Here is a 49,311-nt window from a genome sequence, read left to right as displayed (position 1 = left end):
CCCTGGTCACCTGGTGGACCGACCACCCCACCCCAACCCCCCCCCCCCCCCCCCTTCTCTTCTGTCAGCGGTTCAGCAGTGCGCTGGCTTCTTGGGCTGCTGTGCCTGCTTCTGCGAGGTGGGCCATGTTGTCCGGGAGGGGCATGCCCCGGTGGACCGTGGCCTTGGCGAACAGGCGGCCCGCCCGGTAGCTGGAGCGGACCAGGGGACCGGCCATGACGCCCGGGAAGCCGATCTCCTCGGCCGCCTTCGTGTGCTCCACGAACTCCTCGGGCTTGACCCAGCGGTCCACGGGGTGGTGCCTCGGGCTGGGGCGCAGGTACTGGGTGATCGTGATGATGTCGCAGCCCGCGTCGCGCAGGTCCTGCAGCGCGGGCCGGACCTCGTCGGCGGTCTCGCCCATGCCCAGGATCAGGTTCGACTTGGTGACCAGGCCGGCGTCGCGGGCCTGCGTGATCACGTCGAGCGACCGCTCGTAGCGGAAGCCCGGGCGGATCCGGCGGAACACGCTGGGCACGGTCTCCAGGTTGTGCGCCAGCACCTCCGGCCGGGAGCCGAAGACCTCGGCGAGCTGGTCGGGCTCGGCGTTGAAGTCCGGGATCAGCAGCTCCACGCCGGTGCCCGGGTTGAGCTCGTGGATCTGGCGGACCGTCTCGGCGTACAGCCAGGCGCCGCCGTCCTCCAGGTCATCGCGGGCGACGCCGGTGACCGTGGAGTAGCGGAGGCCCATGGCCTGCACGGACTCGGCGACCTTGCGCGGTTCGGAGGTGTCCAGCGCGGCAGGCTTGCCGGTGTCGATCTGGCAGAAGTCGCAGCGCCGGGTGCACTGGTCACCACCGATGAGGAAGGTGGCTTCGCGGTCTTCCCAGCACTCGAAGATGTTCGGGCAGCCCGCCTCCTCGCAGACGGTGTGCAGCCCCTCGCGCTTGACGAGGCCCTTGAGCTCCTTGTACTCGGGACCCATCCGCGCGCGGGTCTTGATCCACGACGGCTTCTTCTCGATCGGAGTCTGGCTGTTGCGGGCCTCCAACCGCAGCAGCTTGCGACCCTCAGGCGCCACAGTCACGCGCCCAGGCTACGCCCTCCACCCCCGGTGTTGGTCAAGGGTGCGCGGCTGAGCAGCGGATATCGTCGCAGGTCGTGACGGCTGTCACCCCGCGCTCGGAAGCTGTGCGGAATGCTGCTCGCGGCGCTCCGGGAGCGGGCAGAGTGCACAGTCGCGCCGAGATGCGGACCCGAGCAGGTCCCCGGCGGTGGCCGCGGTTGAGCGGAGGCCTGCTCTCGACCGGGCTGTGGCCGACGGTGATCGCGAGGTGCTCGGAAGCGCCCCGCGATCAGGTCAGAAGCTCGGGATGAGCCTGCGGAGCCGGCCCGGCCGGGCGTGTCGGTCCGAGTCCGGAGCGGCGCGGAGCAGCTGGACGAAGGCGCGGCCGACGCGTGCCGCGTCCTGCGGCGGCTCGTGCTCCTCGGCCAGTCCGGCGGCGATCGCGAGCATCCGGTGCTCGCGGGCCGTGACGTCCTGCAGCGCCGGGCTGCCCGCGTGGACGTCGAGCGCGGCGCGCAGGCCCGGGTTGTCCTGAGCGGTCCGGCGCCACGCCGCGGTGACGGCCTCGACGCGGTCGCCGTGCGGGGCGGCGTCGGTGTCGGTCAGCGCGACCTCGACGCGGCCGGTCAGCTGCAGCATCCACTTGCGGTGCAGCGCGGCGAGCAGCTCGTCGATGTCGCGGAAGGGGCCTGGAACGGTTTCGAAGGCTGCCGAGAGGTCCCGACGAGCGCTGTCGAGGACCTCGGCCAACGCCTGTTGCCGCTGGTAGAAGTCATTCCAACTCATGGCGTTCTCCAGGGATCGGGGATACCCGAGGTTCAGCGACATACTGTCGGTATGTCACTGAACCCACGGTAGCACGGCGTCGTACCGTCGGTATGTCATAGGGTTGTGAGCATGGCTACAGCTCGTCCCCGGCGCATCGAGTACTCCGAATCGACCAGGCAGGCACTGGTGGATTCGGCGGTGGAGCTGTTCACCGAGCACGGGTACTCGCAGACCTCGCTGGACGAGATCGCCAAGCGCGCCCGCGTCACCAAAGGCGCCCTGTACCACCACTTCGGCGGCAAGCAGGCGCTGTTCGAGGCGGCCTTCAGCGCCGTGGAGACCGGGGTCGTGGCCAGGCTGTCGGAGGTCGTCTCGGACTCCGGTGACCCGTGGGAGGCCACCCGCTCCGGCCTGCGGGCGTTCCTGGAGGTCTGCCTGGAGCCCTCCTACCAGCGCATCGTCGTGCAGGACGGTCCCGCGGTGATGGGGTGGGACCGCTGGCGCGAAGCCGAGGAGGCCTACACCTTCGGCGTGCTGCGGGCCGTCGTGGCCAACCTCCTCGCCTCCGGTGAGATCGGCGACGACCTGCCGATCGACGCCCTGGCCCGGATCATGTTCGGCGCCCTGTCAGCGGGCGCGACCGCCATCGCCGGGTCGGCCTCGCCGATCCAGGAGCGCGCCGACATCGCGGTGTGCGTGGAACGCGTCCTCAACGGACTCCGCGTGGGCTGACCGCTACGGCGGGTCCAGGTCCGGACCACTAGCCTCGGTGGCCGTGACACAGAACTTCACCTTGCGGATCTTCACCGAGCCCCAGCAGGGCGCGAGCTACGACGACCTGCTGCGCGTCGCCAAGCACGCCGAGGACACCGGCTACGACGCGTTCTTCCGCTCCGACCACTACCTGAAGATGGGGTCGGTCGCCGGTGACCCGGGCCCGACCGACGCCTGGGTGACCCTCGGTGGCCTCGCCCGCGAGACCAGCCGCCTGCGGCTGGGCACCTTGATGACCGCCGGGACGTTCCGGCTTCCCGGACCGTTGGCGATCTCCGTCGCGCAGGTCGACCAGATGTCCGGCGGGCGCGTCGAGTTCGGCCTCGGCAGCGGGTGGTACGAGGAGGAGCACACCGCCTACGGCATCCCGTTCCCGTCGCTGAAGGAGCGGTTCGACCGCTACGCCGAGCAGCTGGAGATCATCACCGGCCTGTGGGAGACGCCCGAGGGCGAGACGTTCTCCTTCGACGGGCAGCACTACCAGCTCACCGACTCGCCCGCGCTGCCCAAGCCCGCCCAGCGGCCGCGCCCGCCGGTGCTCATCGGCGGTGCGGGCAAGAAGCGCACCCCGGCGCTGGCCGCCCGCTTCGCCGACGAGTTCAACCTGCCCTTCGTCGACGTGGACACCGCAGCAGCGCAGTTCGAGCGCGTCGACGCCGCCTGCCAGGCGATCGGCCGGGACAGCGGGGAGATCGTCCGGTCCGCGGCGATGGTGCTGTGCGTCGGCAAGGACGAGGCCGAGCTCGCCCGCCGCGCCCAGGCCATCGGCCGCGAGGTCGACGAGCTGCGCGCCAACGGCCTGGCGGGAACCCCGGCGGAGGTCGTCGACAAGATCGGTTCCTGGCGGGAGCGCACCGGCATCAGCCGCCTGTACCTGCAGGTCCTCGACCTGACCGACCTCGGCCACCTGGACGTCGTCGCCTCCGAGGTCGCCCCGCAGCTCTGACCGCCTGTGTCAGGGGTGGGGAAGTTTTCATGAAAACTTCCCCACCCCACGAACACCGACCCCCGCACTCCGGCCGCCACGAACCCGGGTGGACGTCGGTGGCCGTAGCGTCGAAACCCCGGTTCTCATCGCGACGAGAACCGGGGTTTTCGACGGGACGAATGCAGGGGTTTTCGACGGCCGGGATGGGTGCGTTCGGTGGGAGGTTGTGCTGGTGCAGGTGGAGACGGGTGCGGTGCTGGGGGAGCTCGAACGTGCGGTGCCCGGGAAGGTTCGGACGGACCTGACCTCGTTGGCGGCGTACGGGTCTGATGCGTCGATCTACCGGCGGATTCCGGTGGCGGTGGTGGAACCGGAGTCCGAAGAGGACGTCGCGCGAGTGGTGCGGGTCGCGGCCGCGCGCGGAGCGGCCGTGACCGCTCGGGGTGGTGGGACGTCGGTGGCGGGCAACGCGATCGGGTCCGGTGTGGTGCTGGACTTCTCGCGGCGGATGGACCGGATCCTGGAGATCGACCCCGACGCGCGGACGGCGCGGGTGCAGCCGGGCGTCGTGCTCGACGACCTGCGGGCCGCAGCTGCCGAGCACGGGCTGACCTTCGCGCCCGATCCCTCGACCCACTCGCGCTGCACGATCGGCGGGATGATCGGCAACAACGCCTGCGGTGCGCACTCGGTCGTGTGGGGCACGACCGCCGAGAACGTGGTGTCGCTGCGGATGATCCGGGCCGACGGCTCGCCGCTCACCGCCACCGCGAGCGGCAGCGACGACCCCGAGCTGGACGATCGGCTGCGCGAGCTGGTGGCCGGCAACCTCGCGGTGCTGCGCACCGAGCTCGGCCGGTTCCGCCGCCAGGTCTCCGGGTACGGGCTCCAGCACGTGCTGCCCGAGCGGGGGTTCGACCTGGCCAAGGCCCTGGTCGGCAGCGAGAGCACCTGCGGGATCGTCACCGAGGCCACGGTCCGGCTCGTCCCGGTACCCGCCGCCCGCGCGCTCGCGGTGATCGGCTTCCCGGACGTCTACCGCGCCGCCGAGGTCGCGCCCGAGCTGGCCGCGGCCGGGGCTATGACCGTCGAGGGCATGGGCGCCGACCTGCTCGCCGCGCTGCGGTCCCGGCCCGGCAAGCAGGACGCCGGGCAGGAGCTCCCGGGCGGGCGGGCCTGGTTGTACTGCGAAGCCGGGGGAGAGGTGCAGGCCGAGGCCGAGCAGCGGGCCGCCGAGCTCGCGCGACTGGCCACCGAGCGGATCGACGGGGCGGAATCGCTGGTGGTCACCGACCCGGTGCGCACCCGGGAGCTGTGGCGGATCCGGGAAGGCGGCGCGGGCATCGTCACGCGTCTCGCCGACGGCGGCGAGGCGTGGCCCGGCTGGGAGGACTCCGCCGTCCCGCCCGAGAACCTGGCCGCCTACCTGCGCGATCTCTACGCGCTGCTGGACTCCCACGGGCTGCGCGGGGTGCCGTTCGGGCACTTCGGCGAGGGCTGCCTGCACCTGCGCGTCGACTTCCGGCTGGGCACCGAGGAGGGGGTGGCCGCTTACCGGTCGTTCATCACCGAGGCCGCGCGGCTGGTCGCCGCCCACGGCGGCTCGGTCTCCGGCGAGCACGGAGACGGCCGGGCGCGCTCGGAACTGCTGCGGCACATGTACTCCCGGCAGGCGCGGGACTGCTTCGCGGAGTTCAAGCGGATCTTCGACCCGCACGGCCTGCTCAACCCCGAAGTGCTGGTCGACCCGGCGCCGATCGACGCCGGCGTGCGGCCCGGGCCGGGTCACCGCGCGCTGGAGGTCACCCCGGTGCACGCGCTGAGCCGCGACGGGGGATCGTTCGCCGCCGCGGTCAACCGCTGCGTCGGTGTCGGGTCCTGCCGCAACCTCGACACCGGCAGCATGTGCCCCTCGTTCAAGGTGACCCGCGACGAGGTGCACTCCACCCGAGGCCGGGCGCGGGTGCTGGCCGAGATGTTGCGCGGCGAGTCCGTCGTCGACGGATGGAGTTCGGGTGAGGCGCTGGAGGCGCTCGACCTGTGCCTGTCCTGCAAGGCCTGCGCGAGCGACTGCCCGGTCAACGTCGACATGGCCACCTACAAGGCCGAGTTCCTGCACCACCACTACCGAGGCCGGGGCCGGCCTCGGGCGCACTACTCGATGGGTCGGCTGCCGGTGTGGCTCAGGCTGATCTCGGCGGTGCCGGGCCTGGCGGCGGTGAGCAACGCGCTGCTCGCGCTCCCTCCGGTGTCCGCGCTGGTCAAGCGGGCGGGCGGGATCGAGCCGCGTCGGGAGATGATCCGCTTCGCGCCCCGGTCGCTGACCCGGCGGCTGCGGCGACGGGCGGAGTGCGGGGGTGCGACGGTCGTGCTGTGGCCGGACACCTTCACCAACCACCTCAGCCCCGAGGTCGGTGAAGCCGCGGTGGAGGTCATGGAGGCGCTGGGCTATCGGGTGGTGCTGCCGGAGGGCTTCGTGTGCTGCGGCCTGACCTGGCACTCCACCGGTCAGCTCGACGGCGCGCGGAAGGTGTTGGAGCGCTCGCTGGCCGCTCTCGCGCCGCACCTGGCCGCCGGGCGCGCGGTGATCGGGCTGGAGCCGTCCTGCACGGTGATGCTGCGCGACGAGGCGACCGAGCTGCTGCCCGGTGACGGGCGGGCCCGGCGGCTCGCGGCGCAGACGAGGACGTTCGCGGAGTTCGTCGCCGAGCACGACGGTCCGCTGCCGTTCGGGCGACTCGACGTCGAGGCGATCGCGCAGGTCCACTGCCACCAGGAGGCCAAGGGGAGCTGGGGTCCCGACCGGCGGCTGCTGGAACGTCTCGGCGTCGACCTCGACGTCATCTCCGCGGGGTGCTGCGGGTTGGCGGGCAACTTCGGCTTCGAACCGGGCCACTGGGACGTCTCGCAGGCCTGCGCCGAGCGCGAGCTCTACCCGAAGGTCCGCGAAGCGGCGGAGGACACCCTCGTCCTCGCCGACGGCTTCTCCTGCCGCACCCAGATCGCCCAGGGCACCGAGCGCCGCGCCACCCACCTCGCCGAGCTCCTCCGCGATGCCCTACCTCGGGAGTCCGGTTCCCCCCAGTCCGGTTCGCTGCGGTCGCGATAACTCGGCAGGGGGCAGTTTTTCCTCGAATCACCCATGATCAATGTCCGTTTTGCCCGGACAGTTCTCACTAGAACTGTCACCTGGTGAGGAGCGGTGCGGACGGGACGTCGGGCTCAGCGGAGTTGGTCGGCGATGTCGGAGGCGGCGGTGAGGAGGACGAGGGCGGGGATGGTGGCCTTCGGGCGGAGGCGGTAGGTGCCGCGCTTGTCCTGCTCGACGAGGTTCGCCGCGGTCAGGGACTTGAGGTGGTGGTAGAGGCGGCCGGGGGAGCCGAGGTCGGCCGCCTCCTGGAGGGTCGCGGCGGGTTGGGGCCCCTGGGCGGCGAGGAGCCGGACGATGGCGGCGCGCGCCGGGTGGCCGAGGGCGGCCAGGACGTCCGTGCGCGGGCCGTCGGGCAGTTCGAGCACGCGGGCCGGGTCGACGGTGATCACCCAGTCCAGCTCGGCGGGCTCGGCCAGGTGCCCTTCGTAGCGCACGTGGCCGCCGCTGGGTTCCGGGGCCGGTTCCGCCGCGGCGGAGCGGCCGGACTCCAGGGCGGCCACGCGGGCTTCGAGTGCTTCGACGCGCTGTTGCAGGTCCACGCGACGAGCTTGCCTCAGCCGCCCAGCGCCGTCGCCAGCCGGTCCCGCCAACCCGGGTCCTCGATGGCCAGCAGCAGCGGCAGTCCCGGATCGCCGGTGCTCAGCTGCTCGGCGCTGATGTCGCCGTGCGCCAGCAGCGCGCCCCAGCCGAGCGTGCCGTCCGCCCGGCGCACCGAGATCCCGCTGGTCAGCACGCCGGGAAGGCTGCCTCCCTTGATCCCGATGCCGCTCACGCCCGGTGGCAGCGATCCCGCGAGCGGCCGTTCCAGGTGGGTGCGCGCGATCCCGCCTTCGGCGCTGAGCGCGCGGTGCGCGGCCGCCAGCCGGTCCGCCGATCCAGCGGCGGTCGTCGACGCCCACGCGAGCTGCGCCGGGTAGCCGGGGACACCGGCCTGCAGCCGTCGCAGGACCTCCTGGCGCAGCGCGGGCTCGTCGCGGTGCCTGCGTTCGAGGGCGAACCCCCACTCGCGCCGCGCCGGCACCGGGAGTCCTGCGGGCGGCGCGGTCTCGGGCAGCACGACGAACAGGTACTCCGCGCACAGCGACCGCACGTCGGCCTCCGGCCAGCCGCGGGCGGCCCCGGCCGCGATCACCGCCTCGGCGCCCAGCCGGTCGCGCAGCAGGTCGGGCGCGGCGCTGTCGCTGAACAGGATCATCACCGCGACCACGTCGTCCAGCGCCACCCGCTGCTCGGGATCGGCCGCGTGGAGCCCGGCTTCGGCGAGCGGAACGCCGAGGTGGCGCAGCGCGGCCGGGTGCGCGCCGCCGTCGGTGGGCACGTAGTAGCGCTCCCAGTCACCGACCCTGACCTGCTCGCGCGGATCGAGCCGGCCGGCCGCGACGGCGTCCGCGTAGGCCGCCAGGTGCAGCACCTTGACCGCCGAGGCCAGCGGCCGGGCGATGTCGGCGCGGTGGCTCAACCGTCCGCCGCGCCCGTCGTCGAGCCGCAGGCTCAGCCCGGCGCGGTGAGCGGAGATCCAGCTCAGCCAGCCCTCGGGCGTGCTCAGGTCCGGTGGTGCGGCCAGGGCGGGGCGGGCGAGCAGCAGGGGAGCCGCGGCTCCGGCCGCGACGAGAAGGCTTCGACGGGACAGCGACATGGCCACTCCTCCAGTAGTCCGTATTTCCGGAATACTAGAGGAGTGGAGTCGTGTCTGTCAGCGCAAGCTCGGATCCAGCGCCAGCGTGACGCCCGCCGCCGCGGGCTGGTGACGCGGGATGTTGCGCTCGGTGATCTCCAGGCGACCGTCCAGCGCGTCCTGCACGGCCTGCTCCACCAGCGGATACGCCTCGTCGACCGGGACGTCGCGGCCCAGCTCCGCCGACAGCGACGTGGTCCCGGCATCGGCGATGCCGCACGGGATGATCCGGTCGAACTCGCTCAGGTCGGCGTTGCAGTTGAGCTCCAGGCCGTGCATCGTCACGCCGCGCTGCACGCGGATGCCGATCGCGGCGATCTTGCGCTCCGGGCGGCCGTCGACGGCGGGCAGCCACACGCCGCTGCGGCCCTCGACCCGGCCCGCCTCCAGGCCGAACCGGTCGCACACGTGGATCAGCGCCTGCTCCAGGCGGCGCACGTAGTCCACGACGTCGATCGGGTCCGTCAGCTGCACGAGCGGGTAGCCGACGATCTGCCCCGGGCCGTGCCAGGTGATCTTGCCGCCGCGGTCGACGTCGATGACCGGCGTGCCGTCGGTCGGGCGGTCCTCCGGCTGGGTCCGCTTGCCCGCGGTGTAGACCGACGGGTGCTCCAGCAGCAGGAGGGTGTCCGGGTTGAGGCCCTCCGCGCGGCCGGTGGCCAGCTCGCGCTGCAAGTCCCACGCGTCCAGGTAATCGATGGTTCCCAGGTGCCGCACGGCCATCGGTTCGGACGATGCGCGGCACGAAGAATTGGCACGACTCACGGCGCCAGGCTACGCCTCGGACACCTCCCGGCGGCCGAAGGTCGGCTACTTCCCGGTAGCCGCGGCCAGCGCCGCACCCAGCGTCGGGTGCTGGAACCCGAAGCCGTTGGCCTCCAGCACCGTCGGCATCGCCCGCTGGCCGGTCAGGGCGGTGTTGGCGAACTCGCCGAGAACGATCCGCAGCGCGAAACCCGGCACGATCCACGGCGCCGGGCGGCCCAAGGCCTCGCCCAGCGCACGGGTGAACTCGGTGTTGGTCACCGGCGCCGGGCCGGTCAGGTTCACCGGCCCCGACACCTCCGGGTTCTCCAGCGCGAAGCGGATCGCGGCGACCTCGTCGTCCAGCGAGATCCACGGCATGTACTGGCTCCCCGAGCCGAGCCGGCCGCCGAGCATCAGCGAGAACAGCGGCCTGAGCTGGCCGAGCAGCCCGCCGGACGGCGAGATCACCAGGCCGGTGCGCAGCAGCACCACCCGGGCCCCGGCGTCGGCGGCCGGGGCTGTCGCGGCCTCCCAGCGGCGGCACAGCATCGCCAGGAAGTCCGTGCCCGGCGGGGACGCCTCGGTGACCGGGTGCGATCCGGTGTCGCCGTAGAACCCGACCGCCGAGGCGTTGGCCAGCACCGGGACACCGGCCTCGGCGACGGCGTTCGCGAGGACCTCGGTGGCCCGCACCCGGGCGCGCAGCAGGTGGCGCTTGCGCTCCGGGCTCCAGCGCTTGTCGCCGATGCCCGGGCCGCTGAGGTTGACCACCGCGTCGGCGCCCTCCAGGGCATCGGCGTCGAGCCTGCCGGTGCCGGGGTCCCAGCCGCGCTCGTCCGGGGCGGCGGGCAGGCGGCGGACCAGGCGCACCACCTCGTGCTCGGCCTGGCGGAGCCCGGCCACCAGCGACGTACCGATCAATCCCGACGAACCGGCGACAACGACGCGCATGCCCGGCATCGTGCCGCACCGGGCGCGCGCGTGCGAACCGTTCGGACGCGAAAAGAGCGACCGCCCACCGGAACCGGTGAGCGGCCGCTTCAACTCGTTTCAGGTGCGGGACTCAGCCCGCACCGCCGCGGGTTCTCAGCGGTTCGCTGGTGAGGACGCCGCGACGCCGTGTATTGGCATACATCAGGAGTGGCGCCCGGAGCCGGCGAGCCGCTGAGGTTCCGCTACCCGCACCGCCAAGCAAGGCGAGTGCGAACCCTCCTTCAGAGGCCCAGGTCGGCCTCGAAGGCTCCCTCTTCCAGGCGCTGCTTGAGCGTGGTCAGGAAGCGGGCGGCGTCGGCGCCGTCGACCAGGCGGTGGTCGTAGGACAGCGCCAGGTACACCATCGAGCGGATCGCGATCGTGTCGCCGCCGTTCTCGTCGGCGACGACGACCGGGCGCTTCACGACGGTGCCGGTGCCCAGCATGCCCACCTGCGGCGGGTTCAGGATCGGCGTGTCGAACAGCGCCCCGCGGCTACCGGTGTTGGTGATGGTGAAGGTGCCACCGGAGAGCTCGTCGGGCTTGATCTTGTTGTTGCGGGTCCGCGCCGCCAGGTCCGCGATCTTGCGGGCCAGGCCACCGAGGTTGAGGTCGCCCGCGTCGTGGATCACCGGCGAGACCAGACCGCGCTCGGTGTCCACCGCGACCGAGAGGTGCTCGGCGCCGTGGTAGGTGACCGAGCTGCTCTCCTCGTCGATCGAGGCGTTCAGCTTCGGGTGCAGCTTCAGCGCCTCGGCCGCGGCCTTGGCGAAGAACGGCAGGAACGAGAGCTTGACGCCCTCGGCCGCTTCGAAGCTGCCCTTCGCGCGCTCGCGCAGCCGCGCGATGCGGGTGACGTCGACCTCGATCACCGTGGTCAGCTGCGCCGCGGTCTGCAGCGACTCGACCATGCGGCGGGCCAGCAGCTGCCGCAGGCGCGACATCTTCTGCGTGGTGCCGCGCAGCGCCTTGGCCTCCTCCGACGGCTCGACCGCGGTGGCCGGGGCGGCGGTGGTCGTGGCAGCGGCCGGGGCGGCCGGAGCCGTCGGGGCCGGGGCCTGGTTGGCGTCGATCGCGGCCTGGACGTCCTGCTTGCGGATCCGGCCGCCGACACCGCTGCCCTTGATCGAGGTCAGGTCGATGCCGTGCTCGTTGGCCAGCTTGCGCACCAGCGGCGTCACGTACGGGGCGCCACCGTTGTTCGCCGGAGCCTCCTCCTCGGCCGGAGCAGCCGGAGCAGCCGGAGCGGCGGGGGCAGCGGGAGCAGCGGGAGCAGCCGGGGCGGCCGGAGCCGGAGCGGCGGCGGCCGGAGCCGGGGTGGGCTCCGGGGCCGGGGTCGGCTCGGGAGCCGGGGCGGCCGGAGCGGCGGCGGCACCGGCGGCGCCGATCACCGCGAGCTTCGCGCCGACCTCGACGGTGTCGTCCTCACCGGCGGTGATCTCCAGCAGCGTGCCGGCCACCGGGGACGGGATCTCGGTGTCGACCTTGTCGGTGGAGACCTCCAGCAGCGGCTCGTCGACCTCGACCGAGTCGCCGATCTGCTTGAGCCACCGGGTGATCGTGCCCTCGGCGACGCTCTCGCCCAGCGCGGGCATGGCGACGTCGGTGCCCTGCGCGCCACCGGCCGGGGCGGCGGGGGCCGCCGGAGCGGCGGGCGCCTCGGCAGCGGGAGCGGGCTCGGGCTCGGCGGCCGGGGCCGGGGCGGCGGCCGGAGTCTCAGAGGCGGCGGGAGCGGCGGGCGCCTCACCGGCGTCGCCGATGACCGCGAGCTCACCACCGATCTCGACGGTGTCGTCCTCCTGGGCGACGATGCGCTGCAGCACACCGGCGGCCGGGGACGGGATCTCGGTGTCGACCTTGTCGGTGGAGACCTCCAGCAGGGGTTCGTCGACCTCGACGGTCTCGCCCTCCTGCTTGAGCCACCGGGTGATCGTGCCTTCGGCGACGCTCTCGCCGAGCGCCGGCATCTGAACGGAGAAGGCCATCTGTTGCTGACTCCTCGTGGGTGTGGCGGGGTGCGGCTGTCCTGTAGCTGCTGACGGTGCGGCTGCGCTCAGCCGTGGACGTGCAGCGGCTTGCCGGCCAGGGCGAGGTGGGCCTCGCCCAGGGCTTCGGTCTGGGTCGGGTGGGCGTGGACCAGGGGAGCGACGTCCTCCGGCAGCGCCTCCCAGTTGTAGATCAGCTGCGCCTCGCCGATGAGCTCACCGACGCGGTCGCCGACCATGTGCAGGCCGACGACGGGACCGTCGGTCGCGCGGACCAGCTTGACCGCGCCCTGCGTCTTGAGGATCTGGCTCTTGCCGTTGCCGGCCAGGTCGTAGGTGAAGGTCTCCACCGAGCCGTACTGCTCCTTGGCGGCGGCCTCGGTCAGGCCCACCGAGGCGACCTCCGGGTGGCAGTAGGTCACGCGCGGGATGCCGGCCTCGTCGATCGGCTGCGGGTTCAGGCCCGCGATCTCCTCGGCGATGAAGATGCCCTGCTGGAAGCCGCGGTGCGCCAGCTGCAGGCCCGGCACGATGTCGCCGACGGCGAACACGCCCGGGACGTTGGTGCGCAGGCGCTCGTCGGTGCGGACGAAACCGCGCTCCATGTTCACGCCGACCTGCTCGAAGCCGTGACCGGCGGTGTTCGGGCCGCGGCCGACGGCGACCAGCAGCAGGTCCGCGTCGTAGGTCTCGCCGTTCTCCAGGCTGACCGACACGCCGTCGTCGTTCTGGGTGGCGCCGGTGAACTTCACGCCGGTCTTGAACTTGATGCCGCGCTTGCGGAAGGCGCGCTCCAGGCGCTTCGAGGCGAACTCGTCCTCGTTGGGCACCAGGTGCGGCAGCGCTTCCACGACGGTGACCTCGGCGCCGAAGGAGGCCCAGACGCTCGCGAACTCGACACCGATCACACCGCCGCCGAGCACGACGACCTTGTTCGGGATGAAGTCCAGGTTCAGCGCCTGCTCGCTGGCGATGATCCGCCCGCCGAGCTCCAGGCCCGGCAGCGACTTGGAGTAGGAGCCGGTGGCCAGCACCACGTTCTTGCCGGTGTAGCGGGTGCCGTTGACCTCGACGGTGTTGGCGTCGACGAGCGTGCCCGCGCCTTCGACCATCGTCACCTTGTGGGCCTTGGCCAGGCCCTGCAGGCCCTTGTACAGGCCCGAGATGATGTTGTCCTTGTACTTGTTGACACCGTCGATGTCGATGCCTTCGAGGGCTGCGCGCACCCCGAACTGGTCGGCGTCTCGGGTGGAATCGGCGACCTCGGCCGCGTGCAGCAGGGCCTTGGTCGGGATGCAACCTCGGTGCAGGCAGGTCCCACCGAGCTTGTCCTTTTCAATGAGGACGACGGACAGGCCGAGCTCGGCCGCGCGGAAAGCGCAGGCGTAGCCGCCCGAACCGCCGCCGAGAATGACCAGATCGGCGGACGTGTCGGTCACTTCGCACTCCTCGACAGGGCGTCATTGACTTGCAGTCGGCTGCGTGACCTGGTGGTCATGCACACCACCGGCCATCTTGTCACCACCCGACCGGCCGATGCGCGGTGGGCCGGGTGATCTGTGCTGCATTCGGCGCTCGCGGTCGCGCATTCTCAGCTCGTTTTCACACTCCGCACATGTTCGCGGTGGCAAAATCGAACGAGACCGGCCTGAATTGGCTCGGGGAGGGGAGTGCCGTGGGATTTTTCGACCGGTTCCGCAGCCGCCGTCCCGGCACCGGGCGACGCGCCACTTCCGCGGACACCGATCACCTCCGGGGCTGGGCGGCGCGGCGCCGTGGTGTCGAGGGCTTCCTGGAACCCCGCACGTTCGTGACCGAGACGACGTTGCTGCTCATCGCGCACGACGGGGAATGGACCCGGCGCCGGGTCGCATCGCCGTCGGCGGCGGGGCGATTCACCAAGCAGCTCGGAATTCCGCTCTACGAGGTCGCGAAAGTCGGATATCCGCAGCGGATGCGCGATTACCAGGCCCGGCAGCGCATTCTTCGCCGCCGCGCGCAGCGCGCCGCCGACGAACGGCCGTGAACGCGCGATCGCGCTTTTACCGGATTCGCTGCGTCACGGCCGTCCCGAAGGCTGAATCGATTCTCCCGTGATCGATTCACGGTGTCAGTTCGCGACGCGCGTCGTCGGCGTGCACCGCACCGGGAAGGTCACGGACTTGGCGATGTAGCAGAGCTCGTGGGCGCGTTCGTGCAGCGCTTCGGCGACGTCGACGGCGGCGAGATCGCAGACGGTGACCTCGGGTGCGAGCTCGACGGCCTCGAACTGGCCGGTGCCGTCGGAGTTCTCCGCGAGGATGCCGCGCGCGCGGTCGTGGTAGCCGGTGACCACGATTCCGGAGTCGGCGGCCAGGTGCAGGAACCACAGCATGTGGCACTGCGACAGCGAGGCGACGAGGAGCTCTTCGGGGTTGTAGCGGTCGGCGTCACCGAGGAACACGGGGTCGGCGGAAGCGTCGATGGAGTCCTTGCCGACGGCGCGCACCTCGTGCGTGCGCTCGTAGCTGCGGTAGGTGGCGGTGCCCTGGCCGGTGTTGCCGGTCCACACCACGTCGACCTGATAGCCGTGCCTGGTCGCGGTCAGCGTGGCCGGTTGCGATTCGGTCATCAACCCATCGTGACATCGGTGCACCCCCGGGTGGTGACCTTTTCGTGACCCGAGTCACAAAAGCCGGGATTCCCGGTGGGAATCCCGGCTCCTGCGAACACCCGGGGTCAGCGACCCGGGGATCAGCCGTTCTCGGCGATGTCGGCGAGCACCGCCGCCAGCGTGCGGACCGGGACGCCGGTGCCGCCCTTCGGCGTGTAGCCCCACGGCGAGTTGGTGTTGTAGGCCGGGCCGGCGATGTCGATGTGGGCCCACTGCACGCCCTCGGCCACGAACTCCCGCAGGAAGATGCCCGCGGCGAGCATGCCGCCCCAGCGGTGGTTGGTGACGTTGGCCAGGTCGGCGAGCTTGGAGTCCAGGTCCGCGCGCAGCTCGTCCGGCAGCGGCATCGGCCAACCGCCCTCACCGGCGGCCTGCGACAGCTTCGCGACGCGGTCGCGGAACGCGTCCTCGCCCATCACGCCCGGCGTGCGGTTGCCCAGCGCGACGACCTGCGCACCGGTCAGCGTGGAGGTCTCGATGAGGTAGTCGGGCTCGTCCTCGCAGGCCCGCACCATCGCGTCGACCAGGACCAACCGGCCCTCGGCGTCGGTGTTGAGCACCTCGACGGTCTTGCCGCCGTACATCTTGAGCACGTCGCCGGGCCGGTAGGCCGTGCCGGACGGCATGTTCTCGGCCATCGGGACGGTGGCGGTGATGTCCAGCGGGTAGTTCAGCTTCGCGGCCAGCACCATGGTCGCGATCACCGAGGCGGCGCCGGACATGTCCGAGGTCATGTTCTCCATGCCCCCGCCCGGCTTCAGCGAGATGCCGCCGGTGTCGAAGGTGATGCCCTTGCCGACCAGCGCGACCTTCTTCGCCGCCTTCGGGCCCTTGTGCCGGATCCGCACCAGGCGCGGCGGACGCGAGGAGCCGGCGCCGACGCCGAGGATGCCGCCGAAGCCCTGCTTGCGCAGCGCCGCGTCGTCGAGGACCTCGACCTCCAGGCCCGCGCCCTTGGCGAGCTCGGTGGCGCGCTCGGCGAACGACGCCGGGAACAGGTCGTTCGGCGGGGTGTTGATCAGGTCGCGGGCGATGTTGACCGCCTCGCCGATCGCGCTGCCGCCCTTGAGGGCGTGGGTGGCGGTGTCGGCCTTGGCGTCGGCGACCACGAAGTCCACCGCGGCCACCGGGCCGTCGCCGTTGCTCGACTTGTACTCGGTGAAGCCGTAGGCGCCCATCACCGTGCCCTGCACGGTGGCCGGCAGGTCGGCGGCGGACAGCGTGGTGGCGGCGTGCTCGACGCCGGACAGCGCGCGGGCCGCGGCACCGGACGCGCGGCGCACGGACTCCGCGGTCGGGCCGTCCTCGCCGGCCTTGCCGAGACCGACCGCCAGCAGCACGGTCGCGGCCAGGCCGCTCGCGGGCAGCTTGACGACCTCGTCGGCCTTGCCGCTCGCACCCAGCGACGTCAGCACCTTCACCAGGTCGCCGTCGAAGGCGGTGGCGACCGGCTCGGCCCCGGGCGCGAGCTGCAGGCCGTCGGCGCCGGAGACGGTGCCGATGACGAGCGCGTCCGCGCTCAGCTTGGCCACCGCGGTGTCGGTGAGGGCGAGTTTCGGGGTCGTCACGTGGTCATCCTCCGGATCGGTGCTGTGGTTCTCCCAGAGCCTGCCCGCACTCTAGAACGCCGGGCCGACCGGGGATCGGCGTGTTCGCCCTGGGCGTGGCGAGGTGGCGCGAGCCGAACGGTTCGCGGTCCGTCATACGCTCTGTCACGGACGCTCGCCACGAGTCAGCCGACAGGCGGCTGAAGTCCCCGTACGCGTCTGCAAGGGTGGGCCGGTGACCCGACAGGTTGAATCGGACGGCCGATTGACGACCGGTCGCGACGCGCTCCCGCTCGCGCTCAGCGGCATGATCGGCGTCGGAGTGCTGCTCGGACCGGCGCCCGCTGCCGCCGCGGCGGGCCCGTGGGCGCTGTTGGGGGTGCTGGTCGCGCTGCTGACCGCGGTGTGCGCGGCGTCCGCCACGGCCTACCAGTCCAGCAGGTACCGGGGCCCGGGCGCGGCCTACGCGTGCGTGCGCGAGCGGATGGGCGTGCTGCCCGCCCGCGTCGGCGCCTCGGCCTACCTCGCCGCCCACGTCGCCGCGATGGCCGCGATCGCCCGCGTGATCGGCGAGTTCTTCCTGCCGAGCTCCAGCGCGCTGGTGGCGGGTGCGGTGATCCTGCTGGTGGTGCTCGCCACGACCACCGGGCTGCGGATCCGGGGCGCGGCGGCGTGGCTGTGGGTCGGGCTGAGCGCGGCGGTGGTCCTGCTGGTGGTGGCGATCTGCTTCGCGATCGCCCCGGCGGGCGGTCCCGTCGCGCACGTCGATCCCGGCGCCTCCGACGACAGCGCGGTGGGCATCATCGGCGCCGGTGGAGTGCTGTTCCTGGCCTTCACCGGTTTCGAGCGGCTCGCCGCGCCCGCCGACGACGCCGATCGCGCGCCGTGGACCACGATCCGCAGCGCCACCCGGATCTCGCTGATCGCGGTCGCGGCGCTGCTGGTGCTGATGACCGCGGCCCTGACCTACCAGCTGGGCTGGGAGCGGCTGGCGCTGTCGCCGATGCCGATCCGCGACGTGCTCACCGCCGCCGCGGCCGCCGACCTGGTGCCGCTGGTGTGCGTCGGCGCGGCCGTCGCGCTGCTGCCGGTGCTGCTGGGGGCGCTGGAGTCGGCGCGCTCGACCGGGCTCGCGCTGGTGCGCGACCGGGAGCTGCCGCGCGCCCTCGGGCGCACCGGCCCGTCCGGCACGCCGTACCCGCTGGACCTGATCATCGGGGTCGCTGCGGTGGTCGTCTCGCAGCTGATCGACCCGATCGCGTTGCTGTCGTTCGCGGCCTGCGCGCTGCTGCTGCACTACGCTTTCGCCAACGCAGGCGCCCGTTTGCTGCTCTCCGATGGGCCCACATGGCCCATGCGGGGTGCGTGCCTTGGGATGGGTTTGTCGGTCGTGCTGGCGATGAGCATGCCGATCTCTGCGATGCTGACAACGCTCGGTGTGGTTGTTGTCGGTCCGTTGCTGGCGGGAGTCGTTTCACGCCGGTGGAAATGAGGCGGTCATGCCCAACGCGATGGTGGACGAGAAGACCTGGGGCGCTCCGCGGTACCAGTGGGCCCCGGGCGACGACGTGCTCTACAGCTTCTGGCGCCTGGACGGTTCGCTCGGCACCGTGCACCCGGCCCGCGTCGTCTCCGACGACGGCGCGGAACTGCTCTGCTGGGTGCTGCCCGACACCCCGATCCGGATCACGACCTCCCCGGACGGGAGGAGCCCGCGCGAGATGCCGCTCGCGGAGCGGTTCTCCGGTCCCCGGGTGCCCGCGCGCTCGACGTGGCGCGGGACGCCGACGCTGCGGCTGGTCCACGAGCACCGCTGGTCGTCGGTGTGGTGGTTCTTCGAGCCCTCCGGCGAGTTCCGGAACTGGTACGTGAACCTGGAGATCCCGCGCGGCCGCGACGAGCACGGCGTGCGGCGGGTCGACGGGGTGCTCGACGTCGAGGTGATGCCCGACGGCAGCTGGTCCTGGAAGGACGAGGACGAGCTCGAGGACGCGCTGGCCGCAGGCCGTTTCAGCACGTCCGAGCTGGCGACCCTGCGCGCCGAGGGCGAGGAGATGATCTCCCTGGCCAAGGACGGCGCGTTCCCCTTCGACGGCACCTACTGCGACGCGCGCCCGGACCCGGCCTGGCCCCGCCCCGACCTGCCCGGGTGGCTGCTCAGCTGATCGTGATGAAGAGCAGCAAGGTGATCACCGCGATCAGGACCGTCTGGCCGACGACCGTTCCGGTGGTCACCTGCTGCGGGAACCACTGCTGGTGCTTGCCGCGCCACCAGAAACCCCAGCCCGCGACGCCGACGGCCGCGAGCACCAGCCCGAACCAGCCGATCCACGCGTAGCCGAGGGTCAGCAGCATTCCGGCGCCGAAGGGCATCAGGGCGGCGATCACGGCTGCTCGGACGTCCTGCTGGACCGAGGTGGGCTGCGGCGCGGGGGTGTTGTGGGCCTGCGTCATGACCACATCATATGTCGGATTCGGTGGCGGAATCAGCAGAATCTCCGCGTCCGTTCGGCAACGGCTCGATACTTGGATGACCAACTGAACCCGAGCCGGTTTTCACTGCTCCAGCGCACGCGATACCGTACGCGCATGAGCGGAGAACTGTCTTTCACCCGGAACCCCAACCCGCAACCGGCCTCAGCCGAGCGCCGCGCGGAAGTGCTGGCGAATCCCGGGTTCGGCAAGTTCTTCACCGACCACATGGTGACGATCAAGTGGTCCGAGGACCAGGGCTGGCACGACGCCCGCCTGGAGGCGTACCACGCGCTGGAGTTCGACCCCGCCACGTCGGTCCTGCACTACGCGCAGGCGATCTTCGAGGGCCTCAAGGCCTACCGGCAGCCCGACGGTTCGATCGCGGCGTTCCGCCCGGACGCCAACGCCCGCCGCTTCCGCGACTCCGCCAAGCGGATCGCGATGGCCGAGCTGCCCGAGGAGCTGTTCGTCGAATCGCTGCGAGAGCTGGTCGCGGTCGACCGCGAGTGGGTCCCGAGCACCGGTGAGAGCTCGCTGTACCTGCGTCCCTTCATGGTCTCCACGGAGATCGGGCTGGGTGTGAACCACCCGTCCAACAGCTACCTGTACTCGCTGATCGCCTCACCGGCCGGGTCGTACTTCGCCGGTGGCGTGAAGCCGGTGACGGTGTGGTTGAGCCACGAGTTCGTGCGCGCCGCGCCCGGCGGGACCGGTGCGGCCAAGTTCGCGGGCAACTACGCGGCGTCGTTCCTGGCGCAGGCGCAGGCCGTCGAGCAGGGCTGCGACCAGGTCGTCTGGCTGGACGCCTGCGACCGGCACACGGTCGAGGAGATGGGCGGGATGAACCTGTTCTTCGTGTTCGGCTCGGGTGCCGACGCGAGGCTGGTGACCCCGGCGCTGAGCGGCAGCCTGCTGCCCGGCGTGACCCGGTCCTCGCTGCTGGAGCTGGGCAAGGAGCTCGGCATGCAAGTCGAGGAGCGCAAGATCACCGTCGAGGAGTGGGAGAAGGCGGCCACCACCGGCGAGCTCACCGAGGTCTTCGCCTGCGGCACCGCCGCGGTGATCACCCCGGTCGGCCACGTCAAGCACCGCGACGGCGAGTTCGGCATCGCCGACGGCCGGCCGGGCGAGGTGACCTTGAAGCTCCGCGAGAAGCTGACCGGCATCCAGTACGGCTCGGTCGAGGACACCCACGGCTGGATGACCAAGCTGGGCTGACACCTCTTCCACGGCGCCCCCTGCGATCGATCGCAGGGGGCGCCGTCGTGTCTAGAACTCCAGGCGGGCGATCTTGTCCGGGTGGAGGACGATCCGCAGCCAGGTGCCTGCGCGCAGCCCGGCCAGGTCGTCCTGCCGGGCCGGGTCGGTCAGGTCCCAGTAGCGCGCGGCGAGGCGTTCGACCAGCTCAGCGGTGCCGTCGGAGGCGATGGTGGTGCGGCCGGTGATCGACACCCACCGCTCGCGCTCGGTGGCCGGGGCGGCGACGATCAGCGAGGCGCGCGGATCGCGGCGCAGGCGCGGCACCTTGGCCGAGTCCGGGTCGGTGAACAGCTCGATCGTGCCCCCGGCGGTCGCCTCGAACCACACCGGGCGCGGCTGCGGCGGGACGGGGCCTGCGGCCACCGTCAGGAAGCCGTGCAGCGGGCGGTGGAGGAAGTCGCGGTCCTGGTCGGTCAGCGTGCTCATGGCGTCGAGTCAACCGCGCCCGCTCGGACGACGACATGGGTGAGAATCCGGATCACCTGCGTCATCGTCTAGCGTCGGTGCCGTGGACGCGTTCGGTGACCTCTTCCGGGGTGTGCGGGCCCAGGGCTCGTTGTTCGGCAGCACGACCCTGACCCCGCCCTGGTCGCTGCGCTTCGTCGACGGCGCGCCGCTGACGCTGGTCACCGTCCTCGACGGGCGGGGCTGGATCATCCCGGAGGGCGGTGAGCCCGAGCCGCTCCACGACCGCGACACCGTCGTGGTGCGCGGGCCGGGCGCGTTCACCGTCGTCGACGAGCCGGGGACCGCGGCGGAACCGCTGGACTGCGGCGAGTTCTGCTCGGCGCCCGAGCTGGGCGGTACCCGGCACCGGCTGGGCTGGCACGACCCGGGGGAGGGCGGTGGGGCGACGCTGATCGTCGGGGCCTACCCGCTGCGCGGCGAGATCAGCCGCAGGCTGCTGGAGGCGCTGCCGGTGGTGCTGCGGGTGGCCTCGGGCGGGACCGGTGATCCGGTGCTCGACCACCTCGCGGCGGAGGTCGCGGTGGACGCGCCGGGGCAGCAGCTGGTGCTCGACCGGCTGCTGGACTGGATGCTGGTGTGCACGTTGCGCGAGTGGTTCGACCGGCCCGGCGGCGAGCCCCCGGGCTGGTGGCGGGCCCAGCGCGATCCGGTGGTGGGTGAGGCGCTGCGGCTGCTGCACGCCGAACCGGCGGCGCCCTGGACGGTCGCCGCGCTGGCCCGGCGCGCCGGTGCGTCCCGCTCGACCCTGGCGAAGCGGTTCACGGACCTGGTCGGCGAACCGCCGCTGACCTACCTCACCCGCTGGCGCATGACCCTGGCGGCGGACCTGCTCGCCGAGGACGGTGCCAGGACGATCGCCGAGATCGCCCGCACCGTCGGCTACGCCGATCCCTTCACCTTCAGCGCCGCCTTCAAGCGGTTGCGCGGGACGACGCCCAGCGCTCACCGTCGTGCGGTGCTCACCACGGGACAGTTTTAGTCCTAACTGTCCGGACATTTCGGGCATTGATCATGGACAGTTATGGCTAAAACTGTCCGCTGCCGAGCACCGAACCCACCAGGACCACCGTCGTGGCGAGTTCCGAGGCGGCGCCGAGGACGTCGCCGGTGATCCCGCCGAAGCGGCGGCGGACGTGGCGGGTGAACAGCACCAACAACCCCGCGGCGACGAGGACGGAGACCGCTGCGGCTGGGCTGATCAGCAGCGCGGCCAGGGTCGCGATCAGCCACCAGCCGAGCACCAGCCACAGCGGCTGGCTTCCCGCGACGAGCGCGCCCATGCCCTCCGGGCGGGCCGAGGGCAGACCGGCGCGGCAGCACAGCACGAACGCCGCGCGGCCCGCGGCGCACGCCAGGACCAGCGCCCACGGCGTCGCCGCGAGCTCGCCGATGCTCACCGCCTGCACGCCGATCACCAGGATCAGCGCGACCACCGCGAACGGTCCGGCGCCGCCGTCGCGCATCACCTGCAGCGCGCGCTCCGGAGGCCCGTAGCAGCCGAGCCCGTCGACGCTGTCGGCCAGCCCGTCCACGTGCATACCCCTGGTGACCAGCACCAGCAGCGCCACCACGAGCAGTCCGGCCAGCAGCGGGGGAGCACCCAGGGCGTTGAGACCCCACAGCACCAGCGCCCCGATCCCGCCGACGAGGGCTCCGACCAGCGGGGCGAACGAGATCGCCTGCCGGCACGCGCGGTCGTCGACCTGACCCGCCCGCACCGGCAGCACCGTCAGCCAGGAGACCGCCAGGCGCAGCCCGTCGATCACGCCCCGGCCTCGTCGGAGCTGCCCGCGACCCCGGCTTCGTCGAAGGTGGCCATCTCGGCCAGCACCTTCACCGCCGCCGTCAGCACCGGCAGCGCCGTCAGCGCGCCGGAACCCTCGCCGAGCCGCAGCTGCATGTCCAGCACGGGTTCGAGGTCGAGGTGCTGCAGCACCATCGGGCCGCCCGGCTCGGCCGACCGGTGCCCGGCCAGCCACCACTGCCGCGCCCCGGGCGCGAGCTCCTCGGCGGCCAGCGCCGCGGCACCGACCACGACACCGTCGAGCAGCACCGGCGTCTTGCGCACCGCGGCCTGGGCGAGGAACCCGGCGAGCGCGGCGATGTCGGCCCCGGTGGAGGTGCGCAGCAGCGCCACCGGGTCGTTGTGGACCTTGCGGGCCCGGCGCAGCGCGTCCCGGATCGCGGCGGTCTTGCGCATCCACGCCTGGTCGTCGATGCCGGTGCCGCGCCCGACGACGGCGACCGGCTCGGTGCCGGTGAGCAGCGAGATCAGCACGGCGGCGGGCGTGGTGTTGCCGATGCCCATGTCCCCGGCGATGAGCAGATCGGCCCCCGAGTCGACCTCCTCGTCGGCGATGGTCCGCCCGGCCCGGATCGCGGCCCGCACCTCCTCGTCGGTGAGCGCGTCCTCGCGGTCGATGGCCCCGGAGCCGCGGCGCACCTTGTGCGCGCTGACCACCGGCGGGGTGTCGACGGCGACGGCCATGTCCACCACGCGCACGGTCGCGCCCGCGTGGGAGGCCAGCACGTTCACCGCGGCACCGCCGGAGAGGAAGTTCGCGACCATCTGCCCGGTGACCTCGGGCGGGTAGGCGGACACGCCGTGCTGCGCGATGCCGTGATCACCTGCGAAGACGACGACCCGCGCGCGGGCGGGCGGGCGCGGCGGGCAGGCGCCCTGCCGCCCGGCGAACCACACGCCCAGCTCCTCCAGCCGTCCCAGGGAACCGGCCGGCTTGGTCAGCTGCGCCTGCCGCGCCGCGGCTTCCCGCGAGGCCTGCTCGTCGGGCGCCGGGACCGGCGGGAACTCGATCATGCCGGGGTCGTTCTGTTCGGTGGACAAGCGAAAACCTCCGTGTTGAAAAACCGCAGCTCAGCAAGGCCCTGCGGGCTCATCGGACGCGCAGCGGACATCCGGCGACCAACAGCAGCACCTCGTCGCACACCGCCGCCAGCCTGGCGTTGAGCGAGCCGAGCTCGTCCCGGAACAGCCTTCCAGATCGCGTACCGGGCACGACGCCGAGGCCGACCTCGGCCGACACCAGCACGACCCGCCCGGCGCACCCGGCCACCGCCGACACCAGCGCGTCGCAGTGCCGCGCGACGACCGCCAGGGCGGCCGGATCCCGTTCCCACGCCCCGGCGTCGTCGAGCACCCCGGTCATCCAGGTCGCCAGGTCGTCCACCAGCACGTGCTCACCGCCACCGGCCTCGGCGAGGACCCGCCGCAGCGCCTCGGCGTCGGGCGCCTCCACGGTCCGCCAGCTCGAAGGCCGCCGAGCCACGTGCTGGGCGATCCGCTCGTTCCACTCGGCATCCGAAGGATCCCGCCGCGCCGTGGCCACGTACACCACCGCACCGTCCTCGGGCACCAACCCCTCGGCGTGCGCCGACTTCCCGGATCGAGCCCCGCCCAACACCAAAGACCGCACGAAACCTCCCGCACAACAACCGCCGAGACCGTACCCGGAGATCGCCCGGTCACCACCCCAGCCGTGTCGTGCGTCATCCCCCCGTCGCCAGGTGCTCGGTACACGAGCCGGTCCAGGGACGCGGGTAGGTCCAGGTGGCGGGCTCGGCAAGCGCCGCCCTGGACCGCGCCGTCACGGGTGCCGGTCAGGACCGGTAGCCGTGATCGTCCTGCTTCGGGAACTCGGTTTCCGCGTTGAGCCGGTTCGAGAGGCGCGAGGTGTGCTCGGTCTCGGTGGTGTCCTGCTGCTTGCGCTGCGGGGTCATGGGCGCCATCCCGAAACCACCCGCGCCCGAGGCGGCGGCGCCGTTGGCGTTCGGGCCCGCGAGACCCGCGGCCGGTGAACCCGGGACGGGTCCGGCGTGCGCGGCACCGCCGGGGCTCGGCGTCGACTGCGCACCGCCCGCGCCACCGGCCAGGGAGGCCGCGGCCGTCATGCCCGGCGAGGCGCTTCCGCCCGTGCCGAGGTGCGGGGACACGGCTGTCGCGCTGGAACCGGCCGCGCTGGAACCGGCCGCGCTCGAACCCGCCGCGCTGGAACCGGACGGGCTCGTGGCGCCCTCGGTGATCTGCCCGGCCTGGTCCGCGATCTTGCCCACCACGCCACCGATGGCGGTGACGACCTTCATGACCTCGTCGACGTGCCCCATCAGCCCCTGGGCGCTGTTGAGCAGGTTGCCCATGTGCCCGGAGATCCGGACGCCGTACTCGGTGGCGACCTGCACGACCTGGGGGATCGCCGCGGCGATGCTCCCGCCGAACGTGGCCTGGGCTGCCGCGATGGCCTGGTTCATGATGACGACGATCCGGCCGACGGCCTCGTTGACCAGGATCGTCACCTCGTTCGCCGTCTTGGCGGCCGCATCGCCCAGACCGGCCAGCGCCGCACCGAGACCGGAGGCGGCTTCCCCGAGCCCCTGGAGACCGCCGACGAGTTCCGCTGCGGTCTTGAGGTATTCGGTCGCCGCGGCGCCGGACCACCCGCTCGTCTCCGGGCCCGCCGCCTGACCGTAGGACTCGGAGATCGACGCGACTCCGCTGCCCATGTCCTGCAAGCCCTGCACGCCGGCGGCCACCGCGCCCGGGTCGCCCGCGAGCTGCTGCAGCGGTTCCCCCAGGAACGGCACGAGATCGGCCACGAACCCGAACCCCGAGCCGACCAGCGCCGACAGCGGGTCGCCGCCCGTCGCGGCACCGGTGTCGCCGCCGGACCCGTAGCTCCCGGAGTCCCAGCCGCCACCCCGGACCGCGTCGTTGGTGGAGCGCACGTCCGCGACGAGCGCCATGGTGCCCGCCGAGCCCAGCGGGAGGCTCATCTCCAGGCTCATCGGTCCTCCTTCGCCAGCAGCGCGACGCCCTCGTCGTCGGCGCGCTGGTAGTCCTCGGCGCTGCGCGCCAGTCCTCGGCTCACGCTGTCCAGGGCGCCCGAAGCGGCCGAAACCGCTTGGGCCGCTTGGGTCATGGCCTCGCCGAACCCCAGGGTGGCGAACTCCACGAAGCTGCCCAGCGCGTTGCCCGCCGGCCCGCCGGCCACCGCGCGGGCCGTCGAGGACAGGCCGTCGGACAGGCCCGCCACGGTGCTTGCGTGGGCGCGGATCTGCTCGTGGTCGACGTGGAACTCGGTGCTCATCAGACGATCACCCGCGGGTTGGCGAAGAAGTCGTCGTCGTCCTGCGGCGGTTCGTCGGTGTCGACCGGCATGTTCTCCCGGACGAATTCGAGCGCCGGCCCCTCGCCGAGGTAGTCGGTCATGATCTCCATGACGTGCGTGCCCACCATCCGCTGCGCCTGCTGGGTGGTGGTGAGGATGAGTTGCGCGAGCTTCTCGGCTTCGAGGGCTCGCGCCGCCGGGGTGAGCCGGATGTCCACCAGCGCCCCGCTCGGGCCGACCTGCACCGAGATCTCGCCGCGCGGGGAGGTCGCCGTGCCGTTGACCTGCTTGAGACTGGCGCTGGCGGCCTGCGCGTCGGCCGCCGCCCGGGCGAGCGTGGCGTCGTAGTCAGCGAGCCACTGCTGAGCTGAGTTCACCATGATTCCTCTCGAAACGTGTTCGGGTCAGCGCGGTTCGCGGGCGGTCGAGACGAGGTCGGTGAGCGCGGCCCGCACCACGGCGGGCCGCAGCGGGTTGAGGCTCACCCAGCCGCCGTCGGTCCGGTTCACCCGGAGCCTGCCGTGCGGACCGTCCAACCAGGACAGTTCCGCGCCTCGGCGCTCGTCGCCCCGGCTGGTCCGGCGGGTCGCGCCGAGCTGGCCGCGGCCGGTGAGCGCGGGCAGCACCGCGACCAGCCGGTCCAGCGCCCCCGGATCGCCGCCGCAGTCCCGGACGAGCTCCCGGAAGCGCCGCTGCTTGAGCCGGTCGTCGTCGATCTCGTTGAGCGCCGCCACGTCGTCCACGACGCGGTGCGGCAGGTTGATCGGCATCGACTTCGCCGGTGGGTGCTCCGGCACCAGCGCGACGAGCTCGTCCACGAGCGCCTTCGGCGCGACCCGGCGGATCCGCACGGTGGTGGCCGGGTCGCCGTCGAGCCGCTGCTCGAAGACCAGCACCGAGGAGCGGTAGAGCATCGCCAGCACAGCGCTCGCACCGGTCTCGTCGACCAGCACCAGGTCGACCGTGCCTCGGTACTGGCGCAGCGCGGTGACCAGCTCCGTCGCGGCCCCGGCGGGGCCGTCGTCGTCGGCGAGGCCGCGCAGCCGCAGGGTGTGCCCGGCCGCCGCGAACAGCGTCTCGCGCTCCCCGGCGATGCGCCCGAACGACGGGATGCGCAGCGGGAACGGCCAGGTCACCCCGGCGTGCGCGGCCAGCAGGTCGAGCTCGACCTGCCCGAAATCGATCCCCTCCCGCTTCGGACGGGTCGTCGCAGCGGTCATGTCGCAGAGTCCGCGCCGCGCAGCAAGTCCGCAGCGGTGGTGTCGGAGTGCTCGTACCCGGTCGCGGTGTCGTGCAGGGCGCTGTGGAAGTCGCCCAGCGCGGCGTGCGCCGCGGTGATCTCGCGGGTGAGACCGGATTCCCCTGCGCTCCGGCGCAGCCGCATCGCCAGGTGCAGCGCGGGCGGCGCGGTGCCCAGCATCGGCGTCCGGTCGGCGAGCTGCCGAGCGGAGGTCACCAGCCCGTCGGTCTGATCACCGACCTGGGACAGCTCCTTGGCCTGCGCGGCGAGGTCTTCCGTCGCGACGCGATATCCCTTGCTCAACGTTCACTCCTGCGTCAGCCGATGACCGGCGCGCTGGCCGGCCGGTCGTCGTCGAAAAGTCCGCGGTCGATGGTGGGCAGCTTGTTCTCGTGCACCTGCTCGTCGTCCTCACCGCTTGCCGCCCCGGCACGCCCGGGGGCCATGCCGCCCGCTCCGGCCGCGCCCAGGCCCCGGAGGGCTCCCGCCGCGCCGCCAAGCCCCGCGGTGGCCCGTCCCGCGCCGCCGCCCAGCGGATCGGCTCCGCCCACCAACTTCCCCCAAGGGACGCCGCCGGTGCCCGCTGCGCCGACCCCGGAGATCCCGGCGGCCGTCGTGGCGGCGGGCGCCGGTCCGCCTGCGGCGCCGGGGGTTCCGGGCGGAGCGATGGCGGCGCTGCTGCGGCGCAGCGCCGCCTCGTACTGCGTCATCACGTGCACCGCCTCGGCCTTCTTCGCGGCGGCGTTCGTCGAGGCCAGGAACATGCTGGTCCCCCCGGCCGCCGCCGCGCCGACGGCAGCGCCGATCATCGCGCCGGGCACCGCGCCGACACCGCCCGCGGCGGCGCCGATGACGCCGCCGACCACCGCGCCCGCACCTGCCCCGGCGACACCGGTGCCCGCCACGGTCCCGGTCGGATCACCGGGCGGTGGCGGCATCGAGTTGCGGGCCGACGACAGGGCGTCGCCCGCGTTCTGGGTGGCGTGCGAGACGGTGCTGGCGCGTTCGCCGACGCCGGAGGTCCGGTCGCCGATCAGGCCGAGCGCGCTGGTGGCGGCATCGGCCGATTCGCTGGTCCAGTGCTGCTGCATCGTCGACCGCTGCCGGTGCATCGCGTCGGCGTGACCGGCGAGCTCCGTGCTGTGCCTGCCCCACTCGTCGGCGATGCCGGTGACGTCGGCGGCGTCGGCGTTCTCCCACACCATCGCGTACAGCTGCTCGTGGGTGTAGGCGTTCCAGTTCGTCCCTTCGGGAGGGATCGGCGCGCCGAAGTAGCCCTCCCAGACGTTGGTCAGGGCGCGCACGACGGGCTTGCCCACCTCACCGGCCGGCCCCGCCTGGTCGAGCACCGAGGTGGTGGCCCTGGCCAGGTCCTGCACCCCGGCGGACGCGGTGGCGATGACGTTCGCCTCTCCGGAGTCGGTCATGTCCGGTCTCTGCCTTCCTCTGATCGGCCGTGCCGAGAGCCGAGCGCGGAGCGCTCGAAGACCTCGCGAGACGGGCGAGACCGCGGCGTTCGCCGGTGAACGCCGCGGTCTCGCCCCTGCGTGCCCCCCGCTGTCCCCATGCCAGCGACGCGCTCCAGCGCGATACCCACAGATCACCAGAACCGCGCGGCGGGAACATCGGCAATGTTGCCGATCTTCGTCGGCGGGCTAGCGCCGTTCCCGGTGCTTGACGGCGAGTTCGAGGCGCGACGAGCAGCCGAGCTTGCGCAGCACGCGCGAGACGTGGGAGTCCACGGTGCGCACCGACACGACCAACCGCTCGGCGACCTCGCGGTTCGTCAGCCCCTGCGCGACGAGCTCCACGACCCGCATCTCCGCGCCGGTGAGGCTGTCCCAGCCGTGCTTGGGCCGCCTGCGGGGGCCGGACGCCCCGAGCTGCACGCCGTGGGCGCGCAGGTGGGCGGCGGTCCGGTCGATCTCGCGGTGGGCGGCCATCGCCGCGAACTTGTCGATCGCGGCCGAGTAGGCCGCTTTGGCGGCGTCGGAACGACCGGCCGCCGCCAGCGCCACCGCGGCGTCCTGCGCGGCCTGCGCGGCGGCCAGCGGGGCGCTGCTGTCGGCGAAAGCCTGTGCGGCGGCCAGCAGTTCGTCCACGTCGTCGGCGATCAGGCTCCGGCAGTAGGTGATCGTGCTGTCGTCGTGGCTCCACTCCAGCATCCGCTCGGTCAACCGGCGGGCCAGGTCGCGCTCGCCGCCGGCGACCGCGATGCGCACCAGCGGCACGCAGACCGGTGCGATGGAGCGGTCGGTGGGCATGCCGCCACCGCCCTCGACGACGTCGCGCACGATCTTCACCGCGCGGCCCAGGTCCCCGTCGACTCCGGCCAGCAGCGCCCGGGTCACCGTCATCAGCGGCTGGTAGAACGTCGCCACCCCGTGCGGAACGGCCTGGTCGGCGAGTTCGGCGTGCTCGCGCCCGGCGGGCAGGTCTCCGCGGTTGACCAGGATCGTGGCAGCCACCGCGTGGAGCGGGCCCGCCATGCCGTGCTGGTGCGGCAGGGCGAGCCCGGCGTCCACCTCGGCGAGCGCCCGGTCCCACTCGCCGAACTTCAGCGCTGCGACGGCGGCGATGGTGTGCAGCCACGGCAGGAACCCCAGACCGATGCTGCGCGCGACCGGCCGCGCCTGGTCGATCGTGTCCATCACGGCCGGGTCCTCTTCGAGGTTCTGCACCACCGCCCGCAGCAGCCGCGACATCAGCCACTGGGCCGGTTCGTACGCCGAGACCTCCAGCAGCACCGACGCCCGGTCCAGCTGTTCGAGGGCCGCCGAGTAGTCGCGCGCCAGGCACTGCCCGATGGCCCTGATGTTGCACAGGTAGACCTCGACGAGCGGTTCGTCGGCGGCCTCGCTCGCCTCCGCCACCGCCCGTGCGGTGGCCTCCAGGTCACCGGTCAGCAGGTGGGCGTAGGCGTCGAGCGCCGCGAGCCTCGCGGGCAGCTTCCCGTTGCGGCGTTCGGGTTCCAGCACCGAGAGCGCGGTTCCGGGCGCGAACTCGCCGTTGGCGATGATTCCGAGCACGGCGAGCAGGCGGTGGCGGACGGGCGGATCCGGTTGGGCGAGAAGGATTTCCGCAGCGGCGCGGCGTGCCTGCTCGGCGCTTCCGCTCCACAGCAGCGCTTCGGTCCGGGCGGCGCGCAGCGCGGGCACCCGGGGGTCGCCGGGGGACAGCGCGGCCACCGCGCTTTCCAGCAGCCGCACGACTTTCGGCGAGGAGCGCGCGGTCAGCTGCTCGGCGTGCTCGGCTACCCAGCGCACCGCCCAGGCGTCCATCGGGGCGTGCGCGAGGTGATCGGCGATGCGCGCGACCGGCGCGTCGCGCTCGGCGAGCGCCCGCGCCACCGAACCGCGCAGACCTGCGGAGGTCGTGGCGATGTCGGTGCGGACCACCGGATGGCGCACCTGGACCTCACCGGAGCGCTCCTGCACCAAGCCGCGAGCGGACAGCCTCGCCACGGCGGTGAGCGCGTCGCTCGGCGTCGTCCCGCTCACCGCGGCGAGTTCGTCGACGGAGGCGGATTCGCCGAGCAGCGCGGCGCAGCGCAGCAGATCCACGTCGGCCCCGGCGAGACCGGCGGCCCACGCGCTGACCTGCGTGGCGCGGTCCCCGGCGGTGATCCGGCTCAACAACCACGGATTGCCCCCGGCCTCCCCGGCACGGGCCACGTCGGGTCGCATCGCCAGGACGGCGTCCTCGTCCAGCGGGTGCAGGTCGTGCACGATGCCGAGCCGGTCGAGCCCCGCGAAGCGGTCCGGGGCGACACCGCGGTGCCGACCAGTCACGATCAGCAGCGGCCTGCCGTAGATTCCTTCGGCGAGATCGTGCAGCGCGAGCAGGGTTTCGTCGTCGGCGCGGTGCAGGTCGTCGATGACGACCAGCGCGGGCTCCTCCCACTCCGGAGTCCCGGCGGACAGCGGCGTGCGTCCTTCCGGCGGCAGCACGGGAACGCGGTACCCGCGCAGCCCGGAGTCCCGCATGGCCGAGAGGTGCGCTTCCAGCAAGGAGGTGACTCCGAGCCCCGGGTCGGCCCGCACCATGACCAGCGCACCCTGCCCGACCATCGCGGCCGAAGCGGCTTCGGCCAGAAATCGCAACGACTCGTGCCGCCCGTGGAGCGTCACGCGACCCCCAGCTGTTCGGTCTGTGTGCCCGAGCACCAGTGCACCCGCACCTCAGACTACGGCGAACCCACCACGCCCACACCGGTTTCGCCCAATTGACGGAGATCGTGCCCCGGCGCTCACGAGCGCTCGGTGAGGTGGTGGGTTTCCTGGTCGAAATTCGAGCAGGAACATGTCACCAAGGGGCGGGTCGACGGATCATCGTTGAGGCCTCGCGGGTGTGAAAGGCCCGGCTCGGCGTCGGTTTCCCCGCATCGCGCCGAGCCGTGGGGCCGGTCGGTACTGGTCGTGCCGACCGGCCTTGGGTTCAGTGGTTGGCCGTGTGGGGCTTGGGGGTGGGGAGGTTGGCGTTCTCGCGGATTCTGGTGGCGTGGCGGTCGATCGAGGTGAGGGCTGCTGCGACGTCGTCGGGGGTGACCTCGAAGGGCATCGAGTGGATGGTTTCGCCCTCGGCTGCTGCTGCGGTGGCCACGGCTCGGATCGTGTCCGCGTCGTCGGGGCGGATGCCGACCTCGGTGAGGGTGGTGGGCAGGCCGACGGCGGTGGTGAACTCGATGAACTCGCGCAGCTCGGCGGGGGCGGCGCCCTCCAGGACCAGCTGGGCGACCGAGCCCAGGTTGACCTTCTGGCCGTGGGCGAGGCCGTGGGTGGCGGCGACCGAGGTCAAGCCGTTGTGGATCGCGTGGGCAGCGGCCAGCCCGCCCGACTCGAAGCCCAGGCCCGACAGCAGCGTGTTGGCCTCGATGACCTTCTCCACCGCCGGGGTCACCTGGTTGTCGCGGACCGCGTCGATCGCCGGCAGCGAGTTCTCCCACAGGACGTCCCAGCTCAGCTGGGCCAGCGCGGTGCCGGTGACCGTGGGCAGGCCGCCCGCCATCGTCGCCGACCCCGACCGGGACGTGGCGCGGGCCTCCAGCCAGGTCGCCAGCGCGTCGCCGACACCGGCGACGAGGAACTCCGCCGGGGCGTTCGCGACGATCTGCGAATCGACCAGCACCAGGTCGGGGTTGCGGGGGAAGAACCGGTACGCCTCGAACTCGCCGTCCTCGGTGTAGATCACCGACAGGGCGCTGCACGGGGCGTCCGTCGAGGCCACCGTGGGTGCGTTCGCCCAGCGGACGCCGGCCAGGTGACCCGCGGCCTTCACCGCGTCGATCGTGCTGCCGCCGCCGATCGCGACCACCACGTCGGCTCCCGTCGAGGTGATCTCGCCGACCAGCCGGTCCACCTCCTTCGAGCTCGGCACACCGCCGAAGCCCCGGCGAACGACCGGCAGCCCCGCCGCGGACAGCGACGCCTCCACGTCGTGGCCGACGAAGCCCCAGACCACGTCGTCGGCGACGAGCAGCGGCTTCGCACCGATCTGCGCCACGTGCTTGCCGAGCTGGTGGATCGCTCCCGCGCCCTGCACGTACCGGGCCGGGCTGATCATCGTGCGGATCGTCATGGTCGCCGCTCCTTCGGGGCTGCCGGGGATGAGATCGGCCGAGCGTAGGAGCGGTGAGCGGGCGGCAGCAGGCCGAGCCTGTCTCAACTTGAGACGGCCGCGCGAAAGAAGACGCGCCCCGCTCACGAGCGGGGCGCGCCGGTGGAGCCGCGAGATCAGTTGATCTTGGCGATGTCCTTGGGCGAGTAGCGCGGGCGCGGAACCCGCAGCTTGCGGATCTGCATCGCACGGGTGAACGCGTACCAGCCCAGCGAGAACGGCCGGTCCTTGTGGTCCGGGAACTTGGCCCGCACCCGCTTGTTGACGTAGCGGCCCAGCAGCGAACCCTCGATCACCATCATGATCAGCAGGAACAGGCAGAACAGCGTCGCGTACTGCTGGATGAGCATGTTCTGCGCCAGCGTGGTGGCGAACACGATCAGCACCAGCGGCATGAACAGGCCCATCAGGTGCCTGCGGGTGTCCACCAGGTCGCGCACGTGAGCGCGCACCGGGCCCTTGTCGCGGGGCATGAGGTAGCGGTCGTCGCCCTGCATCATGCGCTCGCGGCGCTCGGTGGCGGCCTTGCGGCGCTCCTCCTTGTTGCCCCGGGCGCGCTTGACCGCTTCGCGCTGGGTCATCGGGGGCGGCGGAACCGGGCCGCGCCGCTTGCCCTCGGCCTCACGCCGCGAGGGCGTGGGCTTGCCCTTCTTGGGGGTGTGATTCTGCGCGCGCTCCTCCGCGGACTGCTCGACCTCGGTCTCGGCGTCCGTGCTGGCGGTCTGCTCTGCGCTGCTGCGGCGAAGGAACCTCACACCCCCAGGTTATGTGACGCGCCCAGCGGTCTTGCAGGAGGCTCAGCCGGCTTGCAGGAGACCGTCCGGTACGTCCGCGCTCACCACGTCACACCTGATCGGCCCGGGCTTATGCCACCATGTAGGGAGGAGACGAAACCGTCCCCGGGTTCGCCCGCGGGAATACCCCGGATCCGGACGTGGTTGAACGTCACGCCGGAATCGGAGAGCGAGACCACGAGGGAGTGTCCATGACCGCCCCGAACACCACTGAGACCGAGGCGCCCGCTCACGGTGTCACGCTGACCGACTCTGCTGCCCAGAAGGCCAAGGCCCTGCTGGACCAGGAGGGTCGCGATGACATGCACCTGCGCATCGCCGTCCAGCCGGGTGGCTGCGCCGGTCTGCGCTACCAGCTCTTCTTCGACGAGCGCAGCCTCGACGGCGACGCTCGCCGCGACTTCGAGGGCCTCGGCGTGGTCGTCGACCGGATGAGCGCCCCCTACCTGGAGGGCGCGGTCATCGACTTCGTCGACTCCATCGAGAAGCAGGGCTTCACGATCGACAACCCCAACGCGGGCGGTTCGTGCGCCTGCGGTGACTCGTTCCACTGATCGAGCCTTTTCCGGCATCGAGGCCGGCACCCGCTCGGGTGCCGGCCTCGATGCTGCTCAGGCCGTGCTGACGACGCGGACGATCTCGTCGTCGAGCACGATCTCGTCGCCGTCGACGAGCTGACGGCCGCGGCGGGTCTCCACCGCGCCGTTGACCTTGACCAGGCCTTCTTCCAGCACGTCCTTGGCCTCGGCGCCGTGCTCGACCAGCCCGGACAGCTTCAGCAGCTGCCCCAGCCGGATCATGTCGTCGGAGATCTCCACATCGCGCATGCCCCCATTGTCTGCCGCGCCCGGGTGGAAACGGGGACGGACCTCGACGTGAGCGCTACGGTTGACGCTTCCGTCACCTTCCGTAGTGAAATGGAGGCGCGCTGTGTCCGTCGCAGTGACCGGCAGCATCGCCAGCGACCACCTGATGCACTTCCCCGGCAGGTTCACCGACCAGCTGGTCTCCGACAGCCTGCAGCAGGTCTCGTTGAGCTTCCTCGTCGACGACCTCGTGGTGCGGCGCGGTGGCGCCGCGGCCAACATCGCCTTCGCGCTCGGCGTGCTGGGCCGGGACCCGGTGCTGGTGGGGGCCGTGGGCGAGGACTTCGCGGACTACCGGTCGTGGCTGGAGCGCCACGGCGTGAACTGCGACGGCGTGCACGTCTCCGAGTACGCCCACACCGCGCGGTTCGTGTGCACCACCGACCAGGCCTTCAACCAGATCGCCTCCTTCTACGCCGGGGCGATGACCGAGGCGCGCAACATCGAGCTCGCGCCGGTGGTCGCCGAGCACGACATCGACCTGGTGCTGATCAGCCCGAACGACCCGAAGGCCATGCTGCGGCACGCGGACGAGTGCAGGCAGCGCGGCTACCGCTTCGCCAGCGACCCGTCGCAGCAGCTCGCGCGGCTCAGCGGCGAGGAGATCCGGCGGATGGTCTCGGGCGCCGACTACCTGTTCGCCAACCACTACGAGTGGGGCCTGCTGCTGCAGAAGACCGGCTGGAACGAGGACGACGTGCGCGGCGAGGTCGGTGTTCGCATCACCACGCTCGGCGCCGACGGGGCCGAGATCGTCGACCGCGACGGGCAGCGGCTTGAGGTGCCCGCCGTTCCGGAGGTGGCGCGGGCCGACCCGACGGGCGTCGGGGACGGGTTCCGCGCCGGGTTCCTCGCCGCCGTCCAGAGCGGCCTGTCGCTGGAGCGGGCGGCGCAGCTGGGCTCGCTCATCGCGGTGCACGTCCTGGAGGTCACCGGGACCCAGGAGTGGACCCTCGACCACGGCCGGGCCGCCAAGCGCTTCGCCGAGGCGTACGGGCAGGACGCGGCCGACGAGATCGCGGCGGTGCTGCCGCTGTAACCGCGACCGGGCCCGGTCCGGGTGCTGCTGCGCGGCCGTTGATTCGCATTGAATTGCAAGAATTTGCGAAGTGTTATTGCTGGTAAATTGCCGGTTCGGTTGGCGTATTGACTTAACTCGCGCAAGAAAATGTGATCGTAGGCGTTCGCTTCACCGCTCGACGACGCGAAGGAGAAGGTCATGCGATTACCGGCGATAGCGCTGGCCGCCGCCGTGGTCGGCACCGCCCTGGTGCCCGCCGCGTTCGGCCAGGCCCCGGCCCCCGGTCCGGCCACCGCTCCCGTGACCGGACCGATCGTGCAGATGTTCCAGTGGAACTGGGACTCGATCGCCAACGAGTGCACCGGCTTCCTCGGGCCGAAGGGCTACGGCGCCGTCCAGGTCTCGCCGCCGCAGGAGCACATCGTGCTGCCCGAGGCCGGGCACCCCTGGTACCAGGACTACCAGCCGGTCAGCTACCAGATCGAGAGCCGCCGCGGGAACCGCGAGCAGTTCGCCAACATGGTCAAGACCTGCAACGACGCGGGCGTGCAGATCTACGCCGACGCCGTGGTCAACCACATGGCCGGGTCCGACGGCGACCACCCGGGCAGCGCGGGGTCGGAGTTCACCAAGTACGACTACCCGGGCACCTACTCGGACGCGGACTTCCACGACTGCCGCCGCGACATCGCCAACTACGAGGACAAGTGGGAGGTCCGCAACTGCGAGCTCGTCGGTCTCTCCGACCTCAAGACCGAGAGCGACTACGTCCGCCAGCGCGAGACCGCCTACCTCAACGACCTGATCAGCCTGGGCGTGTCGGGCTTCCGGGTCGACGGGGTCAAGCACATGCCTCCGGAGGACGTCGGCGCGATCTTCGGCGGTCTCGACGCCGTTCCCGGGACCGGGCAGAAGCCCTACGTGTTCCAGGAGGTCATCGCCGACTCCACCACGACGGCGGGGGAGTACACCGGCAACGGTGACGTCACCGAGTTCGCCTACCACGGCAAGGTCAGCGACGCGTTCAAGAACGGTTCGCTCGCGCAGCTGGCCGACCTGGGCAGTTCGATGACCCTGCCCAGCGAGCAGGCCGTCGTGTTCATCGACAACCACGACACCCAGCGCAGCACGCCGACCCTGACCTACAAGGACGGCGCGGCCTACGACCTGGGCGTGGCCTTCGAGCTCGCCTACCCGTACGGCACGCCGCAGCTCATCTCCGGTTACGCCTTCGACAACTCCGACCAGGGCCCGCCCGCGGAGACCGACGGCACGACCAAGCCCGCGAACTGCGACGACCAGGCGTGGGTGTGCGAGCACCGGCACCCGGTGATCGCCGGGATGGCCGGGTTCCACGGCGCCGTCGCCGGCACCGGTCTCAGCAACTGGTGGGACAACGGCGGCGGGCAGATCGCCTTCGGCCGCGAGGACAAGGGCTTCGTGGTGATCAACCGCGAGGGCGGCGAGCTGTCGCAGACCTACCAGACCTCGTTGCCCGCGGGCAGCTACTGCGACGTGATGTCCGGTGAGCTCGCCGACGGTGCCTGCACCGGCCGGACGATCGACGTCGGCGACGACGGCAAGTTCACCGCCACCGTCGCTCCGAACTCCGGAGTCGCCCTCCACGCCGGAGCCAAGCTCGGCTGACCGGGCCCGACACCTCGACGGGTGGGGAGGTTTTCATGAAAACCTCCCCACCCATCGAGGATGACAGTTTTCATGAGAACTTCCCCACCACTGAGGTCCGGAGTTCTCCGTCGCACCTTCTCATCCTTGGGAGGACGCAGTTTCCATGTGAACCTCTCGGCCTCGGGGGAGGGGAAGTTTTCATGAGAACTGCGCCGTCGTTGAGAAGTTCGTCAGGACTCCGAGTCCATGAGGGCTTCCGCCACCGCGGTGATGTCTTCCGGGCGGACTCGGCAGCAGCCTCCGACGAGGAGGGCTCCGGCGTCGCGCCAGCGGCGGGCCTGCTGCGGGGACAGGCGGGCATCGCCGGTCCAGGCGTGCTGCTCGGCGTCCCAGCCCTCGCCGCTGTTGGGGTAGGCGACCAGGGGCTTCGCCGTTGCGGCGCGGGCGGTTTCGAGCGCCGGGAGGACGTCCTCGGGCGCTGAGCAGTTGATGCCGATGGCGGTGACCGCGTCCGACTCGGCCAGCGCGAACGCGTCGGCGAGCGGCTGGCCACCTCGGGTGCGGACGCCGTCGACGGTGAACGACAGCCACGCCGGGACACCCAGCCCCTCCACGGCTTCGACCAGGACCTCGGCCTCGGAGAGCTCCGGGATGGTCTCCAGCGCGAGGATGTCCGGGGCGGCGCTCGCCAGCGTCTCCAGGCGGGGCAGGTGGAACTCGCGCAGCTGCTGCTTGGTCAGCCCGTAGTCGCCGCGGTACTCGGAACCGTCGGCCAGCGTCGCGCCGTAGGGTCCGACGGAGGCGGCGACCCACCGGCGCTCGCCCGGCTCCACCTCACCGGCCAGCCGCGCGAGCTCGACGCTGCGCCGCATCAGCCGCTCCGCCCCGGCGCGGTCCAGGCCGCGCTCGGCGAACCCCTCGAACGACGCCTGATAGCTGGCGGTGGTGGCGACGTCGGCGCCCGCGCGGTAGAACGCGGCGTGCGCGGCCACGATCTCCTCAGGGGCATCGGTCAGCAGGCGAGCCGACCACAGCGCGTCGGCGAGCTCGTGCCCCATCGCCTCCAGCTCCGTGGCCAACCCGCCGTCGAGCACCAACGGCCGGTCGAGCCTGAATTCCGCCATGCCGTCCAGCGTAGTGGTGTCGCACAACGCCGACCCCTCCGAAACCCGGCGTGGGAGAATCGAATTTCACGCGAGATCCCAAGCGGAGGTTCCGGACTCGAACTTCGCGGCGAAGTCCGGGCCGCTCAGCCCTTCACGCTGCCCGCCGCCAGACCCGAGACCAGGAAGCGCTGCACGGCGTAGAACACGATCACCGCCGGGATCGCCACCAGCACCGAGGCCGCCGCGAGGTGACCCCACTCGGCCCGGTTCTGCTGCACGAACACCTGCAACCCGACCGCGAGGGTCTTCGACTCGTCGGCCGCGGACAGGAACGCCGAGGCGAACGCGACCTCGCTCCAGGCCACGATGAACGAGTAGAAGCCGGTCACCGCCAGCCCAGGCCGGGCCAGCGGCAGCACCAGACGCCAGAACACGCCCCACGGCGAGAGCCCGTCGACCCGGCCGGCCTCGTCGATGTCGGCCGGGATGCCGTCGAAGTAGCCCTTGAGCATGAACGTGCAGAACGGGATCGCGGTGCTGCAGTACACCAGCACCAGACCGAGCGCGCTGCCCTGCAACCCCAGGGTGAGCAGGACGTTGTACAGCGGCACGATCAGCACCGCGAACGGGAACATCTGCACGACCAGGAACGACAGCAGCATCCAGTGCCTGCCCGGGAACCGGAAGCGGCTCAGCGCGTAGGCGGTGCTGGCCGCCAGCAGCACGCCCAGCACCGTGGTCAGCGCCGCGATGAGCACCGAGTTGCCGAACCACGCCAGGAACGAGCCCTTCGCGCCGCTGAGCACGTCGGCGTAGTTGTCCAGGCTGGAGTCGGCGAACAGCGTCGGCGTCGCCTCGACGGCCTTGGCGTCGGGCTTGAACGACACCACCACGACCCAGAACACCGGGAACACCGCGATCAGCGACGCCAGGACCAGCGCGCCGTGCAACCCGATGCTCGCCCACGTCGAACGCCTTCCCCGGCCCCGAGGCCGGGCCGCGGCGGAGGACGCCCGCAGGGACGCCGCGTCGATGCTCATCACAACACCTCTCCTTGCCGCGCCATCGCGCGGCGGTAGATCGCGGCGAAGACCAGCAGCACCGACAGGATCAGCACGCCGTAGGTGGAGGCGATCGCGTAATCCCTGGTGGCGCCGGAGAAGAACCGCTCGAAGGCGTAGGTCACCAGGATCCGGGTGTGCGGGTTGTTGCCGGTGATCAGGTAGATGACCGGGAACATGTTGAACGTCCAGATCACGCCGAGCAGCACCACGCTGCTCGACACCGGCCGCAGCCCCGGCAGCGTCACGTGGACGAACCGCTGCCAGGGCGTCGCGCCGTCCATCTCCGCGGCCTCGTAGAGGTCCGACGGGATGGCCTGCAGCCCGCCGAGCAGGGCCACCATCATGAACGGCACGCCCAGCCACACGTTGACCACGATCACCGACACCAGCGCCAGGTCCGACTGCCCGAGCCACACCTGACCGGGCAGCCCCAGCGCCTCCAGGGCCCAGTTGACCAGCCCGTACTCGGCGTTGAGCAGGTAGCGCCAGGCGAATGCGCTGATGAACACCGGCACCGCCCACGGCAGGATCAGCAGCACCCGGTACAGCCCGCGCCCGCGCATCCGCCGGTTGAGCAGCATCGCCAGGCCCAGCCCGATGCCGTAGTGGCAGACCACGCACGCGAACGTCCAGATCACGGTGCGCACCAGCGTCGACCAGAACGACCCGAACGCCGCCGAACCGGACAGCACGTTGAGGTAGTTGTCCCAGCCGACGAAGGAGTACCGCGCCTCCCGGTCCAGGACGGGGTTGGCGATGGTGGTGTCGTTGATGTCGGTGAACCCGAAGTAGAGGCCCTGCAGCAACGGCAGCACGACCAGCAGCGCGAGGACCGCGACCACCGGCAGCACCATCGCGTAGCCGAACCAGTACCGGGCGAGGAGGTTCCGCATGGTCAGCGCTTCGCGTAGTCGGTGAGGATCGTGGACTGGTAGGTCCGCGCGAGCTCGTCGAGCGCGGCCTGGGTCGGCTTGCGTCCGGAGAGCACGTCGCCGTACGCGGTCTGCAGCGGTTCGAGGAGTTCGGCGTTCTGCGGGAGCCACGCCCGCGAGTGCGTGGTCGCGGCCAGCGGGCGGAAGGCGGTGACGATCGGGTTCGCGGCCACGGCCGGGTCGTCGTAGGCGGACCGGCGGGTCGGCAGCAGACCCAGCTCCGCGGCGACCTTCGCCTGGTTGGCGCTGCTGCTCATGCAGGACACGAACTTCTGCGAGGCCTCGGTGGCGTCGCTGCCCTGCCGGATCACGTAGTCGTGCCCGCCGACCGGCGACGGGGTCGCCGAGCCGGGAACCGGGGCGATGCCGAGGTTGGCGGGGTCGGCGAACTCGGGGGAGGCGGTGAACTCGGAGACGGCCCACGGCCCGTCGATCACCATCGCGGTCTCGCCGGTGGTGAAGGCGGTCTTCATGCTGGTGTAGGAGTTGGGCTGGTCCAGCGAGGTGCGCGCGGCCTTGGCGTCGAGCAGGTCCTTGGCGACCTGCACGCCGCGCACCGCCTCGGGGGAGTTGACGGTGATCATCCGCGCGTCGGGGTTCACCAGGTCGCCGCCGTGGGTGTAGATGAACGGCAGCGCGTAGTACTCGTCGTTGTTGAGGAACAGCGCGTTCTCGCCGCCGAGCTTCGGCGCGATGGCCTTGAGCTCGTCCCAGCTCTGCGGCGGAGCCACGCCGGCGGCGTCGAGCTTGCGCTTGTTGTAGAACAGCGCGAGCGCGTCGGTGACCTGCGGGACGGCGTAGGTCTTGCCTTGGAACCGCGTCGATTCCAGCGTGTTGGGCAGGAAGTCGGCGGTGTCGGTGGCCAGCGGCGTGCCGGTGAGGTCCTGGACGAGCCCGGCCTGGGCGAGCTGGGCGACCCAGCCGACGTCGGCGCGCAGCACGTCCGGTCCCTGGCCGCCCTGGGCCGCGGTCTTGTAGTTGTTGAGGGCCTGGTCGAAGGCCACCGTCTCGACTCGCACCCGGTAGCCGCCGGTGCGGCCGCACTCCTGGGCGATCTCGCCGAACACCGCGCTCTCGGCGGAGCCGCTGGTGTCCCAGTACACGACTTCGTTCGCGTCGCCCGTCGATCCGCCGCACCCGGCCAGGGCGAGGGTGGCGACCAGGGCAGCGGTGACCGTGGCCTTGGGTCTCATGTCCAGACCTCCTGTGTGCAAATTTTTGCGAGCGCCTGGCGTTAGATTGCATACCCGGAATGTGATCGTCGTCAAGATGTTCGAGCAGAAATGGCCAGCATTGCGGCAACCGGGAACGGAAGATGATTGCAAATTCTTGCCGCACCGTGCAGGATCGTGTCAGCAACATCGGCAGTGGAGGGAGGCTGGCGTTGGCGGGTCTGGCCGAGATCGCGGAAGCGGCCGGGGTGAGCGTGTCCACGGTGAGCCGCGTGCTCAACCGCAAGTCCGGCATCGCCGAGGAGACCCGGCAGCGCGTGCTCGACGTGGTCAACCAGCTGCCGCACACCGCGCGCGGCGTCGGGGCGCTGCGGCGCACCGGGGTCATCGGACTGCTGGTGCCCGAGCTGTCCAACCCCGTGTTCCCGGCCTTCGCCGAAGCGCTGGAAAGCCGTGCCTCGCAAGCGGGTTATGCCTCGCTGCTGTGCAACACGCGGGCGGCGATGAGCGAGCGCGAGTACGTGCAGATGCTCCAAGCTCGCGGCGTGGAGGGGATGATCTTCGTGTCGCCGGAGATCGCGAACCCGGACACCGACGAGCGCCGCACTCGCGGCTACTACGAGAAGCTGGGGCGCGAGGGCGTCCGGATGGTGTTCGTCAACGGCGGCGCTCCGAGCCTGGACGTCCCGGACATCACCGTCGACGAGCACCTGGCCGGGCACACCGCCACCCGGCACCTGCTGGAGCTGGGGCATCGGCGGATCGGCTTCGTCAGCGGCCCGTCGCGCGCGCTGCCCTCGCGGCTCAAGCGCGCGGGCTGGGCCGCCGCGCTGGAGGAGGCGGGTGTCGAGCCCGTCGCCGACCTCGTCGCGCACGGCGCGTTCTCCGCCGACGGCGGCGCGGAGGCGATGGCCCGGTTGCTGGAGACCTCGCAGCCCACGGCGGTGCTGTGCTCGTCGGACGTGATGGCGCTCGGGGCGATGGGGGAGGCCAAGCGGCGCGGCCTGGCCACCCCGGACGACGTCTCCGTGGTCGGGTTCGACGACATCCCGATGGCCGCCCACTGCCAGCCCGCCCTGACGACCCTGGCCCAGCCGATCCGCGACATGGCCGCCGCGGCCGTCGACGAGCTGTTGCGGCAGCTCGACCCCGACGGCGCCGAGCGCGGCTCGACGAGCTTCAGCCGGTTGTTCCGCCCGAACCTCATCGTGCGGGAATCCACCCGAGGGCTGTGAGGACAGTTTTAGCCAGAACTGTCCATGATCGAAGTCCCTTTTGTCCGGTCAATTATGGCTAAAACTGTCCCGCTCCAGGAGGGAAGCACGATGGCTTGGTGGCGTGATGCCGTGGTGTACCAGATCTACGTGCGCAGCTTCGCCGATTCCGACGGCGACGGCGTCGGCGATCTCGCCGGCGTGCGGGACCGGTTGCCGCACCTCGTGGACCTCGGTGTCGACGCGATCTGGCTGACCCCGTTCTACCCGTCGCCGATGGCCGACGGTGGTTACGACGTCGCCGACCACTGCGGCGTGGACCCGCTGTTCGGCGACCTCGCCGACCTCGACGCCCTGCTCGCCCAGGCCCACGACGCGGGACTGCGGGTGCTCGTCGACATCGTCCCCAACCACACCTCCGACCGGCACCCGTGGTTCACCGAAGCCCTGGCCGCCGAACCGGGTTCGGCCGAGCGCGACCGCTACCTGATCCGCGACGGACGCGGCGACGGGCCGCCCAACGACTGGGAGTCCGTCTTCGGCGGCCCCGCCTGGTCCCGGCTGCCCGACGGCCAGTGGTACCTGCACCTGTTCGCGCCCGAACAACCAGACCTGAACTGGCGGAACGCGCAGGTGCGCGCGGACTTCCGCAAGGTGCTCAAGTTCTGGCTGGACCGGGGCGTCGACGGGTTCCGCATCGACGTCGCGCACGGCATGATCAAGCATCCCGACCTGCCCGACACCGGCCTGGACGAGCAGATCTCGCTGCTGGGACGCGGTGAGCTGCCGTACTTCGACCAGGACGAGGTGCACGAGATCTACCGCGACTGGCGCGCGCTGCTCGACTCCTACTCGGGCGGCCGGATCGGCGTCGCCGAGGCGTGGGCCTCGACCCAGGAACGGCTGGCCCGCTACGTCCGGCCCGACGAGCTGCACCAGGCGTTCAACTTCGCGCTCCTGGAGGCACCCTGGTCGGCGGCGGAGTTCCGGCAGGTCATCACCGAGTCGCTGGCCACCACCGGGCAGGTCGGCGCGACCACGACGTGGGTGCTGGGCAACCACGACGTCCAGCGACCGGTGACCCGCTACGGCGGCGGCGAGCTGGGTCTCGCCCGCGCCCGCGCGGCGGCGCTGCTCAGCTTCGCCCTGCCTGGCTCGGTCTACGTCTACCAGGGCGAGGAGCTGGGACTGCCCGAGGTTCTGGAGCTGCCCGACGAGGTCCGCCAGGACCCGATCTGGACCCGCTCCGGCGGCACCGACGTCGGCCGCGACGGCTGCCGGGTCCCGCTGCCCTGGTCCGGCGAGCGGCCCCCGTTCGGCTTCGGCCCGGGCGGGAGCTGGCTGCCCGCGCCGGGGGAGTGGGCGGACTCGACGGTGGAGGTCCAAGGCGCGGACCCGGCCTCGGTGCTGCGGCTCTACCGCGCGGCCCTCGCGCGACGCCGCGAGCTGCCCGCGCTGGGCGACGGGGAGCTGACCTGGCTGGACGCCCCCGACGGCGTGCTGGCGTTCCGCCGCGAACCGGGCTTCACCTGCGCCACCAACCTCGGCGACGCACCGGTCGCGCTGGACCTGCCCGGTGAGCTCCTGATGAGCAGCGACGGGCTCGCCGCCTGGACCGGTGAGCTGGCGCCGAACACCGCGGTCTGGCTGGAAAACCGGGAAAAGTGAACGACGTGTGGGTCTATTTCCGCCCAGTTGAACGTGGTCACATGTGAATCACCAACAACACGGAGGTGATTCGCGTGATGCGACGATTAGGCACGACCGCGGCAGCGGCGGCGCTGTCCGCCGTCGCCGTGGTCGGTTTCCAGGCGCCCGCCTCGGCGGCTCCGAACTTCCAAGTGCCCTTCAAGTGCGGCGTCGAGGTCACGGCCGCCACGTTCAGCGGGCACAGCCCGGCCAACTCGGTCGACTTCCAGCGCGACGGCATCACCGGCATGGCCGTCCTCGCCTCGGCGGGCGGCACGGTGACCAGGTCGGAGAACGAGGGTGACACCAGCTACGGCCGCTGGATCGAGCTCGACCACGGCAACGGCTGGCGCACCCGCTACGCCCACCTGTCCAGCCAGGGAGTCTCCGTCGGTGAGAAGGTCTCGGCGGGCAGCAAGATCGGCGAGGCCGGCGCCACCGGCGGCGTGACCGGCCCCCACCTGCACTACGAGCAGATCCTCGACGGCGCCGACCGCAAGGTCGTCCTCAACGGCGAAGCCGTCCCCTACTACGACCACACCCCGTTCACCAGCAAGAACAACTGCTGACCCGGGACGTGAAAACGGCCGGTCCGCCTCCCGTGGGGTGGACCGGCCGTTGTGCGTTCGGGTCAGAGGCGCACGGGGTAGTGGGGCTCGGGGACCTCGGGGGAGAGGCGGCCCTCGATGAAGATGGCGTGCCAGAGCATGAACACCAGCAGGGCCCACAGGCGGCGGCTGTGGTCGAGGACTCCGGAGCGGTGCTCCTCCAGCAGCTGCAGGATCGCGCGGCGGTCCAGCAGGTGATCGGTCTGCGACTGCTGGATGATGTTGCGCGCCCAGTCGTGCATCTCGTCCTTGAGCCAGTGCCGGATCGGCACCGGGAAGCCCAGCTTGCGCCGGTTGAGCACGTGCGCCGGGACGACCTGGTACATGGCCTGGCGCAGCGCGTACTTGGTGGTCTCGCTGGTGATCTTCTGCTCCAGCGGCACCGTGCTCGCCACCCGGAAGACCTCCGGGTCCAGGAACGGCACCCGCAGCTCCAGCGAGTTGGCCATCGTCATCTTGTCGGCCTTGACCAGGATGTCGCCGCGCAGCCAGGTGAACAGGTCCACGTGCTGCATCCGGGTCACCGGGTCCCAGTTCTTCGACAGGGAGTACGGAGCGCCGGTGATGTCCTTGTGCGAGACGCCCGGGTCGAAGGCCCGCATGATGTTGCGCAGCTGGTCGTCGCGGAAGATCCGCGCGTTGCCGTAGTAGCGCTCCTCCAGGTCCAGCGAACCGCGCCGCAGCAGGTCCTTGCCGCGCACGCCCTCCGGGATCCGGGTGGAGACCTTGCCCATCGCCTTGCGCAGCGCCCCCGGCACCTTCTCGAACGGCGCCAGCGACAGCGGCTCGCGGTAGATCGTGTAGCCGCCGAACAGCTCGTCGGCGCCCTCGCCGGAGAGCACCACCTTCACGTGCTGGCGGGCCTCGCGGGCGATGAACCACAGCGGGACCAGCGCCGGGTCGGCCACCGGGTCGTCGAGGTACCAGGTGATCAGCGGCAGCGCGTCCATCATCTCCTGCGCGGAGACGGTGCGGACCACGTGCTTGACGCCGATCGCCGCGGCCGACTCGGCGGCCACGTCCACCTCCGAGTAGCCCTGCCGCTCGAAACCGGTGGTGAAGGTGATCAGGTTCGGGTTGTGCTCCTTGGCCAGCGCCGCGATCGCCGTGGAGTCGATGCCGCCGGACAGGAACGAGCCGACCGTCACGTCGGCGCGCATGTGCTTGGCGACCGAGTCGCGCATCACATCGACGATCTCGTTCTGCAGCCGCCGGACGTCGGCGTCGGTGTTGGCCGGGCGCGGCCGGAAGTTCGGCTGGAAGTACCGCTCGGTCACCACCTGGCCGCCGGGGGCGACGGTGAACGAGGTGCCCGACTCGATCCTGCGGATCTGCCGGTGCAGCGACTCGGGCTCCGGCACGTACTGCAGCACGAAGTAGTGCTGCATCGCCTTGTGGTCGAGCTCCTCGCTGATCTTCAGCGTGTTCGCCAGGCTGAGCAGGCTCTTCTTCTCGCTGGCGAAGGCCGTGCCGCCGGGGCCGGTGGCGAAGAACAGCGGCTTGATGCCGAACGGGTCGCGGGCGCCGTAGACCACCTTGCGCTCGCTGTCCCAGATCATGAACGCGAACATGCCGCGCAGCCGGCCGACCGAGTGCGGGCCCATGTAGTGGTAGGCCGCGACGATGACCTCGGTGTCGCCGTCGGTGCCGAAGCGGGCGCCGTACTGCTCGATGAGCTCGGCGCGCAGCTCCAGGTAGTTGTAGATCTCACCGTTGAAGGTGATCGTGTAGCGCTGCGGGTTCTCCGGCGGACCCCAGGTCAGCGGCTGGTGGGAGTGCTCCAGGTCGATGATCGACAGGCGGTTGAAGCCGAGGACGACCTCACCGCCCTGCCAGGTGTCGCTCTCGTCCGGTCCCCGGTGGCGTTGACACGGCAGCGCGTTGGCCACGGCGTTCACGCTGTAACCGGCAGTTTCTTCGGTGGGACAGATGAGTCCAAGCAGGCCGCACACGCGTCTCGTGCACCTCTCCGAGTCGGGGGGAAAAGGCTGCGTCCAGTATGCAGAACCTCGGCCCGCGCGCTGCACGCGCGTGGTGCGGGCGTGATCTCCGCCCCCGGAGCAGTATCGCGGCTACACCTGGGCTAGGCTCTGCCCAGGATTCCGGCGGCGGATCTGCGGTCGCCTGCGGGCGAGCGAGGATCCAACCCAAGCCGCTTCGGTGAGTTTTGCACGAGGAGGCGTCGCGCAGTGGGCCTGAAGGAGGGGACCCGAGTGCCACGGCTGGTCAAGGTCGCTGGTCTGATCGGCCTGGTTGGTGTCGCGGCCACTGGCTGCACGACCGACGAGGTCCTGCGGTTCGGATGGCCAGAGGGTGTCACCCCGCAGGCCGAGGCGATGCGGAACCTGTGGACCTGGTCGGTCATCGCAGCACTCGCGGTCGGTGTGTTGGTGTGGGCGCTGATCTTCTGGTCGGTCGCGTTCCACCGCAAGAAGAAGAAGGACGACGAGCTGCCGCGGCAGTTCCAGTACAACCTGCCGCTCGAACTCATCTACACGGCGATTCCGTTCGTGCTGGTGGTCGTGCTGTTCTACTTCACGGCGGTCACGCAGAACACGGTCCTGGCCAAGCCGGCCAACCCGGACCAGACCGTGAACGTGGTCTCGTTCCAGTGGAACTGGGAGTTCAACTACCCGGAGTACAAGACGCCGGACGGGCAGCCGGTGCGCACCGTCGGCAGCAGCAGCGAGATCCCGCTGCTGGTCGTGCCGGTCGGCGAGCGCGTCGAGTACCACATCAGCTCCACCGACGTCATCCACTCGTTCTTCGTCCCTGAGTGGCACTTCAAGCGGGACACCTTCCCGTACCCGGACAAGAACAACCAGGACAACGTCTTCCAGAACACCGTGGAGCGAGAAGGCTCGTTCGTGGGCCGGTGCGCCGAGCTGTGCGGCACCTACCACGCGATGATGAACTTCGAGGTCCGCGCGCTGTCGCAGGACAAGTTCGACCGGTACATGCAGCTGCGCACCCAGGTGAACCCGCGGACGGGCCAGCCGTACACCGCGGCCGAGGCGCTCGGCGAGATGAACTGCGGTGAGCTGTGCACGCCGCACGCGGTGACCGGTGTTCCGTTCAACACCGATCGCACGGGTGGTCAGCCCTCCGGCATCGGGACGAACAGCTAGGGGTGCCCTCGACGGGGCGTACGGCGTGAGAGCGAGGACTCCATGAAGGTCGAAGCGAAGATCTTCAACATCATCACCGTTTTCTTCTTCCTGTCCGCAGTGGTCTACGGGCTCTGGGCCAAGGAGCCGGTGGGCACCGTGGCGCTGATCCTGGTCGGCGGACTGTCCCTGATCATCGGCAGCTACCTGTCCTTCGTGGCTCGCCGGATCGAGGACCGCCCCGAGGACAACCCGGACGCGGAGATCAGCGACGGTGCCGGTGAACTGGGCTTCTTCAGCCCGGGCAGCTACTGGCCGGTCGGCCTGGCCGCAGGCGCGGCGTTCGCGGGCATCGCCCTGGCGTTCTTCCACGTCTGGATGATCGTGCTCGCGGTCGGCTTCCTGCTGATCATGGTCGCGGGCCTGGTGTTCGAGTACCACACCGGCCAGAGCAGCCACTGACGCGAAGTACCCGAAGAGGCCCCTCGGTTCCCACCGAGGGGCCTCTTCGCGTCTGAGAACGGTGAGGACTTGCTTTGCTTGGCGGTGCGGGCGGCGGAACCTGAGCGCCTCCGTGGACTCCGTGCGCCGCTCCTGATGTATGTCCAATGCACGGCGTCCCGGCGTACTCGCCACGGAGGCGCTCAGAACCCGCGGCGGTGCCAGTGCCTCAGGTGGTGGAAGAGAACGCGGCTCCGCCGCATGCGTCGACACCGCCTAGGATTCGTCCGTCGAAGCACCCACGCAGCCAGGAGGATTCCCGTCGTGATCACCGCGATCGTGCTGATCAAGACCGCCGCTGACCGCCTCGCCGAGGCGGCTCAGGAGATCGCCGACCTCGACGGTGTCGACGAGGTGTACTCCTGCGCCGGCGACGTCGACCTCATCGCCATGCTCCGCGTCGCCAAGCACGAGGAGCTGGCCGACATCGTCCCCGGGAAGATCAACAAGGTGGCCGGCGTCGAGGACACCGACACCCACATCGCCTTCCGCTCCTACTCGCGCAGGGACACCGAGGCCGCCTTCTCCATCGGCCTCGAGGAGGAGTGAGTCAGCGCAGCTCGGCGCACAGCGTCGTCCAGCGGTCCAGGAGGGCCGCTGCGGCGCCCGAATCGATCGCCTCGGCCACCCGGGCCAGACCGGCCTCGAACTGGGTCTGCAGGTCGGCTCCGGGCCCGTCGTAGGCGACGCGCGCGCCCGCGGCGTTGAGCAGGACCGCGTCCCGGACGGGTCCCTTCTTCCCGGCCAGCAGGTCCCGCACGACCTGGGCGTTGTCCTTGGCGTCGCCGCCCTGGAGGTCCTCGGCGCGGGTGCGGGCGATGCCGAAGTCCTGCGGATCGAGCGCCTCTTCGCGGACCGTGCCGTCGTGGACCACCCAGACCGTGCTGGCGGCCGTGGTGGTGATCTCGTCCATGCCGTCGTCGCCGCGCACCACCAGGGCCGAGTTGCCGCGGGCCGCGAAGACGTCGGCGACCACCGGCGCCATCCGGCGGTCCGCGCAGCCGATCAGGCCAGCGGCCGGGCGGGCCGGGTTGGTCAGCGGGCCGAGCAGGTTGAACGCGGTCGGGATGCCGATCTCGCGGCGCGGGGAACCGGCGTGCTTGAAACCGGGGTGGAACACCGGCGCGAAGCAGAAGCCGATGCCGACCTCCTCCACGCAGCGGGTCACGTCCCGGGGCGCC

The 49,311-nt window shown here is 71.5% G+C and carries 47 protein-coding genes and 1 pseudogene (1 of these 48 cut by a window edge); 17 read left to right on the top strand and 31 right to left on the bottom strand.

The annotated features are described in order from the left end of the window. Positions 1-64: 64 nt before the first annotated feature. Positions 65-1,066 carry a lipoyl synthase gene (gene lipA / locus QFW96_RS20710; RefSeq protein ID WP_281457343.1) on the bottom strand — a complete coding sequence of 334 codons (1,002 nt, stop codon included), beginning with the start codon at positions 1,064-1,066 and terminating at the stop codon, positions 65-67. A gap of 273 nt (positions 1,067-1,339) precedes the next feature. Further along, complete coding sequence (locus tag QFW96_RS20705) at positions 1,340-1,831, bottom strand: hypothetical protein (RefSeq protein ID WP_281457342.1); 492 nt, start codon at positions 1,829-1,831, stop codon at positions 1,340-1,342. A gap of 111 nt (positions 1,832-1,942) precedes the next feature. Between QFW96_RS20705 and QFW96_RS20700 the strand changes: the two genes are divergently transcribed. From QFW96_RS20700 to QFW96_RS20690, 3 genes are all read left to right on the top strand, one after another. Continuing rightward, positions 1,943-2,545, top strand: coding sequence for a TetR/AcrR family transcriptional regulator (locus QFW96_RS20700; protein WP_281457341.1), 603 nt, complete (start codon positions 1,943-1,945; stop codon positions 2,543-2,545). 43 nt (positions 2,546-2,588) lie between these two features. Beyond that, positions 2,589-3,533, top strand: a complete 945-nt coding sequence (locus QFW96_RS20695) for an LLM class F420-dependent oxidoreductase (RefSeq protein ID WP_281457340.1) — start codon at positions 2,589-2,591, stop codon at positions 3,531-3,533. 214 nt (positions 3,534-3,747) lie between these two features. Continuing rightward, on the top strand, positions 3,748-6,624 hold the full coding sequence (locus QFW96_RS20690) for an FAD-binding and (Fe-S)-binding domain-containing protein (protein ID WP_281457339.1): 2,877 nt from the start codon (positions 3,748-3,750) through the stop codon (positions 6,622-6,624). Positions 6,625-6,737: 113 nt separating this feature from the next. Here the strand turns inward: QFW96_RS20690 and QFW96_RS20685 are convergent, their stop codons facing one another. From QFW96_RS20685 to lpdA, 6 genes are all read right to left on the bottom strand, one after another. Further along, positions 6,738-7,205 (bottom strand): ArsR/SmtB family transcription factor, encoded by a 468-nt coding sequence (locus QFW96_RS20685; RefSeq protein ID WP_281457338.1) that lies wholly within the window; start codon positions 7,203-7,205, stop codon positions 6,738-6,740. A 14-nt stretch (positions 7,206-7,219) separates the two neighbouring features. Next, positions 7,220-8,302: a serine hydrolase gene (locus QFW96_RS20680; protein ID WP_281457337.1), complete on the bottom strand. Its 1,083-nt coding sequence runs from the start codon at positions 8,300-8,302 to the stop codon at positions 7,220-7,222. A gap of 57 nt (positions 8,303-8,359) precedes the next feature. Beyond that, a complete protein-coding gene (gene lipB, locus QFW96_RS20675; RefSeq protein ID WP_281457336.1) occupies positions 8,360-9,106 on the bottom strand; it encodes a lipoyl(octanoyl) transferase LipB in 747 nt (248 codons plus the stop codon). 45 nt (positions 9,107-9,151) lie between these two features. After that, a complete protein-coding gene (locus QFW96_RS20670) occupies positions 9,152-10,039 on the bottom strand; it encodes a TIGR01777 family oxidoreductase (protein WP_281457335.1) in 888 nt (295 codons plus the stop codon). 263 nt (positions 10,040-10,302) lie between these two features. Beyond that, positions 10,303-12,045, bottom strand: a complete 1,743-nt coding sequence (sucB, locus tag QFW96_RS20665) for a 2-oxoglutarate dehydrogenase, E2 component, dihydrolipoamide succinyltransferase (RefSeq protein WP_281457334.1) — start codon at positions 12,043-12,045, stop codon at positions 10,303-10,305. A gap of 68 nt (positions 12,046-12,113) precedes the next feature. Further along, positions 12,114-13,484 (bottom strand): dihydrolipoyl dehydrogenase, encoded by a 1,371-nt coding sequence (lpdA, locus tag QFW96_RS20660; protein WP_281457333.1) that lies wholly within the window; start codon positions 13,482-13,484, stop codon positions 12,114-12,116. A gap of 236 nt (positions 13,485-13,720) precedes the next feature. Here lpdA and QFW96_RS20655 point away from each other — a divergent pair, with 236 nt between their 5' ends. Further along, positions 13,721-14,071, top strand: coding sequence for an oxidoreductase (locus tag QFW96_RS20655; RefSeq protein ID WP_425524777.1), 351 nt, complete (start codon positions 13,721-13,723; stop codon positions 14,069-14,071). Between the two features lie 84 nt (positions 14,072-14,155). Here the strand turns inward: QFW96_RS20655 and QFW96_RS20650 are convergent, their stop codons facing one another. Together QFW96_RS20650 and QFW96_RS20645 are read right to left on the bottom strand one after the other, a co-directional pair. After that, entirely contained in the window at positions 14,156-14,656 is a 501-nt protein-coding gene (locus QFW96_RS20650) for an OsmC family protein (protein ID WP_281457331.1), read from the bottom strand. Between the two features lie 122 nt (positions 14,657-14,778). After that, on the bottom strand, positions 14,779-16,266 hold the full coding sequence (locus QFW96_RS20645; RefSeq protein WP_281457330.1) for a leucyl aminopeptidase: 1,488 nt from the start codon (positions 16,264-16,266) through the stop codon (positions 14,779-14,781). A 214-nt stretch (positions 16,267-16,480) separates the two neighbouring features. Here QFW96_RS20645 and QFW96_RS20640 point away from each other — a divergent pair, with 214 nt between their 5' ends. Next, positions 16,481-17,737, top strand: coding sequence for an APC family permease (locus QFW96_RS20640; protein WP_281457329.1), 1,257 nt, complete (start codon positions 16,481-16,483; stop codon positions 17,735-17,737). A gap of 7 nt (positions 17,738-17,744) precedes the next feature. Beyond that, positions 17,745-18,410, top strand: coding sequence for a DUF402 domain-containing protein (locus QFW96_RS20635; RefSeq protein WP_281457328.1), 666 nt, complete (start codon positions 17,745-17,747; stop codon positions 18,408-18,410). On the opposite strand, the gene QFW96_RS20630 is transcribed toward QFW96_RS20635, so the two are convergent. After that, on the bottom strand, positions 18,403-18,699 hold the full coding sequence (locus tag QFW96_RS20630; protein ID WP_281457327.1) for a hypothetical protein: 297 nt from the start codon (positions 18,697-18,699) through the stop codon (positions 18,403-18,405). The two genes, QFW96_RS20635 and QFW96_RS20630, sit on opposite strands and share 8 nt — an antisense overlap. Positions 18,700-18,834: 135 nt before the next feature. Here QFW96_RS20630 and QFW96_RS20625 point away from each other — a divergent pair, with 135 nt between their 5' ends. Next, positions 18,835-19,938 carry a branched-chain amino acid aminotransferase gene (locus tag QFW96_RS20625; protein WP_281457326.1) on the top strand — a complete coding sequence of 368 codons (1,104 nt, stop codon included), beginning with the start codon at positions 18,835-18,837 and terminating at the stop codon, positions 19,936-19,938. 51 nt (positions 19,939-19,989) lie between these two features. Here the strand turns inward: QFW96_RS20625 and QFW96_RS20620 are convergent, their stop codons facing one another. After that, positions 19,990-20,406, bottom strand: coding sequence for a pyridoxamine 5'-phosphate oxidase family protein (locus tag QFW96_RS20620; protein WP_281457325.1), 417 nt, complete (start codon positions 20,404-20,406; stop codon positions 19,990-19,992). A gap of 82 nt (positions 20,407-20,488) precedes the next feature. Between QFW96_RS20620 and QFW96_RS20615 the strand changes: the two genes are divergently transcribed. Continuing rightward, on the top strand, positions 20,489-21,427 hold the full coding sequence (locus tag QFW96_RS20615) for an AraC family transcriptional regulator (RefSeq protein WP_281457324.1): 939 nt from the start codon (positions 20,489-20,491) through the stop codon (positions 21,425-21,427). A 46-nt stretch (positions 21,428-21,473) separates the two neighbouring features. Here QFW96_RS20615 and cobS read toward each other — a convergent pair whose 3' ends face one another. The 12 genes from cobS to QFW96_RS20555 form a co-directional block, all read right to left on the bottom strand. Next, positions 21,474-22,211 (bottom strand): adenosylcobinamide-GDP ribazoletransferase, encoded by a 738-nt coding sequence (gene cobS, locus QFW96_RS20610; protein ID WP_281457355.1) that lies wholly within the window; start codon positions 22,209-22,211, stop codon positions 21,474-21,476. After that, on the bottom strand, positions 22,211-23,266 hold the full coding sequence (cobT, locus tag QFW96_RS20605) for a nicotinate-nucleotide--dimethylbenzimidazole phosphoribosyltransferase (protein WP_281457354.1): 1,056 nt from the start codon (positions 23,264-23,266) through the stop codon (positions 22,211-22,213). The genes cobS and cobT overlap by 1 nt, the downstream gene beginning before the upstream one ends. A gap of 76 nt (positions 23,267-23,342) precedes the next feature. Continuing rightward, the gene (gene cobU / locus QFW96_RS20600) at positions 23,343-23,882 is read right to left on the bottom strand and encodes a bifunctional adenosylcobinamide kinase/adenosylcobinamide-phosphate guanylyltransferase (RefSeq protein WP_281457323.1); all 540 of its coding nucleotides are present in this window, start codon (positions 23,880-23,882) and stop codon (positions 23,343-23,345) included. Positions 23,883-24,066: 184 nt separating this feature from the next. Beyond that, positions 24,067-25,248, bottom strand: coding sequence for a hypothetical protein (locus QFW96_RS20595; protein ID WP_281457322.1), 1,182 nt, complete (start codon positions 25,246-25,248; stop codon positions 24,067-24,069). After that, positions 25,245-25,550, bottom strand: coding sequence for a type VII secretion target (locus QFW96_RS20590; protein ID WP_281457321.1), 306 nt, complete (start codon positions 25,548-25,550; stop codon positions 25,245-25,247). The genes QFW96_RS20595 and QFW96_RS20590 overlap by 4 nt, the downstream gene beginning before the upstream one ends. Beyond that, on the bottom strand, positions 25,550-25,951 hold the full coding sequence (locus tag QFW96_RS20585; RefSeq protein ID WP_281457320.1) for a YbaB/EbfC family nucleoid-associated protein: 402 nt from the start codon (positions 25,949-25,951) through the stop codon (positions 25,550-25,552). Before QFW96_RS20585 ends, QFW96_RS20590 begins: the two co-directional genes overlap by 1 nt. A 24-nt stretch (positions 25,952-25,975) precedes the next feature. Then, positions 25,976-26,791: an ESX secretion-associated protein EspG gene (locus QFW96_RS20580; RefSeq protein ID WP_281457319.1), complete on the bottom strand. Its 816-nt coding sequence runs from the start codon at positions 26,789-26,791 to the stop codon at positions 25,976-25,978. Next, complete coding sequence (locus tag QFW96_RS20575; RefSeq protein ID WP_281457318.1) at positions 26,788-27,114, bottom strand: hypothetical protein; 327 nt, start codon at positions 27,112-27,114, stop codon at positions 26,788-26,790. The genes QFW96_RS20580 and QFW96_RS20575 overlap by 4 nt, the downstream gene beginning before the upstream one ends. Before the next feature lie 14 nt (positions 27,115-27,128). Continuing rightward, a complete protein-coding gene (locus tag QFW96_RS20570; RefSeq protein ID WP_281457317.1) occupies positions 27,129-28,238 on the bottom strand; it encodes a hypothetical protein in 1,110 nt (369 codons plus the stop codon). A gap of 228 nt (positions 28,239-28,466) precedes the next feature. Beyond that, entirely contained in the window at positions 28,467-30,941 is a 2,475-nt protein-coding gene (locus QFW96_RS20565; protein ID WP_281457316.1) for a LuxR family transcriptional regulator, read from the bottom strand. A 307-nt stretch (positions 30,942-31,248) separates the two neighbouring features. Beyond that, complete coding sequence (locus tag QFW96_RS20560; RefSeq protein ID WP_281457315.1) at positions 31,249-32,388, bottom strand: glycerol dehydrogenase; 1,140 nt, start codon at positions 32,386-32,388, stop codon at positions 31,249-31,251. 155 nt (positions 32,389-32,543) lie between these two features. After that, on the bottom strand, positions 32,544-33,182 hold the full coding sequence (locus QFW96_RS20555; protein WP_281457314.1) for a DUF3043 domain-containing protein: 639 nt from the start codon (positions 33,180-33,182) through the stop codon (positions 32,544-32,546). Between the two features lie 230 nt (positions 33,183-33,412). Between QFW96_RS20555 and QFW96_RS20550 the strand changes: the two genes are divergently transcribed. Next, positions 33,413-33,775, top strand: a complete 363-nt coding sequence (locus tag QFW96_RS20550) for a HesB/IscA family protein (protein WP_093416791.1) — start codon at positions 33,413-33,415, stop codon at positions 33,773-33,775. Between the two features lie 57 nt (positions 33,776-33,832). Here the strand turns inward: QFW96_RS20550 and QFW96_RS20545 are convergent, their stop codons facing one another. Continuing rightward, positions 33,833-34,048: an RNA-binding S4 domain-containing protein gene (locus tag QFW96_RS20545; RefSeq protein WP_281457313.1), complete on the bottom strand. Its 216-nt coding sequence runs from the start codon at positions 34,046-34,048 to the stop codon at positions 33,833-33,835. Positions 34,049-34,193: 145 nt separating this feature from the next. Between QFW96_RS20545 and QFW96_RS20540 the strand changes: the two genes are divergently transcribed. Both QFW96_RS20540 and QFW96_RS20535 read left to right on the top strand, forming a co-directional pair. Further along, on the top strand, positions 34,194-35,126 hold the full coding sequence (locus QFW96_RS20540) for a carbohydrate kinase family protein (protein ID WP_281457353.1): 933 nt from the start codon (positions 34,194-34,196) through the stop codon (positions 35,124-35,126). Between the two features lie 180 nt (positions 35,127-35,306). Further along, positions 35,307-36,755 carry an alpha-amylase gene (locus tag QFW96_RS20535; RefSeq protein ID WP_281457312.1) on the top strand — a complete coding sequence of 483 codons (1,449 nt, stop codon included), beginning with the start codon at positions 35,307-35,309 and terminating at the stop codon, positions 36,753-36,755. 212 nt (positions 36,756-36,967) lie between these two features. Here the strand turns inward: QFW96_RS20535 and mmuM are convergent, their stop codons facing one another. The 4 genes from mmuM to QFW96_RS20515 all read right to left on the bottom strand — a co-directional run bounded on the left by mmuM (position 36,968) and on the right by QFW96_RS20515 (position 41,032). Beyond that, positions 36,968-37,861 (bottom strand): homocysteine S-methyltransferase, encoded by an 894-nt coding sequence (mmuM, locus tag QFW96_RS20530; RefSeq protein ID WP_281457311.1) that lies wholly within the window; start codon positions 37,859-37,861, stop codon positions 36,968-36,970. Positions 37,862-37,986: 125 nt separating this feature from the next. Beyond that, positions 37,987-38,883 (bottom strand): sugar ABC transporter permease, encoded by an 897-nt coding sequence (locus QFW96_RS20525; RefSeq protein ID WP_281457310.1) that lies wholly within the window; start codon positions 38,881-38,883, stop codon positions 37,987-37,989. Further along, entirely contained in the window at positions 38,883-39,800 is a 918-nt protein-coding gene (locus QFW96_RS20520) for a carbohydrate ABC transporter permease (RefSeq protein WP_281457309.1), read from the bottom strand. Before QFW96_RS20520 ends, QFW96_RS20525 begins: the two co-directional genes overlap by 1 nt. A gap of 2 nt (positions 39,801-39,802) precedes the next feature. Continuing rightward, positions 39,803-41,032, bottom strand: a complete 1,230-nt coding sequence (locus QFW96_RS20515; RefSeq protein ID WP_281457308.1) for an extracellular solute-binding protein — start codon at positions 41,030-41,032, stop codon at positions 39,803-39,805. Positions 41,033-41,178: 146 nt separating this feature from the next. Between QFW96_RS20515 and QFW96_RS20510 the strand changes: the two genes are divergently transcribed. The 3 genes and pseudogenes from QFW96_RS20510 to QFW96_RS20500 form a co-directional block, all read left to right on the top strand. Beyond that, on the top strand, positions 41,179-42,246 hold the full coding sequence (locus tag QFW96_RS20510; protein WP_281457307.1) for a LacI family DNA-binding transcriptional regulator: 1,068 nt from the start codon (positions 41,179-41,181) through the stop codon (positions 42,244-42,246). A gap of 90 nt (positions 42,247-42,336) precedes the next feature. Next, positions 42,337-43,893 (top strand): glycoside hydrolase family 13 protein, encoded by a 1,557-nt coding sequence (locus QFW96_RS20505; protein ID WP_281457306.1) that lies wholly within the window; start codon positions 42,337-42,339, stop codon positions 43,891-43,893. A 68-nt stretch (positions 43,894-43,961) separates the two neighbouring features. Next, positions 43,962-44,480, top strand: a pseudogene (locus QFW96_RS20500) (M23 family metallopeptidase); the annotation flags it as partial. Between the two features lie 65 nt (positions 44,481-44,545). Here the strand turns inward: QFW96_RS20500 and asnB are convergent. Next, positions 44,546-46,474 (bottom strand): asparagine synthase (glutamine-hydrolyzing), encoded by a 1,929-nt coding sequence (asnB, locus tag QFW96_RS20495; RefSeq protein ID WP_281457305.1) that lies wholly within the window; start codon positions 46,472-46,474, stop codon positions 44,546-44,548. A 237-nt stretch (positions 46,475-46,711) separates the two neighbouring features. Here asnB and ctaC point away from each other — a divergent pair, with 237 nt between their 5' ends. The 3 genes from ctaC to QFW96_RS20480 all read left to right on the top strand — a co-directional run bounded on the left by ctaC (position 46,712) and on the right by QFW96_RS20480 (position 48,679). Then, positions 46,712-47,650, top strand: coding sequence for an aa3-type cytochrome oxidase subunit II (ctaC, locus tag QFW96_RS20490; protein WP_281457304.1), 939 nt, complete (start codon positions 46,712-46,714; stop codon positions 47,648-47,650). Between the two features lie 42 nt (positions 47,651-47,692). Beyond that, the gene (locus QFW96_RS20485; RefSeq protein WP_093416763.1) at positions 47,693-48,091 is read left to right on the top strand and encodes a cytochrome c oxidase subunit 4; all 399 of its coding nucleotides are present in this window, start codon (positions 47,693-47,695) and stop codon (positions 48,089-48,091) included. Positions 48,092-48,394: 303 nt separating this feature from the next. Then, complete coding sequence (locus QFW96_RS20480; RefSeq protein ID WP_281457303.1) at positions 48,395-48,679, top strand: Lrp/AsnC family transcriptional regulator; 285 nt, start codon at positions 48,395-48,397, stop codon at positions 48,677-48,679. Between the two features lies 1 nt (position 48,680). Here the strand turns inward: QFW96_RS20480 and trpD are convergent, their stop codons facing one another. Continuing rightward, positions 48,681-49,311 carry the 3' portion of an anthranilate phosphoribosyltransferase gene (gene trpD / locus QFW96_RS20475; RefSeq protein ID WP_281457302.1) on the bottom strand. 404 nt of this gene lie beyond the right edge of the window, so only the last 631 of its 1,035 coding nucleotides appear in the window; the start codon falls outside the window, past its right edge; it ends in the stop codon at positions 48,681-48,683.

It is taken from the genome of Saccharopolyspora ipomoeae (assembly GCF_029952525.1).
In the GTDB taxonomy this organism is placed as follows: domain Bacteria; phylum Actinomycetota; class Actinomycetes; order Mycobacteriales; family Pseudonocardiaceae; genus Saccharopolyspora; species Saccharopolyspora ipomoeae.
This window is presented reverse-complemented; position numbering and strand designations above follow the sequence as displayed.

Bases quoted from the DNA above. Each gene is read 5' to 3' on its own strand.
- QFW96_RS20625 (WP_281457326.1), top strand. From the start codon at position 18,835: ATGAGCGGAGAACTGTCTTTCACCCGGAACCCCAACCCGCAACCGGCC.
- QFW96_RS20535 (WP_281457312.1), top strand. From the start codon at position 35,307: ATGCGATTACCGGCGATAGCGCTGGCCGCCGCCGTGGTCGGCACCGCC.
- QFW96_RS20585 (WP_281457320.1), bottom strand. From the start codon at position 25,951: ATGGTGAACTCAGCTCAGCAGTGGCTCGCTGACTACGACGCCACGCTC.
- QFW96_RS20545 (WP_281457313.1), bottom strand. From the start codon at position 34,048: ATGCGCGATGTGGAGATCTCCGACGACATGATCCGGCTGGGGCAGCTG.
- QFW96_RS20550 (WP_093416791.1), top strand. From the start codon at position 33,413: ATGACCGCCCCGAACACCACTGAGACCGAGGCGCCCGCTCACGGTGTC.
- QFW96_RS20670 (WP_281457335.1), bottom strand. From the start codon at position 10,039: ATGCGCGTCGTTGTCGCCGGTTCGTCGGGATTGATCGGTACGTCGCTG.
- QFW96_RS20635 (WP_281457328.1), top strand. From the start codon at position 17,745: ATGCCCAACGCGATGGTGGACGAGAAGACCTGGGGCGCTCCGCGGTAC.
- sucB (WP_281457334.1), bottom strand. From the start codon at position 12,045: ATGGCCTTCTCCGTTCAGATGCCGGCGCTCGGCGAGAGCGTCGCCGAA.
- QFW96_RS20580 (WP_281457319.1), bottom strand. From the start codon at position 26,791: ATGACCGCTGCGACGACCCGTCCGAAGCGGGAGGGGATCGATTTCGGG.
- QFW96_RS20515 (WP_281457308.1), bottom strand. From the start codon at position 41,032: ATGAGACCCAAGGCCACGGTCACCGCTGCCCTGGTCGCCACCCTCGCC.
- QFW96_RS20505 (WP_281457306.1), top strand. From the start codon at position 42,337: ATGGCTTGGTGGCGTGATGCCGTGGTGTACCAGATCTACGTGCGCAGC.
- QFW96_RS20630 (WP_281457327.1), bottom strand. From the start codon at position 18,699: ATGACGCAGGCCCACAACACCCCCGCGCCGCAGCCCACCTCGGTCCAG.
- QFW96_RS20525 (WP_281457310.1), bottom strand. From the start codon at position 38,883: ATGAGCATCGACGCGGCGTCCCTGCGGGCGTCCTCCGCCGCGGCCCGG.
- QFW96_RS20590 (WP_281457321.1), bottom strand. From the start codon at position 25,550: ATGAGCACCGAGTTCCACGTCGACCACGAGCAGATCCGCGCCCACGCA.
- QFW96_RS20570 (WP_281457317.1), bottom strand. From the start codon at position 28,238: ATGACCGACTCCGGAGAGGCGAACGTCATCGCCACCGCGTCCGCCGGG.
- mmuM (WP_281457311.1), bottom strand. From the start codon at position 37,861: ATGGCGGAATTCAGGCTCGACCGGCCGTTGGTGCTCGACGGCGGGTTG.
- QFW96_RS20705 (WP_281457342.1), bottom strand. From the start codon at position 1,831: ATGAGTTGGAATGACTTCTACCAGCGGCAACAGGCGTTGGCCGAGGTC.
- QFW96_RS20680 (WP_281457337.1), bottom strand. From the start codon at position 8,302: ATGTCGCTGTCCCGTCGAAGCCTTCTCGTCGCGGCCGGAGCCGCGGCT.
- QFW96_RS20560 (WP_281457315.1), bottom strand. From the start codon at position 32,388: ATGACGATCCGCACGATGATCAGCCCGGCCCGGTACGTGCAGGGCGCG.
- QFW96_RS20540 (WP_281457353.1), top strand. From the start codon at position 34,194: ATGCACTTCCCCGGCAGGTTCACCGACCAGCTGGTCTCCGACAGCCTG.
- QFW96_RS20700 (WP_281457341.1), top strand. From the start codon at position 1,943: ATGGCTACAGCTCGTCCCCGGCGCATCGAGTACTCCGAATCGACCAGG.
- QFW96_RS20650 (WP_281457331.1), bottom strand. From the start codon at position 14,656: ATGACCGAATCGCAACCGGCCACGCTGACCGCGACCAGGCACGGCTAT.
- QFW96_RS20620 (WP_281457325.1), bottom strand. From the start codon at position 20,406: ATGAGCACGCTGACCGACCAGGACCGCGACTTCCTCCACCGCCCGCTG.
- QFW96_RS20520 (WP_281457309.1), bottom strand. From the start codon at position 39,800: ATGCGGAACCTCCTCGCCCGGTACTGGTTCGGCTACGCGATGGTGCTG.
- QFW96_RS20485 (WP_093416763.1), top strand. From the start codon at position 47,693: ATGAAGGTCGAAGCGAAGATCTTCAACATCATCACCGTTTTCTTCTTC.
- QFW96_RS20595 (WP_281457322.1), bottom strand. From the start codon at position 25,248: ATGAGCCTGGAGATGAGCCTCCCGCTGGGCTCGGCGGGCACCATGGCG.
- cobT (WP_281457354.1), bottom strand. From the start codon at position 23,266: ATGATCGAGTTCCCGCCGGTCCCGGCGCCCGACGAGCAGGCCTCGCGG.